The following is a 57,671-nucleotide window of genomic DNA, read 5'->3' on the forward strand; positions in this document are numbered from 1 at the left end:
CGCCACCGCGGAGGACGTGAACTGTCCTCTCGCGGTTGCGAGCAGATAGCTGGCGGGTCAGCCAGCAGTGTCACAACGCGGTTTCGCCGCCGGACGGCGGCGAAACCGCCCTACCTCGTAACCGCCAGTCCGACTAACCTGAAACACGGCTGAGCCAACGACAAGCACCACGCTTACTCGCCGGTCTGGACGAGCAAGACGCCGCCGAGGACGAGCGCGCCACCCGAGACCGTCGCGGCCGTAATCGGTTCGCCGAGCATCGCCGCGCCGAGCAACAGCGTCACCACCGGCTCGGCGGTGCTGACGATGCTCGCGTTGCTCGCGCCGATTCGCCGCAGGCCCGCGAAGAACGCGAGGACGGGAATCGCGGTCGCGACGACTGCCAAGGCGACGACCACTCCCCACTCGTAGGCTGTCGCCGGTACCGTGAGTCGCCCGGTCGCGCTCCCGAAGACGAGAAACGAGACGCCCGCTGCCGGGAGGACGTGGGCCGTGAGGACTTGCGGGTCAACGGTAGTGAGCGCGACCCGACTCGTCGTGATGTAACCCGCGTACACCAGCGCGGCTCCGAGGACGACCGCCACGCCGCGCACGTCCGCGCCTGCCGGGTCCGCGCCCGTGACGAGCGCCACGCCCGCGAGCGCGGCACCGAGCGCGGCGACCGTCCGGCGCGTGACTCGCTCGTCGAGTCCCAACGCCGCGATACCGACGACGAACACCGGGTACGTGTAGAGGAGGATGCCGACGAGGCCCGCGGTCATGAACGTCAGACCCCAGAAGTAGAGGCCGCTCTGGGCGGCGTATCCGACCGCGCCGAGTCCGAGTCCGAGCGCGAGCGAGCGACCGCGAAGGAGCCGAAGGTCGCCGCGGACGCCCAGCAAGAGCCACACGACTACGGTCGCGAGCAGAAACCGAAACACCAGCACGGTCGCTATCGAGAGGCCCGCGGTGTCCGCGAGTTTCCCGAAGATGCCCAGCGTACCGAATCCGGCGGCGGAGACCAGCACCAGCGCGGTTCCGAGTCGGTCCACGCTCGGCGTTCGAAGACGGGATACAAAACCGATTCGACTAAACGATGTCCGTCCAATCTCGGGCACGATGAACGCGCTGGCGAGTCTCGAAGAGCGCACTCCGCCGATGGCCGCCCTCGCGGTCGCCATCGTGGCGGTCAGCACCAGCGCCATTCTGGTCCGATTCAGTGACGCGCCGAGCATCGTCAAGGCGCTCTACCGCGTGGTGTTCACGACGCTCGCGCTCGCGCCGTTCGCCGCGACGTACTACCGCGACGACCTCCGGCGACTCTCGGCCAGCGATTTCGCAATCGCGGTCGTCACGGGGGTCGCGCTCGCGGCCCACTTCGCGACGTGGTTCGAGAGTCTGGAGTGGACCACGGTCGCCGCCAGCGTCACGCTCGTCCAGTCCCAACCGCTGTTCGTCGCCATCGGCGCGGCGGCCCTGCTCGACGAGCGAATCACCCGCCAGATGGTCGGCGGCATCCTCGTCGCGGTCTGCGGCATCGTCTTCATGTCGCTCGGAGGCTTTCTGTCGGGGGCCGCGCTCGCGGGAGCGCGGCCCCTGTACGGAAACTCGCTCGCGCTGGTCGGTGCGGTCATGGCGGCGGGGTACGTCCTCGCCGGGCGGTCGCTCCGCCAGCGGGTCGCGCTCGTTCCTTACGTCACCGTGGTCTACACGGTCTGTGCGGTGACACTCCTCGCGGTCGCGCTCGCGCAGGGCGAGACCGTCGCGCTCACCGCTTACCCGCCGAGGGAGTGGCTTCTGTTCGTCGGGATGGCAATCGGCCCGGGTATCTTCGGCCATACGGTCATCAACTGGGCGTTGAAGTACGTCGAGTCGAGCGTGGTTAGCGTCTCCCTACTCGGCGAACCGGTGGGTTCGACGTTGCTCGCGCTTGCGCTTCTGGGCGAGGTTCCGGGGGTGTTTACAGTCGCGGGCGGTGCGGTCGTCCTCGCGGGTATCTACGTCACCGCGGCCGGGCGGCCCGGCGGGGAGTGAGCCGCGAGGGGCGAGCGACCCGATTTTTCGGCGTTCGAAGTCGGGTAGGACGACGCTAGTGACGAGTAAGCCCGTCCGGCGGTCGGAGTCCGGGACGGACTATTCTCCGGCAGACGACGTATAACAAAGGTCGAATCGGCGAAATTCGGGGTAAACCGCCGTACAGTTCGGTGGACATCAGACGCGGCGCTGTCGGACGGCCGTCCGATTCGAGCGACGGGCCGTTCGTGCGCCGCAACCCCGCTACAATGACCCGGATACGAACCTACCCCGTACTCGTCGTAGTCGTCACGCTCCTGCTGGTCGCGTCGGTCGTCTCGCTGTCGGGCGGGACAGCGACGGCGGCGGAGAACACCTTCGTCGTCGAGCAGGGCGACGACTGCTTCGAGGTGTCCCCCCTGCAGGGCGACGAAGACGTCGAATCGTTCTACGACTACCGGAATCCGCTCAACAGCGACGAATACACCTACAGCTCGTACATGCCCGACCACCTCCCGCGCGAGGACGCGAGTCGGATGTTCCTCTACGACGGCCCGGACGGCGTGAGCCTCGTGATGGTCCACAACGAGCGCGGCGGGACCGGTGGCGGGAGCGCCGCGACGTTCCGGTTCAGCGGCTTGCCGGACGACGGCGAGTGGGCCATCGTGGACGACAACTACGACGGCCGAGACGACCGCATCTCCCGAAATCGAATCGACTGGACGTGGTACGGCGACCGGACCGACGGCGGGGCGTTCAACGGTCTCGACGACGCGGGCACCGAGATAACGGTCACTCCCGAGTTCAACGAAGACGCCGCGCTCTACGACGACCTCGACAGGACCGGCGAACTCACCGCGTGGGAGTTCCTCACGGGAAGCCTCGGCGGTCCGGACGTGGAGGGCCTCGACATGGACCGCCCGGTCACGATTCGGGCGGGCCACTGCACCGACGAGACGCCGCCGAACGCCGACCTCTCCGGGAGCGACGGAGTCGCCGGATTCCCGGTCTCACTCGACGCGAGCGCGTCGAGCGACAACCGCGGTATCGAGGAGTACCGGTGGGACTTCGACGGCGACGGCGAGGTGGACCGGACGACCGAGTCCGCCCAGGTCGAACACACGTACGACGAGACCGGCGAGTACCGCGTCGGCGTGACGGTCGTGGACGGCGGCGACAACACCGACGCGGCGGCGACGAACGTCACGGTCGAGACAGACGACCCGCCGGACGCCGAACTCGAAGTCGCCACCGAGTCGCCGACCGAAGGGTTCGAAACCGTCCTCGACGCGAGCAGTTCGACCGACGACGTGGGAATCGCGGAGTACCGGTGGGACTTCGACGGCGACGGCGAGGTGGACCGAACGACCGAGTCCGCCGAAGTCAGTCGCGTCTACAACGAGACCGGCGATTTCGACGCAACCGTGACGGTCGTGGACCGCGGCGGATACAACGACACCGCCGAGGTCGGCGTCTCCGTTGGGGAGGACGAACCGCCGGACGCCGAACTCGAAATCTCGTCGCCCGACGACCCGGTCGAGGGCGAGCAGGTCGTCTTCGACGCGAGCAATTCGACCGACGACACCGGCATCGCGGCGTACCGGTGGGACTTCGGCGACAACGAGACCGCGACCGGCGAGACCGTGACCCACCGGTACGACGGCAACGGAACGTTCGAGGTCACGCTCGAAGTCGTGGACGAGGGCGGCCAGAACGCGACCGAGACCGAGGATGTGGAAGTCCTGCCGCCCGACACGACCCCGCCGGAGGCCGACGCGAGCGCGGACCGCGAGGAAGTCGAGGCTGACGTGGACGTCACGTTCGACGCGGGCGACTCGACCGACGACCGCGAAATCGCGGGCTACGAGTGGGACTTCGGCGACGGCGAGACCGCCACCGGGCAGAACGCGACCCACGCCTACGGGTCGGCGGGGACGTACAACGCGACGGTGACGGTCATCGACGGGAACGACAACGCCGACACCGCGAACGTCACGGTCGAGGTGACGCCCGCTCGCCCGCCGAACGTGACCGCCTCGGTGCCCGAATCGGTCGAGTTCAACGAGACGGTCGAGGTCGAGGGGTCGGCGAGCGACCCGAGCGGCATCGCGAGCTACGAGTGGGACTTCGGCGACGGAACGACCGCCGAGGGCGAGGATGCGAGTCACGTCTACGAGTCGCCCGGAAACTACACCGTGACGCTGACCGCGACCGACCGCGGGGGTCACGTCAATCGGACCGCGGCGCAGGTGACGGTCGAAGCCCCCGACACGACCCCGCCGACGGCGCGCCTGACGGTCGGCGAGAACGAAACCGCGGTCGGCGATTCGGTGACGTTCGACGCGAACAATTCGACCGACGACGAGGGCATCGCCGAATATCGCTGGGACTTCGACGGCGACGGCGAAATCGACGCGACCACCGAGGACGCGACCGAGAGCCACGAGTACGACGAAGTCGGGAACTACACCGCGACCGTGGTCGTCGTGGACGGGAACGAGAACGCCGCGAACGCGAGCGTTGGCATGACCGTGGAAGCGCGGGAAAGTCCGTATCCCGGTGACGGCGACGACGGGAACTCGGGTGACGGTGATGATGACTCGGGTGGCGGCGGTTCGGGTGGCAGTTCGAGCGGCGGTGGAGGCGGAACGGGAGCAGGACCACCGTCCATCATCACCACGCCCGAGGAGCGCGGGCCGAACGCGGCCGCGGTAGACGTGCGAAACGGCCGGGCCGACGAGGAGATTCGGGCCGCCCTGCCCGAGAGCGAGGTCGCCGACGAATCCGGCGTGCGGTTCGAATCGGTGACGGTCACGCTGGGGAGCGACGACCCGCACTTCGTGGTCGAGACCGAGCGCGACGCCGAGAACGCGAGCGAACTCCGGACCGACGAACTCCTCGGGTCGCTCGGGGTCGGCGCGGCGTACCTCGATTCCGAGACCGTCGAGACCGCGAGCTACGAGGTGGTCGTCTCGCGCGACCGCCTCGACGACGCCGGACTCGCACCGGGCGACCTCGCCGCTTTCCAGCGAATCGACGGCGAGTGGCGGGAAGTGAACGCGACCGTCGAGCGGCGCGACGAGGGAATCGTTCTCCGGGCGGACACGGACGCGCTCGCGCCCGTGGCGGTCGGCGGCGACCGCGCGGTGACGCTGACTGACGCCTCGCTCGACGCCGAGGAAATCGCGGCCAGCGACCCGGTGACGGTGACCGCGACTGTCGAAAACGAACGGGACGAGTCGGTCGAAACCGCGGCGAATCTCACGGTCGATGGCGAGGTCGTGGACTCGAAGACGGTCGAACTCTCCGGGGGCGAGACCGCGGACATCGCGTTCGAGCACCGACTCGACCCCGGCACCCACGAGGTCGGCATCGACGGCGAGCGCGTCGGAACCGTAGCGGTCGCCGACCCGGTGGCCGACATCGCGGTCGCCGACGTGGCGCTCAACGCATCGACCATCGCGCCGGGCGAGCAGGTCGAAATCACCGCGAACGTCGAGAACGAGGGCGGGGCCGCGGGCGAACACGACGTCACGCTCACGATGTTCGGCGAGGACCTGGAGACGCGGACGGTCGAAGTCGCCGGGGGCGAGACTGAGGCGGTCACCTTCGTTCAGGAGGTCGGCGCGGAAGGTGAGTACACCGTCGAAGTCGGTGACCGGACCGCGGAGTTGGTCGCCGAGGACGAACAGGCGACCGACGACCCGCAGGACGGGGCGAGCGCGCCGATTCCCGGCTTCGGCGCGAGCGCGACGGTCGTCGCGCTCGCGGCGGCCGTGCTGGTCGCCCGGTGGCGGCGCTCCGGGTCGGCGTAGTTCGGTGACACGAACCGTCGGAATCGGCCGGTGACACGATTCGCCCCGAATCAGTCGGTGACGCCGACGGGGCGGAGGCTTTCGAGGTGGTCTTTCGCTTTCTGCGTTCGTTCGATTCTGTCGAAAAATAAATAATTAGCGTGCGTCCTGCTCGATAAAAAAAGCGGACGCAGCACGGTAGCTCCGTCTGTTTTGTGCCGAGGGTTCTGACCCAACCGCTCAGTAGACCCGCAGATGTATCGCGGTTACGGGAGAGAGACTCGGTCAAACAGTCCCGGATAATCAGTGACGAGTCCATCCGAATCAACCGGTAGTTCGGCGGTGAAGCCACTCGACACGTTTTCATACCGGTACCGCCCACCATTCTCGCCGATCGGTTCGAGGCAGGTGTACCGCTGAGAGACTGCCTTGACCTGTAATTCGGGCACCGTAATATACGCGACCTGCACCTCGGCTGACTCGTTCTGGTCAAGTTCCAATCGTCGAATTGGTAGCGTATTGCTGAACGGCGTTACTGAAATGTCTACGTCGATACATCCGTTCAGCGTCGATACCTCCATTCCTCGGCCATCGGACCATTTGCCTCCCCCATCGGCCCGAAGTGTTCTCGATTCTGACTCTCGGCCGAGAGTGGCAACGTCCACTCGCTGAACGTGATATCGGCGGTCGCACTCGACCTCGTAGCGGATACGAAACGGCGCGCCATCGACCGACCCGATAACGAAACTCTCAGCAGCGGCACCTGCTGAGTCCTCGATGAGATGTAGAGATTCGATTCCAATCCCGTCAACCGGTGACCAAAATACGTCTTGATTCATACACGGAGTGGTGCTGGGCGCGCGAACACGATCCCGGTTTCCATACGTACTTTTCTGTCTCTACCGGTCTAATATCTTTCCGGCCGAACCGCCTTCCGTGCGACACACATGCCCTGTACTGCGCAATTCGACCAGAGACCAACTCAACGAAGTCCATGCTGAATACAGAGACGTATTCACCACGCACCGTGAAACCCATCACTCCCGGAGAGTTTCGACAAGGCCGACCACTCAGTGCGACTTCGATTCCGCGTATTCGGGGCGCTCTTCGTAGTCGATGGGGTCGCGAACGCCGACGTTTTGGAACGCCTGCAATCTGAAGGCGCAGGCGTCACAGGTCCCGCAGGCGGGGGATTCCGCGCGGTAACAACTCCACGTGTGCTCGTAGGGGACCCCGAGTTCGACGCCGCGCTCGGCGATGTCGGTCTTCGAGCGGTCGGCGAAGGGAGCGCGAATTTCGATGTGGGTGTCGTCCTTGGTGCCGGTGTCCACGACGCCCTGAAACGCCTCGAAGAAGGCCGGGCGACAGTCGGGGTAGCCCGAGAAGTCCTCGGAGTGCGCGCCGATGAACACCGCCTCGCAGTCGTTGGCCTCGGCGTACGACACCGCCATCGCGAGCAGATTCGCGTTCCGGAACGGGACGTAGGAGGTCGGGATGTCCTCCGAATCGAGGTCGGCGTCGGCCACGTCCATCTCGTCGTCGGTCAGGCTCGACCCGCCGATGCGGGCGAGGTGGCTGGTCTCGACGCGGAGGAAGTCGGCGGCGTCTATCTCGTCGGCGAGTCGCTCGGCGCACTCGCGCTCCTTGTTCTCGGTCTCCTGTCCGTAGGAGGTGTGGAGGAGGTAGAGGTCGTAGCCCGCTTCGGCGGCGTGGTAGGCCGCGGTGGCGCTGTCCATCCCGCCCGAGGCGAGGACGACCGCGCGCTTTCCGGCGGTTCCGTCGGCGTCTGAATCGCTCATGCGTGACCACTAGCGCGGCGGCGAGATGAATCGTGCGGTCCGCGCAAAAAAGCGGTCGGCGTGAACCGACGCGCGCCACGAGAGACGTGTGAACAGCACAAGCGTTTACCTCCCCGAACACGCACGTCGGCACATGACGACGTTCCTCTCGGGGGGCACCGGAACCCCCAAGCTCTTGGCGGGGGCCGAGTCGGTGTTCGACCCGGCCGATACCACGGTCGTCGGGAACACGGGCGACGACGTGGAGTTGGGCGGCCTGCTGGTCTGTCCCGACATCGACACCGTGCTGTTCGAACAGGGCGGCGTGCTCGACCGCGACCGCTGGTGGGGCATCGCCGACGACACGACCGAGACACACGACGAACTCCGCGCGCTCGCCGACGCCGCCGGTCTCGACTCCGGCCCGCGATACCTCCCCGACGACGCCCAGACCGCGGGCCGCGACCTCGCCCGGTGGCGGCGCTTCTCGGGGGTCGCCGAGTTCATGGAACTCGGCGACCGCGACCGGGCGGTCCACGTCACTCGGACGGGCCTCCTCGACGAAGGCAAGTCACTCACCGAAGTCACCCGAACCCTTGCCGACGCCTTCGACGTGCCGGTGGACGTGGTGCCGATGAGCGACGACCCGGTGGCGAGCATCGTTCACGCACCCGAGACCTCCGACTACGCCGACGAGATGCACTTTCAGGAGTTCTGGGTCGCCCACCGCGCCGCGCCCGAAGTCGAATCGGTCGAGTTCCGGGGCGCGGGGGACGCGTCCCCCGCGCCCGCCGCGCTCGGGGCCATCGAGGAGGGGCCGGTCGTGGTCGGCCCGTCGAACCCCGTGACGAGCATCGGTCCCATCGCTGCCATCGACGGCCTGCGCGAGGCGCTCGAAGACGCTACGGTCGTCGCCGTCTCGCCGTTCGTAGAGGACGAGGTGTTCTCGGGTCCCGCCGCGAAACTGATGGACGCGGTGGGCTACGACCCCTCGACGGCGGGAGTCGCGGCGGCGTACCCCTTCGCGGACGCCTTCGTGCTGGACGACGACGACGCCACCGACCTCGACCGGCCGGTGGTCCGAACCGACACGAGAATGGATGACGAATCCGACGCCGAGCGCGTGGCCGAGGCGGTCGCCGACGCGCTGGAGGTGGCCTGATGTTCGAACCGCGCGTGGCGCTCGCCAGTCTCAGCGGCGAGTCGGACGCCGAGTGGGCAAAATCGGGAGCCGAGTTCGCGGGCGCGGCGTTCCTCGGCGGTATCGCGCTCGATGGCCCCACCCGAGAGGCCGCCCGGGAGTTGGTCGCCCGCGACCGCGAGGAGTTCCTGCCCGACGACCCCGTCGAATTCGCCGAGCGCCAGTTAGCCGCCCTCTCGGACGCCAACATCCGGGCGGGCGTCAACGTCAGGACGACTTCGCTCGGGCCGCTCCGGGAGGTCGCCAAGGTCTGCGCCGACCGCAACGCCATTCTGGAACTCAACGCCCACTGCCGACAGGACGAGATGTGCCGAGTCGGAGCGGGTGAAACCCTCCTCTGCGATTCCGAGCGACTCCGCGAACAGGTCGCAGTTGCGGCAGACGCAGGGGCCGACGTGAGCGTGAAAGTCCGGGCGGAAGTGCCGGGCGCGGACCTCCCGGAAATCGCGCGGACGATAGCCGACGCCGGAGGCGACGCGATTCACGTGGACGCGATGGACTCGAAAGGAGTGATTGCCGAAGTCGCCGACGCCGCCGACCTGTTCGTCGTCGCCAACAACGGAGTGCGCGACGAAGCCACGGTCCGGGAGTACCTCGCCTACGGCGCGGACGCCGTGAGCGTCGGCAGGCCGAGCGATACTCCCGAAGTTCTCCGGAAAGTCCGAGACGCGACCACAGCGTGGTTCGCGGGCGAGAAGGAAGAAACGGAGGTGCGCGCATGACGCCCGCCGAGAACGCCCAGTTGGCGCTCCTACTGGAGGTCTCGGGCACGCCCAAGCCCGGCAACGTGGACCGCGAGCGCGACTTCCCGGACCTCCGATTCGAGCACTTCCTCGCTGGCGCGGTGGGCGCGGGACCGGGCCTGCGCGCGGCCGAGGGCGGCGCGCCCGTGGGCGAAGCGTTCGAACAGGCAGTCGCGGGAATGAGCCAGCAGGAAGGCGGCAACACCCAGTTCGGCGCGCTTCTCCTGCTCGTCCCCCTCGTGCGGGCCGCCGCCGACGGCGACCTCTCGCCGGAGGGCGCGACCCGCGTGGTCGAGAATACGACGGTCGCGGACGCCGCCGACTTCTACCGGGCGTTCGACCACGCCGACGTGTTCGTCTCCGACCCGCCGGAAGACGCCGAGGCGCTTGACGTTCGCCGGGGAGCCGACGCGATTCCTGCAGTCGAGGAGCGCGACCTCACGCTGTACGACGTGCTGGCGCTCGGCGACGACGCTGACGACGTGGCCGCCGAGTGGACCGGCGGCTTCGAGCGCACGTTCTGGGCCGCCGACCGAGTCGCCGACCTCGCCGCGCTCGATACGCCGGTCACTGCGAAGGGCGCGCAGGTCTATCTCGAACTCCTCGCGCGCGAACCCGACACGCTCGTCGCGAAGCGCCACGGCCGAAAGGTCGCCGAGAGCGTCAGAGTTCGCGCACAGGAGGCGCTCGAAGGCGGCCCCGAGGTAATCGAGGCGTTCGCCGATTCGCTGGTCGAAGACGGCGTGAATCCCGGCACGACCGCCGACATCGCCGCGGCGGGCCTGTTCGTCGCGCTGGCGCGCGGGGAGGTGTCGGTGTGAGTTCGGACGCCGACTGGCCGGTCGAGTTTCGCGGCGTCACCGAATCTGTCGTGACCACGCTCGGCCCGAACGGCCTGTGGAACGTCGCGGCGCTCGGCCTCCACCCGCCCGAAGAGGCCGGGAATCACGTGACCGCCAGAACCTGGGGGAACACCCGAACCCGTCGAAACTTCCACCGGCAGGGCGGTGGCTACGTCCAGTTCGTTCGCGACCCCGTGGTGTTCGTGGACGCTACCCACTCGATTTTCGAGGTCGAAGCGCCGGTCCTCGACGCCGCCGACGCGTGGGTCGAAGTCGAAGCCGAACAGGTGGACTCGGGCGAATCGGGCGGCACGTCGTGGGAGGAATGGGAACTCCGACCGCGTGACGCGGGCGTCGAGCGCGAAGTCGTCCCGATGATACGTCGCGGATTCAACGCCGTGGTCGAAGCGACGGTCGCGGCCTCGCGATTCGGCGTGGACGCCTACGACCAGGCCGAACTCCGGCGGCGATTTGACTACTTCGTAGAAGTGGGCCGCAACTGCGGCGACGACCGCGTTCAGAAGGCGCTCGACCGACTCGCGGAGTCCGTCGATTCGTAGCGCGCGACCGGCCGGGAAACGCCCGCGGCACCTTGACGGGCCTCAGAAGGTGTCTTTGCGGTCGATTGTAACGGTCCAGTCCGGAATCTCCTCGGGCGCGTATCGCAAGTCCCAGACGCCTTCTACGTCCTTTCCCTCCCCGAACGACCGAAGGACTAGCTCTTCGAGTTCTTCTTGAAACGCAGCGTCGTCGATGTTTTTGTTATCCATGACTATCGGGCGAGAGTTGGTCTTGGCGAAGCCTCAGAAGGCAAGTGTATTCAGGGTTACGCATTACCACGGTGACCGACGACCGCGAACGAATGGGTTTAAGGTTCGCAACGGAAAACTGTCGGGTATGCCAATCAAGCCCGACTACGTCAAGAAGACTGGCACCATACTGCTCGACCGATACCCCGAAGCCTTCACCAAGGACTTCGACCAGAACAAAGAGAGCGTCACGAAACTGACCAACATCGAGTCGAAGGGCGTCCGCAACCGCATCGCGGGCTACGTCACTCGGAAGAAGTAAAACAACCTTTTGCTGCGGGAGGCGCATAAACGCGCCTCCCTTGCAAAACGTTGATGAAAAACACGGCGTCACCTCCTCCTTCGCTTGGCGGTGCGCAGAGCGCACCGCCTGCGCTCAGTCGAAGGTTCCTTGGTCCGCTCCTCGCTACGCTCGTCGCGGTACAATCACTTGTACTCTACCGCAGGGGAAGGTCGAAGCTGTCGAAACAAATGTCGTTTCGCCCGGCGATACTTTCCACGGGTCACACCGTAATCCACCGCGAGCGAACGCAGTGAGCGAGCGGACCAAGGAACCTTCGACTGAGCGAGAGCAAGGCGGCGGAGCCGCCTTGCTCGAAGCGAAGGAGGAGGTGACGCAGGATTTTCATCGACGTTTTGCCAGCGAGCGCCTCTTGGGGCGCGAGCGCAGCAAAAGGTCGTGTGCAGTAAAAGGTCGTTGTGCAAGAACCAAGGGTATCCAAACCGTTTTCCTGCCGTAGCGCTCACCCACGACAATGACCGTACGAGTCGGTATCCTCGGTGCGACGGGCGCGGTCGGCCAGCGAGCGATTCAGTTGCTGGACGGCCACCCCGAGTTCGAACTGGCGGCGGTAACGGCGAGCGAATCGAGCGCGGGTCTCTCCTACGGCGAGGCCGCGAAGTGGCGCATCGACGCCCCGATTCCGGAATCGGTCGCGGACCTCACGGTGCGCGAGACCGACCCCGACGCGGTGCCCGACGACGTGGACCTCCTCTTCTCGTCGCTCCCCTCCGGCGTGGCCGCCGAGGTCGAACCCGGATTCGCGGAGGCGGGCTACGTCCTCTCGTCGAACTCCTCGAACGACCGGATGGCCGACGACGTGCCGCTCGTGATTCCCGAAATCAACCCCGGCCACCTCGACCTGCTCGAAGTCCAGCGCGACGAGCGCGGGTGGGACGGCGCGCTCGTCAAGAACCCCAACTGCTCGACCATCACGATGGTCCCGACGCTCTCGGCGCTCGCCCAGTTCGGTCTGGAGCGCGTCCACGTCTCGACCCTCCAAGCGGTCTCGGGCGGCGGCTACTCCGGCGTGACCTCGATGGAAATCATCGACAACGTCCTCCCGCACATCGGCGGCGAGGAGTCGAAGATGGAGACCGAATCGAAGAAGCTCCTCGGCACCTTCGACGGCGCGGAACTCGACCACCACGCGGTCGAGGTGTCGGCGTCGTGCAACCGCGTGCCGACCATCGACGGCCACCTCGAAAACGTCTGGGCCGAGACGGCCGACGACGTGTCCGCAACTGACGTGGAGGACGCCTTCCGCGGCGTCGAGAGCCTCGACCTGCCGAGTTCGCCCGACCCGCTCATCGAGGTGTTCGACGACCCGAACCGACCGCAACCCCGACTCGACCGCATGGTCGGCGACGGAATGGCAATCGCGGCGGGCGGCGTCCAAGAGACCGCGAGCGGCGTCCAGTACAACACGCTGGCGCACAACACGATCCGCGGCGCGGCGGGCGCGGCGGTGCTGAACGGCGAACTGCTGGCGAGCGACGGCTGGATTTAATCGGGGTCGGCGACCCGACACTTTTTCGTTTCGCGCTCGAAGGGAGTCGTATGTCGGCCGACGCGACGCCCTCCGACGCGACCCTGTCGTGGAGTCACACCTCCGAGGAGTCGCGACTTCTCCGGGCGCTCGTCGGCGTTCCGAAGGGCGTCATCGACGGCGGCCTGCTCGCGTTCGTCATCGGAGTCGTCGGGGCCGCGCTTTTGCTGGTCGTCAACGGAAGCTACGCGCTCGGAATCGCGGTCGTAGTCGCGGCCGTCTTCGGCGTGGCTCGAATCGCGCCCCACCTCTTCGCGCGAATCGACGGAGAGTACGTCTTTTTCGACGAGTTTCGCGGCCCGGAACGGTGGTACGCCGCCGTCGGCGTACTCGGAGGTCTCGGCGTCCTCGCAGTCGGCGTTCGATTCGGGTCTCGGGGATTTCTCCTCGCGGTTCTCGGCACCGTCCTCGCTCCGCTACTGGTCGCTGCAGGACTCTCCTCCGAGGGCGAACTCGACGCCCGCGCGCGGACGCTGACCTACGGCGGCACCGACATCGACCTCCGGACGCTCGACGGCGTTCGCCGCCTTCCGGTCGGCGGCTACGCCGTCTACCGACTCTCGTACGTCTCCGGGGCCGCGACGTTCTCCACCCCGCGCTACGTCGTGATTCCTCAGAACGTCGATTCCGAGGTTCGCGCCGCCTTCGACGCCGGAGTCGCGGAATCAGCCGCGACTCCGGCGTCCTCGACTCGGGCGGTTCGGGTCGCGGCGCTCGGGATGGGTATTTTCTTCTTCGCGTTCGCGGGCCTCCTGCTGACCGTCGAACCGACGGGTCCGAACCCGCGGGCCGGTGGTGTGCTCTGGTACGCCGCGTCGGTGGCCGGTCTGTTCGGCGCGCTGTTCGTCGGCATCGGGATACGAACCGAGTGAGTCGAAGGCGCGGTGCACCGACACTCAGGCCACCCGATTTTTCAGTTCCTCGCCGTCCGCCAATCGACCGACGTTCCCGGCCACGATGTCGGCCTGCCGGGCGTAGTACTCGGGCGTGTGGCCCGAGCAGTGGGGCGTGATGAGGCAGTTCTCGAAGTTCCAGAGCGGGTGAGTCTCGGGCAGCGGTTCGGGGTCGGTCACGTCGAGCGCCGCGCCCCGGACGTGGTTGCTCCGGAGCGCGTTCACCATCGCGTCGGTCTCGACTACCGGCCCGCGCGCGACGTTGACGACGACCGAATCCGACGGGAGGGTCGTGAATTCGGCCTCGCCCACAAGTCCGCGAGTGGTCTCGGTCAGCGGACACGCCAACACGAGGTAGTCGGTCCGAGCGAGCGCGTCGTGGAAGTCCTCGGAGTCGAATCCGACCACTTCGTCGGTCGGGCCGCCCTTTTCGGGCGTGTAGCGAACCCCAATCGTCTCGACGCCGAACCCCTGCAGGCGGGAGACGACGGCCTGTCCGATGGCTCCGAGTCCGACGACGGTGACGGTGCTTCCCTTGAGTTCGTGCGACTGGAAGTGTCGCCACTCGTGATTCTGCTGTCGTCGCCACCCCTCGTGGAGTCGGCGCGCGAACACGAGCAGGTTCCCGACGACGTGTTCGCCGATGTTCGGGCCGTGGACTCCGGAGGCGTTTGTGACCGCCACGCCCCGGTCTTCGAGCGCGTCCATCGGCAGGTGGCCGGTGCCCGCGTACGCGCAGGCGAACAGTTTCAGATTCTTCGCGTGCGCGAGGAGGTCCTCGTCGATTTCCATTCCGGTCGCCACGGGAGCGTCCTCGATTCGCTCGCGCTCCTCGGCCGGGGTTCGAGCGACCCGCACGTCGGCGTCGGGCAGTCGCTCGCGGATTTCGTCGGCGTACTCGCAGACGGGCATGCCGTGGGTTCCCTTCCGAAGGACGAGAACGTCGGGCGTGTCGCGTTTTGGCATGGCGGGTGATTCGTTTGGGAGCACTAAATTCCCACCTACTGGGCCGAACTGTGGGTGTCCTCGGGTCACCCTCCGTACGGACACACGACCCACCCCATCGTTTCTCTCGAAAAACATATATTGGCCGTCATAATACGTTCCGGTCGTGAAGCTACGTATCGAGGAGTTGGGAAAAAAGTACGCGGAGGGCGCATGGGGAATCCGCGATGTCTCCCTCGAACTGGACGAAGGAATTCACGGCTTGCTGGGCCCGAACGGCGCGGGGAAATCGACACTGATGAGCATCCTCGCGACGGTGATGAAACCGACGACGGGTACCGCCTACTGGGACGGCACGGATATCGTCTCCTCGCCCGACGCCGTCCGGTCGGTGCTCGGGTACTTGCCCCAAGATTTCGGCGTCTATCCCGATTTGACCCTCGAAGAGTTTCTCGAATACGTGGCCGCACTGCGCGGCCTCGATAGCGAGACGGCGAGCGCACGAATCGACGAGATGATTTCGCTCACGAATCTGGCAGACGTTAGAAATCGAAAGCTCAAGACCTTCTCGGGCGGAATGCGTCAGCGAGTCGGTATCGCACAAGCGTTGCTCAACGACCCGGACCTCCTCGTCGTCGACGAACCGACGGTCGGACTGGACCCCGAAGAGCGAGTCCGCTTGCGAAGCGCCCTGTCGAACACCGCGTCCGGACGGGTCGTCGTTCTCTCGACACACATCGTTCCAGACGTGGAGGCGACCGCGAACAAAATCGCCATCCTCGACGGCGGTCGATTGCGAACCCACGAAACCGTCGAGGACCTCGTCGGCCGAGTCGCCGGAGACGTTTACGAATGTCTCGTCGCGCGCGAGCAACTGTCCGATATCCGAGACCGGTATCAGGTGTGTAGCACCGTACAGCGTTCCGACGGCGTCGAGGTTCGACTCCTCGCGGAAGCGCCGCCAACGGACGACGCGACACACGTCTCTCCGACGCTGGAAGATGCGTACCTCAGAACTATCGAGCGAGGGGACGCTACCTGATGCGCCGAATCTACCACGTCGCGCGGGCGGATTTCCTGCAACGAGTGCGCTCGCGCCGCCTCCTCGCCGTCCTCGCCGTCGTCGCGTACGTCGGGTATCTCGTCAACGTCGGGCAAATCGAACTCGCGTATCAAGTCGCCGACGGCCACGCGACGACGAACTTCCACGGAGTGAACACCGCCGCATTCATCGGACTGAAGGCCGGACTGACCGGGTCGGCGGTCGTCCTCTTCGGAGGGTTCTATCTGATGAAGAATACGCTCGAACGCGACCGTCTCCACGAGGTCGATACGCTGGTCGCGAGCACGTCGGTTTCCGATACGGCGTACCTCGTCGGAAAGTGGCTGAGTAATATCGCTCTCGGGGTCGTCATCCTCCTCACGCTCGGATTCGCGACGATTACCAACCACGCGGTTCACGGCGTCGGACCAACGAACCCGCTCCCGTTGTTGGCACCGCTCTTCGTGCTCGCGTTCCCGGTCTGCGCCCTCGTCGGCGCTGTTTCCCTGCTTTTCGAAACGAGCGACCGACTGAGCGGGACCCTCGGAAACATCTCGTATCTCATTCTCGCAACGTTCTCGCTCGCCGGACTGTCGGCGACCCAGAGTGCGCTTCCCGGAGCGATTCCGCTCTGGGCGAGGGCTGGCGACGTGATGGGGCACGTGGCCATATACGACCTGACGGCGGACGCGCTCCTCGCCAGCGTTCCCGACTACGGCGGCGGTGTTCCGTCCATCGGAACGCTCGACGGCGACGAGACGTTCCGCTACGACGGCGGCAGTTGGCCACCGTGGATATATCTTCAGCGAGCAGGACTGGTCGTTCCCGCCGTCGCGGTCGTACTCGGTGCGACGGCGCTGTTCGAGCGAACGCCGTCGTTCGAATCGTCTGACGGCTCCGGATTCGTCTCGCGGATAGCCGCGAAAATCCCGTCGGTCGCTTGGAGAGGCGATGCTGTCGAAGACGAAACCGAACCGCGCTCGGTCGATTCCATCTCGCTCACATCGGTCACGGACCGCGACGCCGGTGGATTCGGCCGGGTCGTCCTCGCGGAGGTCCGTCTCGCACTCCGGGGGCAACGCTGGTGGTGGTACGTCGGCGCGCTCGCTCTCGCCGCCGGTCCGATTCTCGCCCTCGCTAACGGTGGGTCGTCGGAGGCCGCAGTCGCTCCCGTTCGGGCTATCGTCCTCCCGCTCGCGTTCGTCTGGCCGATATTCGTCTGGTCCGAAATGGGCGTTCGAACCGTCAGACACAGGATGACGGCCTTGGTCCTGTCGTCGAGGTATGCGCGAAAACAGCTCGTCGCAGAGTGGCTTGCGGGCGTCGTCGTGGCGATGGGTATCGGCGCTGGCGTGCTCGTGACGTTCGTCGCCACCGGCCAGACGGAACTGCTCCTCGGATACGCTGGTGGCGTCTTCTTCGCTCCGTCGCTGGCAATCGCGACCGGAATCTGGAGTCGGTCCTCGTGGCTGTTCGAAGTCGTCTACCTGATGGTGTGGTACGTCGGGCCGCTCAACGGTGCCGTCCCGCTCGACTTCGTCGGCTCGACGGCCGGGAGTATCGAGCGCGGCGTCCCGCTCGCGTTCGTCGGCGCGAGTCTCGTCCTGTTCGGGACTGCGCTCGTCCGCCGACGGGCAGAAATTCAGTGACGTGCGTCAGTATCGGTGTCTCGATACGTCGTTCTCGATACGCGAAGCTCGCAAAATAACGGCCTTAGAATGCTCCGTCAGGGATTTGAACCCTGGTCACAGGCTCGAAAGGCCCGAATGATTGGCCGGACTACACCAACGGAGCGTTCACCTCTATCCGGGGCGTTTCCCGGACGCATTTTGACGGATGACCCGCATGCTTATAAACTCCACTAAATCGGTCGCAGTGTGGTGGAAATCAACACACCGGATGTGGTATCGTCCTAACCACTTGCTTCAAAGAGCAGTTCTATCGGGGCGTCGAACTCAATGAGTCCGTGGTCGGCGCGACCGTGACATCGTTTGCACAGCAGAACGAGGTTCTCCTCATCATGTGCAGCATCAACTGAGAGGTCCTCGGCTTGTCGGAATACTCGAACCGGAACGAGATGGTGAACTTCGAGACGACGATCCAATCCGTCATGGTTACAGTATTGACAGACTTCGTCACGCTCTCTGACGTTGTCTCGTGCGACGGACCAGCCAGCACCGTAGTGGTGGCTGTATCCACCCCGCCAGTTGGGATTCGATTTTCCTGCAGTCGATTCGCTCATCTTTTGTCGGGTCGCTTTCGACCGAGTCGTTCCTTCAAGTGAGTCGGCGATTTGGTCACGAACGCTCTCTGGTATCTCTTTTCCTTCGTGGGATTCGGACATTCGCCGACGCGTCTCCGCCGAAAACGACCGGCCTTCCAACGATTCAGAAATCTTCTGCTTCACCTCTTCAGAGCGTTCCCGACCGGACATCGGATGATTCTCGCCGCGCATCTCTCGCGTCGAGATACCGAACCGCTATATTCTCGTACAGTCGTCGCCGAGATGCCGCATTCCTCGGCAATCTCCTTCTGCGTAAGACCTTCGTCCCAGTACTTGCGTTCCAGCCAATGTCCGCTTCGATACCGCTTCATATATAGTCACTATCGACTACACTTGTTATAAATTTCGGGATTCGAGACGAACAACGAAGGCGGACAAAAGCAATCAAAAACCGAGAGAACGACGCTTACTTCCCTTCGAACTCAGGCTCACTTCCGTCGGAGGCAAGCTCCGACGACGGTCGCCTCACTTCCCTTGGAAGTTCGGCTCCCCGTCGCCCATGAACGCCGTGATGCCCTCCATCAGGTCGTCGGTGCTCATGAGGTGGCCGAACGCTTGGGACTCGACTTCGAGGCCCGCGTCGGTGTCGTCGCGGCCCGCGAGCATCGCACGCTTGGTGTATCGCTGGGCGACCGGCGGTCCGGCGGCGAGGTCGGCGGCGAACTCGAAGGCGCGGTCGTCGAAGTCATCGACTTCGACGACTTCGTTGACGAAGCCGTACGATTCCATCGTCTCGGCGTCGAAGCGGTCGGCGGTGAAGATGATTTCCTTCGCGCGCCCCTCGCCGACGATGTGCTTGAGTCGCTGCGTGCCGCCCCATCCGGGGAGCAGACCGAGGTCGTGTTCGGGTTGGCCGAGTTCCGAGCGGTCGGTGGCGATGCGGATGTCGGCGCAGGTCGCCATCTCCATCCCGCCGCCGAGACAGTAGCCGTCGATGGCCGCGAGGACGGGCATCGGACACGTTTCGAGTTTGCCGAAGGTGTCCTGGCCCTTCTTCGAGAGTTCGACCGCTTGCAGGGGGTCGCCGCCGCCCGCGGCCATGCTCTGTACGTCCGCGCCCGCCGAGAACGCCTTGTCGCCTTCGCCCACGAGCAGGAGCCCGCGCACGTCGTCGTCCTCCGAGAGCGCCTCAACGGCGTCGCCGAGTTCGTCGAGGAGTTCCTCGCTGATAGTGTTCATCCGGTGGGGTCGGTCGATGACGACCTTGCCGACCATCTCGCCCGGTTTCTCGACGCGGATGGTGTCGTAGTCGTACGCGCCCTCGTCGCTCTCCTCACCGTCAGCACCACCGTAGAAGCCGCCTTCCTCGGCGGCCTCGCGCAGGTAGTCGGTCGGCGCGTAGCGGTCGGCGTCGGTGTCCTCGAACAGCGCGTCGAGGGTTTCCACGAGCGCGTCGAGACCGGCGTCGTCGGCCATCTTCGCCGGGCCGTCGGGGAAGCCAGCACCGAGCATGACCGCCTCGTCGATTGCGTCGGGGTCGGCCACGTCGTTCTCGATGAGTTTCGCGACTTCGTTGGCCATCACGGCCTGCAGGCGACGGACGGCGTCCTCGCTCCCGGCGTCGGTCGGGATATCGACGCCGCCGTTCTCGTAGTCGTAGAAGCCCTCGCCGGTCTTCTTGCCGAGTTTCTCGTCTTCGACTTTCTCGACGAGGAGGGGGCAGGGTTCGTAGGCGTCGCCCAGCACGTCGTGCATGTAATCGAGGACGTGGTAGCCCACGTCGATTCCGACCTGGTCGGCGAGTTCGAAGCTCCCCATCGGGAGGCCCATGTCGAACTTGGTGGCGCTATCGACCTCCGCGACGGTGTAGTCGCCGGATTCGACCATCCACGCCGCCTCGTTCATCAGGGGAACGAGGATGCGGTTCACGATGAATCCGGGGCTGTCCTTGCGGACGCGGACGGGCGTCTTGCCCATCTCCTCGGCGAGAGCCTCGGTCACGTCGAGCGTCTCGTCGTCGGTGTGGGCACCCGAGATGACCTCGACCAACTGCATCCGGACCGGCGGATTGAAAAAGTGCATCCCACAGAACCGCTCGGGTCGCTCGGTGACTTCCGAGAGTTCCGTGACCGAGAGGCTGGACGTGTTGGTGGCGAAGATGGCTCGGTCGGGCGCGTACTCCTCCAGTTCGGCGTACACGTCCTTCTTGATGTCCATCTTCTCGGGGACGGCTTCGATGACGAAGTCGGCGTCCGCGACGGCGTCCTCGAAGTCCACGATGGGAGTCACTCGTTCGAGGGCGTCGTCGGCCTCCTCGTCGCTTAGCTGGTCCTTCTCGGCCAGTTTCCCGAGGCTCCACTCGATTTGGTCGTAGCCGTTCTGGACGAACTCCTCTTTGATGTCCCGGAGGTTCACGTCGAACCCCGCGAGGGCCGCGACTTCCGCGATGCCGTGGCCCATGTTGCCCGCGCCGAGAACCGCGACGGTGTTGATATCTTCGACTTCCATGTTCGTACGCTCACCTGCCGGCCGTTTCAACGTTTCCCTCTCGAAGATTAGAAACTCTCGATGAGTTTATTTTCGGTTACAAAAGGATTTAGGGCCGGGTGTGCAATCTGACACCATGGACTTCGGACTATCCGAGGAGCAGATTGCGATTCGCGACGAGGTGCGAAAGTTCGCCGAGAACGAGGTCGCGCCCGTCGCCGGGGAGTACGACCGCAACGAGGAGTACCCGTGGGACGTGATGGACGAGGCCGCGAAGATGGGACTGGTCGGCGCGCACATCCCGATGGAGTACGGCGGCGCGGGCTACAGCAACCTCGAATCGGCCATCATTACCGAGGAACTGTTCGCGGTGGACCCCGGTATCGGTCTCTGCATCACCTCGGCGGCATTCGGCGCGGACGCCATCATGGGCTTTGGCTCCGACGACCAGAAGGAGCGCTTCCTCACGCCCGTCGCCGAGGGCGAGCAAATCATGGGCGCGGCAATCTCCGAACCCGACACCGGGTCGGACGTGTCGAGCGTCTCGACTCGCGCCGAGAAGGACGGCGACGAATGGGTGATTAACGGAAATAAGATGTGGATTACGAACGGGTCGGTCGGCGACTTCTTCGTCGTCCTCTGTCAGACCGACCCCGACGCCGACGGTCGGTACAACGGCTTCAGCCAAATCGTGGTCGAGTCCGACCGCGACGGCTTCGAGGCCGAGAAGATTACGGGCAAACTCGGCATCCGCGCGTCGGACACCGCCGAACTCATCCTCGACGACGTGCGCGTGCCCGAGGAGAATCTGGTGGGGACTCGCGGCATGGGCTTCCTCCAGCAGATGCAGTTCTTCGACGAGACCCGGACCGCGGTCGCCGCGCAGGGCGTCGGCATCGCCAAGGGTGCGAGCGAGGCCGCCCTCGACTACGCCCAAGAGCGCGAGCAGTTCGGACGCGCCATCTCGGAGTTCCAGGCCATCCAGCACAAACTCGCGGACATCTACACCCGGACCGAGGCCGCGCGGAATCTCACCTACAAGGCGGCGTGGAGCGTCGACCAAGGCGAGGACATCACGATGCTCGCCAGCATGGCCAAAGAGTTCGCTTCGCGCGTGGCGGTCGATGCCGCCGACGAGGCGGTTCAGATTCACGGCGGCGCGGGCTACGTGGACGACTTCCCGGTCGAGCGGTTCTACCGTGACGCGAAGATTACCCAGATTTACGAGGGGACGACCGAGATTCAGAAGAACATCGTCGCGCGCGAGCTTCTGGGCAAGGGATTCTAATTCGAGCGAGTCTGAGTACTGACCGGGATAATCCGAACCGCGGTAATCCGACCGCGGTAATCCGACCGCGAGGGGGTCGCCGACGGCGACCCCCTCGCGGTCGAGCGCTCTCGACCGATTCGTGACAACGATTCACGCTTTCTTTTAAGCTCGCTCGAAAGTAGTAGAAAATACTGCCGCTTAACTGAAATTAATAGGCTCCTGTAGAGTTAGTATTTTTTGATGGAACAAAAAACTAATCGACGCACCTTCCTGAAAGGAGCGGGCGCTGCACTCGGCGGACTCGCATTTACGACCACGGCTGTTTCGGCGGAGTCCGCGGAGAACCGATACCTCGTGGACCTCCAATCCACCTCGAAGGACGCACTCGACGGCGTCGAGGTCGTCCACGACCTCGACCAAATCGACCTCGCGGTCGTGGAAGGCGACGAAGCCGAAATCGACGGCGCGACCTACTCAAAGGACGTGGAGATGGAGTTCGACTTCGCCGAAATCGAGGACAACGGCGACGGCGACGAACCCGGCCCGCACAAACTCTCTCAACTCCAGTGGGACAAGCAGGCGCAGGGCGCCTCCGGCGTTCACGGCACGACTCGCGGCGAGGGGACCCGCGTGGCGGTCCTCGACTCGGGCGCGATACCCGACCACCCCGACCTCGAAGGCACGCTCAACACCGACCTCTCGCGAAACTTCACGGGCGACGGCGGCGACTTCACGCCCTACTACAACGACCACGGCACCCACGTCGCGGGCATCATCGGCGCGGACGACACCACCGAGGAGGGCATCGTCGGCACCGCGCCCGGCACCGAACTCGTGGCGCTCCGGGTGTTCGTCGGGCCGTTCGCGTTCTTCGGCGACATCATCGCGGCGATGACCTACGCGGGCGACATCGAGGCCGACGCGGCCAACATGAGCCTCGGGTCGTACCCGCTTCCGAACAACGAGGAGAATCAACTCCTCCGCGAGTCCATCGAGCGAGCCACCGACCACGCCGCCTCGCAGGGAACCCTGATGGTCGCGTCGGCGGGCAACGACGGCGTCAACCTCGACGACGACGGCGACGTTCTCAGCCTGCCGAACGAGGCCGACAACGTGATGAGCGTCAGTTCGACCGGTCCCATCGGCTACCGGTGGGACGACAAGGGGAACGGACGGCGCATCCGGAACTACCGCGCGGCGTTCAACAAACTCGACGAGGAGACGACCACCCCCGCGCCGTACACCAACTACGGGAGCGAGGCAATCGACATCAGCGCGCAGGGCGGTAACACCGACAGCGAGGCCGAGGGCACCGACGCCAACTGGCAGTACGACATGGTGCTGAGTACGATATTCGAGTGGGACGACGACGACAACATGGTGCCGTCCTACGGCTGGAAGGCCGGGACGAGCATGGCGGCACCCCAAGTCGCCGCGGCGGCCGCGCTCGTCAAGAGCGTCAACCCCGACGCGACCCCCGGCGAGATTCGCGACCACCTCGAATCGACCGCCCGCGACGTCGGCGATTCGAAGTACCACGGTTCGGGCCACCTCGACATCGAGGCGGCGGTCGAACAGTCCATTTAAAACGGATTTCCGGTCGGACTCAGCGATTGATGAGTTCGTAGGGGTCGGCGTCCTCGGGGAGCGCCACCTCGTACTCCCGGTCGGCGGTCCGGTCCTCGAACTCGGCTCGGGCCTGTGCGAGCAGTTCCTCGTCTTCGAGCAGGTCGTACATCGTCCCGGCGATGGTCTTCGCGGCGAACTCCATCCCCGCGGTGCCGAGGTCCTTGCCAGCGGCGACCGCCTGCCACGAGTGGAGCGGGGTGCCGACCGGCCACGTCGCCGCGGTGAATCGGCCGAGCGGGACGTTCCACGACACGTCGCCCGAGTCGGTCGAGTACGGTCCGGTCGTGCCCTCGTCGGTCGCCTCGATTGGTCGGGTGAACACCGCCTCCTCGCGGGCCTCCGCGCGGGTGTCCTCGGGGAGTTGGGCGAGCGCGGTCTCGGCGTCGAACGTCTCGCGGAGGTCGGCCGCGAACGCTTCCTGGTCGTCCGACAGCGGGAAGTCGGCCTGCTCCATGTTGTCGAGGATGGCGTCGCCGAGCGCGTAGTTCGGCACGACGCCGTACATCCCGCTAATCTTGGTCGCGTCGAGGTCGGTCTGGGTCATCAGCGCCGCGCCCTCGGCGATGTCTTGGACCCACGCCGCAATCTGTTCGACCTGCTCGCGCTCGGGCGCGCGGACGAGGTACTCCACGTTGGCGTACGGCGGGACCACGTTCGGCGCATCCCCGCCCTCGTGGATGACGTAGTGGATGCGCGCCGCGTCGGGGACGTGTTCGCGCATGAACTCCACGCCGGTGTTGAGCAACTGGACCGCGTCGAGCGCCGACCGTCCGGACTCGGGCGACCCCGCGGCGTGCGACGACTCGCCCTCGAACGCGAACTCGAAGGCATCGACTGCGAGACACGACCCCTTTCCGGGCGCGTTGTACCACCCGGGGTGCCACGACACCACGGCGTCCACGTCGTCGAACGCGCCGTCTCTGACCATGTATATTTTTCCGCCGCCCGACTCCTCGGCGGGCGTGCCGAAGAAGACGACGCTCCCGGTCACGTCGCCGCGCTCGATGGCGCGCTTGAGCGCGATTGCGCCGCCGAGGCTCCCGACGCCGAACAGATTGTGGCCGCATCCGTGGCCGGGTTCGCCCTCCGAAATCGGCTCGCGCTCGGCCGTCGCTTTCTGGCTCAGGCCGGGGAGCGCGTCGAACTCGCCCATCGTGCCCACGACGGGGTCGTCGTCGCCGTACCGCGCGACGAACGCGGTGTCGATGTCGCCGATTCCGGCTTCGACCTCGAAGCCCTCCTCGCGGAGCGCGGCCTGAAGTCGCTCGGCCGACTCGGTCTCCTGAAACGCGACTTCGGGGGTCTCCCAGATGGCTGTCGAGAGCGAGCGAAGTCGCTCGCGCTCGGCTTCGATGGCGTCGAACAGGTCCTGCTTGGACATGTGGTACTGCTATCCGGGAGCAGACAAAAGGGTTCGCTACCCGGCAGGGAGGACGAGAGAAAATCCCGAACCTACCCCCACGTCTCCTCGACCACGCGAACCCAGTTCTCGTGCGCTATCTTCGCCACCTCGTCCTCGTCGAATCCTCGGTCTCGAATCTCGGCGACCACGTCCGGAAGCCCGGTCACGTCGCCCACCGAGTCGGGAATCGTCGCGCCGTCGAAGTCCGACCCGAGCGCGACGTGTTCGACGCCCGCCCTGTCGGCGACGTACTCGACGTGGTCCACGAGCGTCGAAATCGACGTGTCGGTGTCCTTCCGGCCGTCTTCGCGGAGCGAAGTCACCGCGAAGGTGATGCCGACGACGCCGCCCGAATCCGCCACGGCGTCTATCTGGTCGTCGGTGAGATTTCTCGTCGCGGGACAGAGTTCGTGGGCGGCGGTGTGACTCACCACGAGCGGGTCGGCCGAGATATCGGCCACGTCCCAGAATCCGGCCGCGTTGAGGTGTGCGAGGTCCACAAGAATTCCGCGGTCGTTGCACGCCCGGACCAGTTCGCGCCCGGCGTCGGTCAGGCCGGGACCGATATCGGGCGTCGCGGGATATTTGAACGGAACGCCGTGGGCGAACTCGGTGGGTCGACTCCAGACGAGACCGATGGAGCGCACCCCGGCGGCGTACAGGAAGTCGAGATTCGAGAGGTCGGGAGCCACCGCCTCGGCCCCTTCGAGATGTGCGATTGCGGCGACGGCGTCGTCATCGAAGCACTCGCGGAGGTCGTCCGGGGTTCTGACGACTCGGAACTCCCCTTCCGATTCGGCCTCGACGCGGTAGAGGTGCGCGAGCATATCATAGGTGTGTGCCTTCGCGCGCTCGTGGGAAATCGGGTCCGCATAGGGAATCTCGTGGCCCTCGTCGGTCTCGCGCGTCTCGTAGTCGGCGTCCGGGGTCGAGACGAACGCCGCGAAAAAGCCGCCCGCGAAGTTCCCCTCGCGCGCTCGGGGGAGGTCGAGGTGGTTCGCGTCGTGTCTCTCGAAGACCGAGTACTCGGGCGTGCCGGTGTCGTCGGTGTCGGACCGGTACAGATTGAGCAGGGCGTCGTTGTGCCCGTCGAAGATTGGAGTTGGCGAATTTGTCATGAAGTACGTGACCGAGGGGCGCGGAGGTCAGTCAAACTATCGGAGACGATGCGATGCTCGAAACCTTTTGGCGTTCGCGGTCGTCGGTGTTCAGTCTTCGGGAGCGAGTAGGCGGAGTGAAAAAATATGCGAGTCTCGACGGAAGAACGCAGACGACTAGCGACTGCTTGAGCCAATCATACCGCAACCGCGACAGCACCGCAACAGCCACACACCTCCCCAGCCGATTCGCTCACTCGCGCCCTTCGGGCGCTCATTCGCTCATCCCTCGCGCGCTTTGGGCGCGACCCAACACAGCCGGGTCGCGCCAGCGCGCGCCGAGTAGAAAATCGACCCAAAACCGCCGGGTGGGAAACCGACCCGCAAAGTAGCCCTAAACCGAGTACTCGTCTTCTCGGAACTGGACGTACTTGCCGTTCCGGTACTTACGCTTGGTGCGCTTGTACCGGGTCACGAGCTTCGCGCCCGTGATGCCCGACGAGAGCTTCCACTTCAGCAGGCCCTTCTCGCGCTTGCTGGCAAGAATGTCGCTGGCGGCCGAAATCGTCCGGTCCCACTGGTCGGGCGTGTACTCGCCCACGATATCTGCGAAGGTGACGTTCCGGAGGATTTCGTCGCCGATGGCGTCCTTCCACTCGGCGTTGTAGCTGTCCAGTCGGCCCTTCGCCGCGAGGTCGCCCGCGATTTTGCCCGTCCGGGCCGCGACGTGGTAGCCGCCCTCGTGGAACGCCGAGGTGGTGCCCATCGCGCCGCCGACGACCGCGATGTTCGCCGCCGTGGGCGAGTCGATGGGTCGAGTCGAGGAGATGGGATACGTCTCGGTTCCCTTGCTCTTGCCGCGGTTCTCGACGCGCGGGAAGTCCGAGAGGTCGTACTCGTCGCCGTACTCGCGTTCGAGCAGGCGCTCGACGTACTCGCCGCCGCGCGGAATCCGGTCGTCCTCGGGCCGGAGCAGGTCGTACTTCTCGCGGTCCGCAACCGCGTCGATGTCCATCCCGATGGGCATCGTCAGCCCGACTCGCGCGACCGTGCCGTCGTTCGGGAAAATCCACGGGTACGCGGTCTCGCCCGGCATGATTCCCCACCAGAACTTGAGCGCGTCTGCGTCGAACAGTTCCTCGGGGAACTCCCGGTACTCCTGATACGCGATGTGGTTCGCGCGGTTCGGACTCAGCACGTCGGAAATCCGGCGGTCCTCGGGCGAGAAACGGTCCAGCACGCGCATCGTGACCTGCCGCTGCGGCCCGTCGGCCAGTACGAGATACTCGGCTTCGATATCCTCGCCCGACGAGAGGGTGAGTGTGTGGGTCGGCGTGCCGGTCAGGTCGGTCTCCACGTCGGTCACGCTCACGCCGACGCGGTACTCCGCGCCCGCGGTTTCGGCGCGCTCGCGGAGCCAATCGTCCATCCGGGCGCGGTGGAAGGTGAACCCGAAGCCGTCGTAGGAGGCTTCGATTCCGGTCTCTTCCATCACGCACTTCTCGTTCGGTCCCCAGAACTCGGTCCGGTCGAGTTCTTGGAGGACGACGTGGTCGGGAATCTCCTCGAAGGGGATGTCGAGAATGTCCACCCAGTAGTCGAGCATTCCGGCGGCGTCGGTCGAATCCGGGCCGAGCTCCTCGCGGTCGGCGCGCGGGACGCCCTTCTCCACGACGAGCGCGTCGGCCCCCTGTTCGGCCGCCTGCTGTGCGGCGGTGGTCCCGGCGGGACCGCCGCCGACGATGGCGACGTCGACTCGCTTCATACGACTACGGTTCCGCGCCGGGTATTAAATGCTTGACCTTCCGATTCCGTGATACGGTCCGGCTGGATTTTCGGCGGGACGACCGGATGCGAGGATGACGCGGGATTCCGAACCTCTCCAACGACTTCTAAGTAGCAGGCCGTCGTGGCTCCGCCATGACTCGGACGAAGCGACTCCTCGTCGTCTGTGCAATCTTCGCGCTCGTTCTCTCGCAGGCCGGAGTCGGGCTTGCTACACACTCGGTCGGAGCGACACAAGACTCGCAGGGCGTCGAATCCCGCGAGGAAGTCGAGGCGTTCGTGGACGACGCGATGGCCGAGGACCTCCGCGAACACGACGTGTCGGGCGCGACGGTCTCGGTCGTGAAGGACGGCGAACTCCTCTTCGCGGAGGGGTACGGCTACGCCGACCGACAGAATCGAACCCCCGTCTCGGCGAACGACACCCTGTTCCGCGTCGGGTCGGTCTCGAAACTGTTCGCGTGGACCGCCGCGATGCAGCAGGTCGAAGCGGGCGCGCTCGACCGCGACGCCGACGTGAATCGGTATCTCGACCGGGTTCGAGTGCCCGCGACCTACGACGACCCGGTGACGCTCGACCACCTCGCGACCCACACCGCTGGCTTCGAGGAGCAGTACCGCGGCACGTTCGTCGAGTCGCCCGACGACGTGCGTCCGCTCGGCGAGAGCCTTCAGGACGTTCCGGCGCGCGTCCGCCCGCCCGGAGAGGTCACCTCCTACTCAAACTACGGCGCGGCGCTGGCCGGGCACGTCGCGGCCCGCCAGACCGGCGCGACGTTCGGCGCGTACGCCGACCGGCGCATCTTCAGCCCGCTGGAGATGGACGACAGCACGTTCGCACAGCCGGTGCCCGCCGACCTCCGGGCGAACCTCTCGCACGGCTATCGGTACAATGACGGGCAGTTCGAGCGCGGCGACTTCGAGACAGTCGGCATCCCGCCTGCGGGGTCGATGAGCGCCACCGCGACCGACATGGCGAACTTCATGACCGCCCACTTGGAGGGCGGACAATACGACGACTCGCGCATCCTCTCCGAATCCGCGACCCGCGAGATGCACCGCCAGCAGTTCACCAACCACCCCGCGGTGAACGGGGTCGCGTTCGGCTTCTACGAGCAGAGCCGAAACGGCGAGCGAATCATCGGTCACGGCGGCGACACCGAACTGTTCCACTCGGGCCTCTGGCTGTTGCCCGAGCGCGACCTCGGGGTGTTCGTCTCGTACAACAGCGCCGGCGGGGCCGCCGCCCGCGAGGAGTTCTTCGACTCGTTCGTGGACCGGTTCTACCCCGAGGACGAGACTGGGACTGCGAGCGGGACCGCTGGCTCCGAAAACGTCATCGGCGCGCTTCCGGAGAACGAGACGGTCGCCGCCGACGGCGGCGACCGTCCGGCACTGTCTGTGTTCGAGGGGTCGTACCGACAGACGAGGATTCCGTACTCCAGCTACGAGAAGGTGGGCGCAATCGGTGCCGACTTTCAGGTCAGCGCGAACGACGGCGACCTCGTGGTGAACCTTCCCGGACAGGACCCGACGCGGTGGGTCCGAAACGGGTCCACGGTGTTCGAGGAGCGAGGCGGCGACGGTCGGATGGCCTTCCGGGTCGAAGACGGCGAAGTGACCTACCTGTTCTTCGACGGCGCGGCGCTCCAGAGCTTCGAGCGAATCGCGCCGTGGGAGACCACGCAGATGCAACTCGGTCTGTTCGGTGGCGCGCTCCTCGTCTTCGCTTCGGCGGTCATCGCGTGGCCGCTGCTGGCGTTCCGCCGGTCGTGGAAGGGTCGCCCGCCCGGGGACGACGCGCCGCGCGCGGCCCGGTGGCTGGCCGGGTTCGCGGGACTCCTCGCCGGGGTTTTCGTCGCGGGATTCGCGTGGCTGGTCGTCACCGACCAGTCGGCCATTCTGTACGGTTCGACGCTGTTGGACGCCCTGCGCGCAGTTCCGCCCCTAATCGGACTCTCGACGCTCGGCGTCCTCGCGCTCGCCGTCTTGGCGTGGCGCGACCGCTTCTGGGGGCTGGTCGGCCGGGTCCACTACACGATTCTGACGGTCATGCTCGCGGTGTTCTGCTGGCAGTTGTGGTACTGGAATCTGCTCGTGCCGTTCTGAAGTCGCGTCGTTGCACATCGGCCACACGCCGGCCGCACCGAACTACTTCGAACCGAAATACTGATACAGTCACCTTCACTGGTCCGTGGTGTGAAAGCAATTATCAATGGAACGGTTCACACGGTCACCGAGCAGGGAACCATCGAGGGCGGCACCGTGGTCCTTGACGACGGAGAAATCGCCGCGGTCGGCGACAGTGACGAGGTCGAAGTCCCCGAAGACGCCGAGGTCTTCGACGCCGAGGGGATGCACGTCACGCCCGGTCTCGTGGAGGCCCACAGCCACGCCGGGATGGGCGAGTGGGCACAACCCAACGACGGCGACGTGAACGAGTTCACCGACCCGGTGACGCCCCACGTCAGCGCGCTCGACGGCTTCCACCCGCGAGACGAAGAACTCAAACACGCCTTCCAGGGCGGCGTCACCACCGTCTCGGCCCGGATGGGGAGCGCGAACGTCATCGGCGGCGTCATCTGCTCGATGAAGACCTACGGCACCGTCGCCGACCGGATGCTCATCGCCGAGGACGGCATGAAGGCCGCGATGGGAGAGAACCCCAAGCGCGTCCACGGCGAGAACTACGACCGCGAACCCCGAACGCGTTCGGGCGTGGCCGCCACACTCCGAGCGGCGCTGATGGAAGCCGAGGACTACGCCGAGAGGCGCGACCACGCCCGCGAGGAGGGCGACCCCTTCGAGCGCGATTTGGGAATGGAGAACCTCGCCCGAGTCGTGAAGGACGACTTCCCGCTCCGAGTCCACGCCCACCGCGCCGACGATATCATGACGGTGTTCCGAATCGCCGACGAGTTCGGCATCGACAATCTCTCCATCGAGCACGCGACCGAGGGCCACGCGGTCGCCGAGGAGTTCGTCGCCCGCGACGTGCCCGCGGTGGTCGGTCCCACCATCTCGTCGGCGAGCAAGTACGAACTCCGCAACATCACCTTCGAGACCGCGGGCATCCTCCACGAGGAAGGCGTGAAGGTCGCCATCCAGACCGACGCGCCGGTCCTGCCCCAAGAGCATCTCGACGTGTGCGTCGGACTCGCGGTGCGCGAGGGTCTACCCGAGGACGCCGCGCTCGAAACCGTGACGCGCAACGCCGCCGAGATTCTGGGCATCGAGGACCGCGTGGGGACGCTCGACGAGGGCACTGACGCCGACGTGGTGGTCTGGGACGGCCCGATGTTCGAACTCTCCTCGGACGCCCAGCAGGTGTTCGTGGACGGCGAGCGAGTGTACGACAGTGAGCGTGACGACGTGGACCCGCGTGAGGATTACGCGTGGTGAATCGGGGGTAGAACGTTTGTGAAGGGTTTTCTTTGGGGATTTTTGGATGGTCGCTACGAATCAGCAGAGAAACTGCAGTGAGGTTTTAGAAAGCCCCCGGACGCTCGCCACGAACTGACGCAGAAACCACAGTGACATTGTAGAAAGCCCCCGGACGCTCGCGGTCGCTGACCGACATATCCGCGCCTCTCAGCAACGCCCGGCGCGGATAGAGGTCGGTCAGACGACCAAGACAAGCGCGAGCGCCCGGCCCCTTTCAGTCCCTCCCCGTGGTCTGGACCATCGAGGCGTTTCCGGCGGTTGTGTCACCGGCTGTTTCGATGTTTGACGTTCCACCCGGCGCGCGCTGGCGCGACCCGGCTGTTTTGGGTCGCGCCCAAAGCGCGCGAGGGATGAGTGAACGACCGGAGGGAGTGAGCGAATCGGTTGGGGAGGGTGTGGCCTGCGGTCGCGGTGCTGTGCGGTTCTCATATGTATCGTGCGAGCTAGCTTCGCGCCGGGGTGCAATTTTCAGCAGTGCGGTCGTTCGTGCACACCAAGGGAGTAACTGCCTTCGAACTTATCGAAATCCAAATAATCCACTCTCACGCCAGCCATTCGTCGGGCTTCGTGTCGTAGTCCACCTCGGTAGCCGCAATCTCCTCCACCTCGCTCCACGCCAAGTCCTCCATCGTGAACTCATCACCATCGTACCGAAGCAACTTCCCGACCTCCTCCGGGTCCGGCTCCCTGTCCCGCCGCCGAGCAATCTCCGCGTCCCTATCATCGACCTCCTTCACGATGGTCTTGAGGTTCACCGGGCGTCCCCAGAGGTCGAAGACGCGTTCGAGGGTTCCCTTGGCCTGCTGGATGTCGAGCATCACGCCGTTGTAGTGGTGGCCGAGCAGGAGTTCGTTCCGATTGTTGTAGTTACCGTCGTACACCGCGACGGTCGGCTTGCCGAAGTTGGTGAACTGGAGCATCAGCTTCTTCTTCACGTCCTCGTAGTCCGTGCTCGCCACGCGGTAGTCGCCCGTCGTCTGGCTGAACTCGTAGGTGAAGTACCGATTGTCGGTGACGAACTCCGGGGTGAGGAAGCTGTCGAGGAACGTCACGTCGTTGTGGCTCTCGCGGATTTCGCGCATCCTGTCCCACCCCGCGGCGTAGTCCACGTCGGCAAGCGCCGCCTCGACCGAGTCGTACCGGGCGTCGTCCATCAGATACCGGGCGTACTGTTCGAGCTTGGTCTGGGAGATAGACCGGAGGAATCCCCGGTTCTGCGGCTTGCAGAGCGAGAAGTGGCGCTCGGCCAGCCCCTCGTAGGTCAGCACCTTCCACGGGTATCGGTCCACGTCGATGTCTCCCTGTTTCGCCGCTTCCAGCGCCTCGGTGTCCACTTTTTTGGAGTCCACAGATTCGAGGTCGCCCACGGTCTCGGCAGTAATCGAATCCAGCGCGGGGTCGGCCGCGAGCAGGTCCTGTACTCGGTCGAAGTCCACGGTGTCGTGGAAGTTCCGCCACGTGATACCGTCCACACGGAGGAGCTTCCGGACGACTTCCCGGCGGTTCTCGGTGTTCTCGACGTACTCCCACAGCTCCTTGCCGAGTTTGTAGGGGTTGAGTCCGGGAGAATTGAGGACGCGAGCCTGATGGTCGGCGTACTGGACGAACTCGTCGTCGCCCGCGAAGGCTTCCTCGCCCATCATCATCGACTCCCAGTAGGCGGCCCACCCCTCGTTCATCACCTTCGTGACCTTCTGGGCCGCGAAGTAGTACGACTCGGCTCGGAGCATCTCCAGAATCTCCGTCTGCCACTCCTCCATCTCGACCGCCTTGCCGGTCTCGGCGTCGAACGCCTTGCCGTGTTCGCGGAGGAACGCCAGCACGTCCTTCTCGGGGTCGTCCAAGTCGGCAGGAGCCTCCTCTTGGGCGTCGAGCCACTCCTCGTCGAACACCTGCCGTTTCACCTCGTCGCTCAGGTCCATCTCGTCGAGTCTCTCGGCGAGATCAGCGTCGGCGTCATCGACGTCGTCGCCGATTGCGCGCTCGTACTGGCGCTTGAATGGCTCGTGTTGGTCGATGTTGTCTTCCAGACACAGCACGCTGTCTATCCACTGCTCGACCGCCTCGCGGTCGATGTCCGGGTCGGCCATATAGCCCCGGATGCGGTCTGCGTGACGCGCCAGCATCGCGGCGGCGTCGAGGTCGTCGGCGAACATGCCGTACCACTTATTCTTCGCGAAGAAGTCCGAGTGGGCCTCGACGTGGGTGATGACCGCCTTCTGGTCGGCCAGACTGTTCGACTCCTGGAGAAAGGCGTGGGAGGGGTCGTCGTTGATGACGATTTCGAACGCCTTCCCGCCGGTGTACTGGCCCTGCTTTTGCTGGCGGTCGTACTGCATTCCCCACCGCCAGTGGGGATACCGCTCCTGGAAGCCGTTGTACGCGATGAGTTCGTTCATCTCGTCGTAATCGACCACCCAGTAGTTCACGTCGTAGGGGTCGAGACCCAGCTTGTGGGCGAGATTTCGCGCCTCTGCGGCGGGTTCGTGAAGCGGTTCTGCGGCCTTCCGGGTGTGGGGTCGGTGACTCATGCTATTCGGCCTCCGTGCTCAGAATCTCGTAGATGGCGTCGGTCACGTCGTCGGGACCGTTGACGTAGCTGACCGCCACCGCCTCCGAGTCGCCGAAGTGCTCGTCCACCTCCTCGGCGTGTGTCGCGTTGATGGCCTTTCCGTCCGGTTGGGTCTCGACGTAGGCGTGGAGGTTCGCGGGAATCTCCTCCATCTTGGGGATGACGTTCTCGCTCGTGTCGTTCCGGGAGTTCTCGCTGTCGCCCGCCGCGAACACGTAGCGGTTCCACTCGGCCCACGGGTATCGCTCGTCCAGAATCGCGGCGGCGAGTTCGTACGCCGACGAGATTTTGGTGCCGCCGCCCGACCGAATGCCGAAGAATTCGTCGCGTTCGACCTCCCACGCCTCTGCGTCGTGGGCGATGTAGACGAACTCCGCGTTGTCGTACTTGCCGGTCAGATACCAGTCGAGCGGCGTGAAGGTGCGCTCGACCAGTTCGCGCTTCTGCTCGCGCATCGACCCCGACACGTCGCGGATATTGACGACTACGACGTTCTTCTCGCGCTCCTCCACGATTTCCGGGTAGCGGTAGCGCTCGTCCTCGCGCCGGAACGGGACGTGGCGGATGCCCTCCTCCTTTATCTTCTGGGCGGCGCTCCGGTGGCGGGTGTTCTCCTGCATCTCGTCGATGCTCGCCCACGTGGTGCGCTCGTCGGCCGGAATCGCGTCGTACTGCTCGTCGAGCCAGTGCTTCGAGACGTTGATGTTCTCCTCGCGCGCCCACTCGAACGCGCGGTCGGGACCCCACCCCTCGATTTTGAGCGCCTCTTTGACGTACTCGGGGTCGAAGTCCATCGCGAGCTTTCGTTTCAGCCCCTCCTTGAACATCCGCTCGAAGTCGAGCGTGCTGTCGGGACCGCTCCGGGTCATGTCGGTGAAGTCGCCCTCCTTCTCCTCGATGACCTCCTTGCCCTTCGGCTCTAAATCGAGGCCGAGTTCGTCGTCCAACTCTTGGGCGAACTCCTCGGGGTCCATCTCGTAGTAGTCGTGGTCGCCGCCCTCCTCGCCGGGTTCGTCGCCGTCGTCGCCGTCGTCTCCCGGTTGCGGTTGAGGCTGGCCCACCGGGTCGCCCACGTCGGGGTCGCCCTGACCGATACCGCCCTTGTCGAGGCGGTCGTAGGCGAACTCCGGAAGGTCCACGATTTTGATGGGAATCCGTATCTCGTCCGGGAGGCTTTGTCCCAAATCGCCGTACTGGATGAAGTCCGCGAGGTCTTCGCGCTTCTCCTCGCCGACTTCGCGGTAGCGTTCGAGGTCCTCTCTCAGTCCCATTTGTAGCTCACCTGACTCATGACGTGTTGGCTCGTCAGTTCGGCCGACGCCTCGGAGTACCCGAACATCTCGACCAGATTCTCGATGGTTTCGGCCTTCACCGTGGCCGTCTCGGTGTCGCTCGGCGGGTCCGACCACTGCGAGGGGTCGAAGTCCTCGTACACGCGGCGCACGTCGTCCCAGTCGTAGTTCGCCAGCACCGTCTTGATGATGGGAATCTCCTTCGGGTCGATGTCGCTCACCTGGAAGTCGTCGTTCCGGTTCTCCCACGCGTGGCGATTCAGCGCGGTGATGACCTTGTTACGCCGGAACTCCTCGACCGCGGGCGCGGGGTCGTGTTCGCTCCCGTAGCTCTCGGGCGAGAATCGCCCGAGGTGCTCGGTCTCGAACACCTTCATCTTGAGCGCGTCGGGTTCGATTTCGTCGCCCCGGTCGTTCACGACCGTCTCGTCGGTCGCCCACGCGTAGACGTGTTCGATGTACTCCTCGACCGTCTCCTCGTCCACGCGCTTGTCGGCCATGATGGCGTCGAGAACGTCCTCCTCTTGACACTGGAAGATGTAGTTTTTCACCGGGACGAGCCGATTCTCGTACTCGGTTCGCTCGGCCGTCGAGAAGACGGGTGCGCCGGACAGGCCTTCGGCCATCGCGTTGAGGAGGTCGCGGGGCATCACGACCTCCTCGACCGCGTACTCGGCGTGGGCGCGGTCGCTCTCCTCGTTGAGGAGGTCGGCGAGGGTGTCGCGGGTGTAGGTCACCGGGATGCCCTGGTCGCCGTCGTCGCCGCCGTCGCCGAAGTCGAAGTCGTCCTTGTCGAGGCGGTCGTCGCCGTCGAGCAGGTAGCCCCGGTCGAACAGCATCGCCTTGTCCACGAGGTCGAGACCCGCGGGCACGTCGTCGCCGTCGAGTCGGGTCACGACGCTGTATAGCGCGGCGGCCTCGACGGCGTGGGGCGCGATTTCCCGGCGGGAGACGCCGTCGGTGTCGTCGTTTCGGACCTGCACCGACAGGGGTTCGCGGATGCGATTTTCGAGTTCGTCGTAACTCTCGGCGCGCCACACGTCGGTCTCGTTGGTGAGTTCCCGCCGGATGAGTTCGGCTTCGAGGCTCACGTTCGTGAGGTAGGTGAAACTCCGGCGGTCGAGGCGGCGCTTCAGGGCTTTGAGCGGGTCCTTGCCGCCGGCCTCGGCGTGCTGATTAAGTTGGGATTCCAAGTCGGGGTTCGAGATGATGACCAACTGGGTGTCGATGTCCATCTGGATGCCCTTGTCGAGTTTCACGGTCTGCTCGTCGGGCACGTTCAGGAGTTTCTGGAGCAGGTCGGCGTGCTGGGCGGCGTCCTCCACCACCGTCAGCAGGCCGTTGCCCTGCGAGAGAACCCCGTCGTAGCTGAACGCCTGGGGGTTCTTGCGCCCGCGCGAATCGAGCTCCTGTAGCATCCCACGCATCCACGACCCCACGAGTCGCTCCTTGGGCGGTCCGGCGTCCTCCGAGTGGAGGACGCCGATTCCCTGTCCGATATCCACGACGTAGTTCTTGACCCGGAGATGGTTCGGGTCCGTGATGGCCGAGAACAGGTCGTCCTCGCCCATCCGACGGTACTGCTCTTCGAGGTAGTCGTACGCCTCGCGGCTGAACGGGTCGAGTTCGCTATCGACTCGCACGTCGATGTGGTCGTCGAGGCGGTCGTTCATCTCGGTCAGAATCCGGTCGCGGACCTCGGGGGGAAACACCGTGAGCGGGTTCGACTGGACCGGACTCGCGAACCAGTTCTCCTCGTCGGCGACCGCGCGGTCGTCGCCGTACGAGAGGCTCCGACCGCCGCTCGCGCTCGCGATGTTCCACTCCATCGTGTACCGGCGGCCGTCCTCGGTCTTCGAGTACTCGCGGAGTCCGTTCACGAGACACCGCTTCAGTTCGGACTTGCCGGTCGCCGTCGGGCCGTCGAACCAGATTATCTTCTCGCCCTTGCCGCGCTCGGCCGCGATAGAGCGCAAGTCGTCAACGAAGGCGTTGAGAACTTCGGTGTTCCCGAGGACGGCGTGTTCGCCGTCGTTGGCCGGGTCGTCGAAGAAGCGATAGCGCTCTTTCTCCTCGCCCTCCTCGACCACGGTTCGGGTGCCCATCGACTCGATGGCGTCGAGGAGGTACTTGCTCGCGTGGGCGGCGACGGTCGGGTTCTCGAACGCTCCCTCGACGTACTCCGCGAGGCTCATCGGCTCTTCGTAAGTCTCGCGGAGTTCGCGGTCGGCGTCCTCGATGAACGCCTCGCCGGACGGGGCGTCCTCGCGACCCGGAGCGTTCTCGCGGGAGCGGGCGTCCTCGCCCGACGACGAACGCCGCGAGCGGTCGTCGTGGCCGGTCGCCACGATTAGTCCTCCATTTCCGCGCGGGCGACCTCGGCCCCGGCGAATTCGAGCACCTCCTTGGCGCCCTCACGCGAGTAACCCTGGTCGATGAGCGCGTCTATCCACGCGTTCTGTTCGTCGTCGTCCATCTCGTTGGCCGACACCAACGCGCTGAAGTTGATGTTGTGCTTCTTGTCCTCCCAGAGTTTGCGCTCCAGCGCGCGTCGGAGCCGGTCGTTGTCCTGCGGGTCGAACGGCGAGCCTTCGCGGGCGCGACGGGAGACCCAATTGCTCACTTCCTGACGGAAGTCGTTCTTCCGGTCGCGCGGGATGTCGAGTTTCTCCTCGACCGCCCGGAGGAAGCTCTCGTCGGGTTCCTGTTCGCGGCCCGTGAGCGAGTCCTCGACGGTGTCGTCGTCGATGTACGCCATGACGTGGTCCATGTACTTCTCGCCTTGGCGCTGTATCTCCTCGATGTCGTAGGCGAGCGCGTGGCGCACGTCCTCGATGGCGCGGTCCTTGTACTCCTCGCGCACCATTTCGAGGTAGCGGTAGTACGTCTCGAAGTTCTCCTCCGGAATCGAGCCGTGGTTTTCGAGGTTCTCCTCGAAGTGATTGAACACCGAGAGGGGGCTGAGGAAGCCCCTGTCGCGGTGGGTGGAGTTCATGATGGCCTCCGCGATTTCGTCGCCGATGAACCGTGCCGAAACGCCCTCCATGCCCTCGCCGATATCGGCGTTCTCCTCGCCCTCCTCGCGGAGCTTCTTCACGTCGATGTCGTCGGCCTCCTCGCTCTCGCCGTTGTACGCTTTCGCCTTCTGCATCAGGCCGACCATCTCGGAATCCGGTTCCTCGATTCGGGTGAGGACGCCGAACAGTCCGGCCATTTCGAGCGCGTGGGGTTCGATGTGAACGTCGGGAACGTCGGCGTTGCCCAGCATCTTCCGGTAGATTTGGGCCTCCTCGTCGTATTCGAGGACGTACGGGAAGTCGATGCGCTTGGTCCGGTCGTTGAACGCCTCCATCTTCTCGTCGCCCTTCTTGTCGCGGTACTCGGGCATGTTCGTCCGGCCCACGATGACCTGGTCGATGTCGATTCGGGGATTGTTCTTCGGCTTGATGGTCTGTTCCTGCGTGGCGTGGAGGAAGTCGTACAGGAACTCCCGCTGGAGTTTGAGCAGTTCCTCGCCCGAGAAGATGCCCCGGTTCGCGTTACAGAACGCGCCCGAGTAGTCGAACGCCCGCGGGTCGGACTCGCCGTAGATGGCGATTTTCGAGTAGTTCACGTCGCCGGTCAGTTCGGTCTCGTCCTGATTCTTCTTGTCCTTGGGTTCGAACGTCTCGACGGCTTGGCGCTTGTTCTCGTCGGCGGTCAGCCGGATGATTTCGACGTGATTTTCGAGGACCTGCTGGATATCGTCGTCGTAGTGCGCGAGGAGTTCGTCCATGTAGAACGCCGACGCGGGGTCGAGGCTCTGCTCGTTCTTGATGGTGTACGGCGCGTCGAGGCGCTCGTTCAGGTCGTCGATGACCCGCTGGCGCTGTTCGACCGGGAGCAACACGAGGGGGTCTTGATTCATCGGCGACCGAACCACGTCGTCGGCAGGGTCTTGGTCGTGAATCACGTCGCAGAGGTTCGTCCACCGGTAGGTGTACATCCGGCCCTCGTCGCGGAGGGTGTAGTCCTCGAAGTACTTGCGGACCTGCCGGTCGAAGTCGGATTTCCCGGACCCCACGGGACCGAGCAGGAGTTTGATGCGCTTTTCGGGGCCGAGACCCCGCGCGCCCGACTTGACCTTGTTGACGAACTCGTGCATCGCGCGGTGTATCTCGTGGCCGTAGAAGGTGTTCTCGCCGTCGTGGAGCGGGTCTTCGGAGGCGAGCAGGTACTCGACGACTCCGGCGTCCTCGTCGTACTCGGTGCCGTAGTAGTCGAACATGTCGGCGACTCGCTGGTGGGCGTTGCGGGCCACCTTCGGGTCGGCGTACACCTCGTCGAGATACCAGTCGAACGACTTGATTTCCCGGAGGTCTTCGGGCATCGATTCTTGGTAGCGCTGGCTGAGTTCTTCGAGTGTTTCCGTCATTGTATCACGTTTGTTCGGTGGGAGAGCGGAGACAGAACGCAAGATAGCGACCGAATTCGCGGTCGGAATATGTGGTGGTTCCGCACGTACTAATGGTTGACGGCCCGACGAAACACGGAGTTCGCCCCGGACCCGTGGCTATGTGTGCCATGATTTTCATCCCGGACTTTCGCGCGACCCTGCCACCCAGCAGGGCACCCTGTAGCTGGCCGTTCATGTGCGTGCCATCCCCACTCCATTCACTGCGGCCAGACGGCAGAGGGCGACTAAATCGGTCGGACGTGAATGGGTTTTGGTAGGTGTTACCGTGTACCGTGTGGGTTACTACCACCGATACTATTTAATAGAAGACTTGAGAGAACATATATCTGTTGCTACAGTTCACACGCTATTTACGTTATGCCAACTCTATTGAACCCGGTCGATTAACACGAGAGGCGGGCGTCGGTCGCGCGCGCCGAACCGGGCGTCTTCCGACCGAATCGCCTATTTAAATACACCATCGCGAAGAGCGACCGACGCGCTCGCGTTCGGGGTTCTCGACCGCCGGAATCGAATCGCATCACGAGGTCGCACAGACCGCCAAGACCTTACCCCGCACCGTTCAACGCTCAGGTATGACCGACGACGCCGTATCCGAGGACGGCCGCCCGGCCGACGGCCTTCCCGAGGGGTGGACCGTCTGGAACGACGAACCCGGCGGACGGCGAATCCTCGCGTACCGACCCGACGTGTTCGACACCGAACGGTTTCCCGCAGCGTGTCTCCCCACGCTGTTCATCGCTGCGGGCGCGCCGAACCGACCGCCGGGCGAGGCGGAAGTCACCACTCCGGACGTGTGGCGAGTCCAGTTCTTCCTCGAACCCGAGGTAGAGGTGACGAGCGCCCGGACGTACGACTCGCGCGAGGCCGCGCTCGACGCCGCGAGCGAACTCGCGGCGAAGTTCGCTCGCGGCGAACTGGACTACCGGGGCGCGTATCAAGTGCCTCGCGAGGCGTACCTCGACCGACTCGACGAACTGACGGGACGAGGGGCTTAACCGCCCGGCCCGCGTACGACCGTCCATGTCATCCATCACGCTCGTCGGGACCCGCCTCGCCGAACCCGGACAGGAGTTCGTCTACCGTGGCGAAGCCCCGGCCTGCGAGGGCTGTCCGTATCGAACGCAGTGTCTGAATCTCTCCGAGGGGGTGCGCTACCGCGTCACCGACGTTCGGGAGGGTGCCCAGACCTTAGACTGCGGCGTCCACGATACCGGCGTCTCGGCGGTCGAAGTCGAGACGGTCGGCACGAAGGCCAACATCCCCTCGAAGAACGCCTACGCCGGAAGCAAGGCGAGTCTCGCGGGACCGTGTCCGCACACCGAGTGCCCGAGCCACGAGTACTGCGAACCGACCGGCGTCGAGTTCGACGAGGAGTATCGAATCGCCGAGAAACTGGGCGAACCACCCCACGACTACTGCATGCTCGACCGGGACCTGACGCTCGTGGAGTTCGCGGCCAGCGAGGAGTGAGCGGCTTTTTTAACGGCTCTCCGCACGTCTCGCTCGAATCGACCGCCAGACCGAAATCGAACACCCGACGGCGCGCAGGAAAAAGTTGTTTAGTCGGGGGGAACTACCGTAGGGTATGATACCACTCGATGAGGCAGTGACCGCGCGCCTCGAATCCCACGGCGAGCGGTTCGAAGTGCTGGTAGACCCCGACGCCGCGCTCGCAATCAAGCGCGGCGAGTTCGACGGCGACTTGGAGGATGTCATCGCGGCCGAGGACGTGTTCGAGAACGCGAGCAGGGGCGACCGTCCGGCCGAAACCGCGCTGGAGGAGGTGTTCGGCACGACCGACCCGCTCGAAATCATCCCGGAGGTCATCGAGCGCGGGGAGATACAGATTACCGCCGAACAGCGCCGCGAGATGCAGGAGCAGAAGCACAAGAATCTCATCAACCGCATCACGCGCAACGCGGTCAATCCCCAGATGGACAACGCCCCCCACCCGCCCGAGCGCATCGAGAGCGCGCTGGAGGAGACCGACTTCCGGGTGGACCCGATGGAACCGGTCGAAACGCAGGTGGACGACGCGCTCGAAGCCCTCCGGCCGGTCATCCCCATCCGATTCGACGAGGTCACCATCGCGGTGCAGGTGCCCGCCGACTACGCCGGGAGCGCCCAGTCGAAGATTCGACAGTTCGGCGACCTCGAACGCGAGGAGTGGCAGAACGACGGGTCGTGGGTCGGCGTCCTGACGTTCCCCGCGGGGATGCAAAACGAGTTCTACGACCACGTAAACGAGATTACGAGCGGCGCGGCCGAGACTCGCATCATCAAGGACGAGGACGACCTCAAGACGCGGTGACACCGTCCATACGTCGGCGAAACCGACCTCCTTCAGAGAGCTTCGTCGTCGAGGTCCTCGTCGCTCCGTTGAGTAAGGATGAACGGCCCAGAAGTAAGCGTTCGTTTGGCCACCGTCGCTGCTCGGAGGATATAGGCGGTCAAGACGACGAACGGTGCAAGAGCGATAGTGTACGCAACGCTGACGTACACGAGTAACGGTGAAATTGCGAACACGGTAACGTCGGGAATTAAATTCGCGTCCAACGCGAGCAGGACGTAGGAGGTGTACAGGATAGCTGGGAGCGAGACGTACAACAGAGTGCCCGAGAGGTTCGAGAGTTCCCGTTTGAAGTACAGTGATTTGAAGAACTCTCGGCCCGTGGCGAAAAATTCCAGGATGTCCACCAGTTCGTCGAACGGTTCGCGTCCCTCGTCGGATAGCGCGTCACCGTACTCCGACTGGAGTCGACGGGCGGCATATATCTGCCACGAGTAGTTGTAGTTCAACCCTACCTTGAGTACGTTGAAAGTTCCGAACGTCGCGTCTTCTAGAGTATCGGTTGCCTGTTCCGTGTCCGCCATGATGCGCTCGACGTACTCGTTGACCGCCTCTTTGAACTGCTCCTCCTCGCTTTGGTCAGCAATTTCGGATAGCTGGGTTGCCTTCGACTGAATTGTATCGATGATAATCTGGAGGAACGCCGCGGGTTTCGCCGGGCTGACGCCTGAGCCAGTCAAATCTTCGAGGTCTCTGCGAAACGTGAGAGACTCGTCCACGCGTTCGCGCTTGTTACCGATAGAGCCGAGTTCCTCCGAAAGAACTATAGAATTAATCGACACGACTATTGACACGAGCAGTATAATCCCCGATAGAAGCGTGCTGAAGAGCGTCTGTACGGTGTTCGTCTCGGTGAGAAGTTGTCTCACTTCGAACGGCCAAATCGTCCCGAGAGTTGTAAGCGCCACTGCGACCAGGAGAAGAATCGTGAAACTGACCTTCCACCTCTCACCGTCTAGCAGGACCCAACGTTTTACCGGATGTTCGCCGGGGTCAATGAGCCTCGATTCGAGTTCCTCAGTGCCGCTCTGGAGTGCCTCGCTTCCTTTTTCGGCAATCTCGGAGTCTGAGAGGTCCATCGTCCAGCAACTCTCGACACCTTGCCGTTTTGCTATTGCGGCCAGTTAGTCGGGTGTTTCGTCGCGATTCGTTCGCCCTTTAGAAGCGATGGACGGAGTGATTCGTTACCCCTTCCGGAAGCCGACGAGGAAGCCGCCCGTGAACCCGGCACCTATGGAGAGCGTCGAGAGGATGCTCGTCACCCACGACGGCGGTTGGCCGCCCTGGGCGGCCTCGCCGGTCTTGAGTATCCCGGCGCTGAGGCGGTCCCAATCGACCGTGAGGATGCCGCGCGATTCGAGGAACTTGAACAGCGCGAGTTCGATGCCGACGATGACCGCGAGAAGCTTCGCGATTTTCTTCGCGGCGAAGCCGATGACGGCACCGATGACGGCACCCGAACCGAATTCGAGGCCGAGTTGCTGCGGGTCCAGACCTACGTCCATAATTCCATTCCCTCAATGATAGCTTAAGGCTTTTGTGGACCAACCTTTTGCTGCGCTTGCCGCGCCACGGGCGCGGCGGCGCTGGCAAAAGGTTGATCAAAAGCGCTGCGTCACCTCCTCAGTCGGAGATGCGGCGGCAAGCCGCCGCACTCCTCCTTCGAAGGTTCCTTGGCCCGCTCACTCGTCGCTTCGCTCCTCGTTCGCGGCGGATTGCGGTGTACTCCCGTGGAACAGTCGGCCAGCGCGGTTTCGGTGGAAAAACGGGCGACCTACGTCTGTTCGAATACACTTCATCGAGGTTATGTTTCTCGTCGGATTCAAAAGGGATGGGGGCGTACCCGTGGATATGGACGGGGTGCGTGCGCCAACCGGGGTGAAGGGCCGGCGAGGCTGAGGTCGTCGGTGTGGACGTGAGCGGCCGCCACGAGGAAGCAGGCGAGTACCTCATGGTCGCCGCCGCGGTCCACGCCACGGTGAGAACGACCTATCTCCAACGCGTCGAGGGGATGGGGTTCGCCACCAGCCGCGGCCAACCCACCTTCGAGAACGTCGCGGAGGTCGTCGCCGACGCGGTGGACGACCTCCCGCTCCCGCCCGAGGGTCCCGTCGTCGCCGAGCGCGGCGAGTTCTACGAGGAACCCGAGTGGGAGGTCGCGCAGTTTTTCGACACGGAGTTCAAGTACGTCGAAAGCATAGCTCAGCGTGAGACAGTGGAGGCCGCACATCACGCCGCGTACGCCGCCCGCAAGCTACTGTTATGACAGCGATAATCGTAAAACGAGTCGATTCAGGCACGCCGGACACCGACGAGATACGCGACCTGACCCGCGCCGCGGGCTACGAGGTCGTCGCCGAGTTCACGCAAGTTCGCAAGGAAGACGCCGCGCTACAGGTCGGCGAGGGGAAAGCCGACGAACTCGCCGCCGCGGTCGCAGAGACCGGTGCACAAATCGTCGTCTTCGACAACGAGCTCGGCCCGTACCAGACGTACAACCTCGGTCAGAAGCTCCCCGAGGGGACCAGAGTCATCGACAGATTCCGGCTCATCCTCGAAATCTTCGGCCAGCGCGCTCAGACGCGCAAAGCCCAGTTACAGGTCGAGTTGGCCGAACTCCGGTACGAACTCCCGCGCGCTGAGGCCAAGACCAGCCTCGCCAAGCGCGACGAGCGCCCCGGATTCATGGGACTCGGCGAGTACGACGAGAGCCGCGAGCAGGACATCAAAGACCAGATTAGCAACATCAAGGCCGAACTCGACTCCATCGCTCGGACCGAGGCCGACCGCCGGGACCGCCGCCGGGAATCGGGGTTCGACCTCGTGGCGATGGCGGGCTACACCAACGCCGGGAAGTCCACCCTGATGCAGAGCCTCGCGGCCGACCTCGAACTCGGCGAGAACGACGAGCTCCACCCCGATTTGGATACGACCGCCGAAGCCCAAGACCGCCTGTTTACCACGCTCGGCACCACGACTCGGAAGATGGACATGGACCGCCGGGACGTACTGCTGACCGACACGGTCGGATTCATCAGCGACCTGCCCCACTGGCTCGTCGAATCGTTCAAATCTACCCTCGACGCGGTGTACTACGCCGACCTCGTCCTGCTCGTGGTGGACGTGAGCGAACCCATCGACGAGATTCGGGACAAACTCATCACCTCCCACGACACCCTCTACGAGCGCAACGAGGCCCCAATCGTGACCGTCCTCAACAAAATCGACGCCGTGAGCGACGAGGAACTCGAAGAGAAGCGCGAGGCGCTCTCGGCGCTCGCGCCCGACCCCATCGCGGTGTCGGGAAAATCTCAGCTCAACCTCGATGACCTCCGGTCGCGCATCGACGTCGAACTCCCCGACTGGAAGCGCGAGAAGCTCGTCCTCCCGATGACCGACGACACCATGAGCGTGGTGTCGTGGCTCCACGACCACGCCCGCGTCGAGGACGTGACCTACGCGAACGACGAGGTCGTCGTGGACTTCGAAGCCCGGCCCTCCATCGTGGAGCGCTCGCGGGCGAAGGCCGGGGAGTTGGCGTCCGCGATGTCGGCCTGATAGAGCCGCCTCGATTTTTTGCCGCGCGCTCCCCCCTCGAACCGACAAATAGCTATAATTACGGATTCGATGTATCCGGCGGCATGGGGGCAATCACATGGGAGTCATCGAAACCGAGGGGCTGACCAAGCGATTCGGCGACGTGCGCGCGGTCGAGGAGCTCGACCTCACGGTCGAAGCGGGCGAGGTGTTCGGCTTCCTCGGGCCGAACGGCGCGGGCAAGTCCACGACCATCGACATGCTGCTCGACTTCGTGCGCCCGACCGCTGGCACGGCAAGAGTTCTCGGCTACGATGCACAGGAGTCGCCGACCGAAATTCACCAGCGCGTGGGCATCCTCCCCGAGGGGTACGGCCTGTACGACCGCCTCTCGGGTCGGAAGCACGTCGAGTTCATGGTGGATTCGAAGGACGCGAGCGACGACCCCGGAAGAATCCTCGAACTGGTCGGACTCGACGGCGAGGACGCCGAGCGCCCGGTCGGGGGCTACTCGAAGGGGATGGCACAGCGACTCGTCCTCGGGATGGCCCTCGTGGGCGACCCCGACCTCCTGATTCTCGACGAACCCTCGACGGGTCTCGACCCGAACGGGGCGCGCGAGGTCCGAGAAATCGTCCGCGAACTCGCCGACGACGGGACGACGGTGTTCTTCTCGAGCCACGTCCTCGGGCAGGTCGAGGCGGTCTGCGACCGCGTCGGAATCATGCAGAACGGCCGACTAATCGCGGTCGATACCATCGACGGCCTGCGCGACTCCACCGGAACCGGGTCGAGCATCGAACTGGCCGTGGACTCGGTTCCCGAGGGCATCGAGACGCTGGTTATCGAGGGCGTGAGCAGTCTGACCGCGCGAGACGGCACGATTCGGGCGACCTGCCTCGAACCGGAGGCGAAACTGGCGGTCATCGACCGCGTCCGGGCCGAAGGCGCGACCGTGCGAGACATCGCCACCAGCGAGTCCTCGCTGGAGGACCTGTTCACCGCGTACACGACCGAACGGGGCGCGGAAAGCGAAGAGGAGGTCCGAGCGTGAGCTGGAGCGTCGTGGCCCGGAAGGACTTCGAGGACGCCCTCCGGTCGCGGATGCTGTGGGGAATCATCGGCCTGTTCGCGGTGCTGATGGCGGTGTCCGCACTCGTTCCGGACCTGCTCGATGTCGCGGACCCGGTGGCTGGCTACGGCATCGCCGCGGACCTCGCCGAGACGCTGGTGCCGGTGACCGCGCTCGTCGCGGCGTACCTCGCAATCGCGGGAGAGCGCGAGTCCGGGAGCATCAAAATCCTGCTCGGCGCGCCCCACTCGCGGTTGGACGTGACGATAGGCAAGCTGGTGGGTCGCGCCGGAGTCGTCGTGGTCGGAATCGTCGCGGGGTTTCTCGTCGCTGGCGTCGTCACTCTGGTCGTCTACGGCGAACTCGCGCCCTCGGAGTTCGTCTCGGTGACGCTGCTGACCGCGGCGCTCGGCGTGGCGTTCGTAGGTATCGCGGTCGGCATCTCGGCCGCGACCGCCACGCGTTCGCGGGCGATGGCGCTCGCTATCGGCCTGTTCTTCGTGTTCGCGCTCCTGTGGGACCTCGTCCCGCTCGGAATTACGTACCTCCGGACGGGGAGTCTGCCGACGCCCGGCGCGACCGTTCCGGCGTGGCAGATGCTGATTCAGCATCTCAATCCCTCGGTGGCGTTCGGACAGTTGGTTGATGCGGCGCTCGGCGGCGGACCTCCGGGTGGCGCAGGCGGACCGGGCGGCGGAACTGGCGGAGGCGGCGGTGCAGCCGCGTTGACCGGTCAGGTCTCCGGCCCGGTCCCGTTCTACCTCGAAGATTGGTTCATGTTCGTCATCCTCGGCGCGTGGACCGTGGTCCCAGTTGCGCTCGGGTACCTGCGATTCCGCGACGCCGACCTGTAGTTCGCGCGCTTTTCGATTCCGCTACTCCAGCACCTTCTTTTCTTTCTGCACGACCCGAACGCGGTCGATTGCGGTGTCGGGATACTGGCCATCGTCGTCCTTCTCGGCCGCCTTCACCATGTCCCAAACCACGTTCAGCCCGGTCGTCACGCCCTCTAAGGCCTCCATCTCACAGCCCGTCTTCCCGGTCGTCTCGACCGCGACTTCCAGCATCACCCGGTCGTCGTGAAGGTCGAACGCCGTCTCGACGTTCGTGATGGGAATCTGGTGGCACATCGGAATCGTCTCCCACGTGTGCTTGACCGCTTGGACCGCGCCGACGCGGGCGGTGGCGAGCACGTCGCCCTTCTCGACGGCGTTGTCCCGGATTGCTTCGATGGTGGTTGCTTGGAGGCGGATTTCGCCCGCGGCGACCGCCCGGCGGGACGTGTCGGGCTTGTCGCCCACGTCCACCATCTGGACCTCGCCCTCCTCGTCGGTGTGAGTCAGTTCCGCGTCGTCGTTGTTATCACTCATCGGTCGCACCTCCATCAGACGCGCCCCACACGGCCCGCGGAAGCACGTCCAGCAAATCCGACGCCAGCAGGCCCCCGTGGCGGTCGGCGAGCAGTTCGCCAGCGCGCCCGTTCGCGTAGGCCGCCATGCACGCCGATTCGAAGGGGTCGTGGCCGCCGAGCAGGCCCGCGAGACCGCCCGCGAGCGTGTCGCCGGTGCCGCCGACCGCCATGCCGGGCGTGCCGACACGCGAGATTCGAGTTTCCTCGCCGTCCGAAACCACGTCGTCTTTCGCCTTCGCGACGACGACGTGGCCGAGGTCGGCCGCGAACGCCTCGATTTCGTCGGCGCTGTCGGCGAGCGCGTCCGCCCGTTCGATTTCGGGACCGCCCATCTTCGCCAACTCCTTGCGATTCGGCGTGCAGACGAGTGTGGCATCGGTCTCGACCTCGGGGACCGCGGGGAGCGCGTCGGCGTCTACGACCGCCTTTCCGGAGAACGATTCGAGGAACTGCGCGGCGGCATCGAGGGTTTCGTCGGCGTTACCGAGGCCTGGTCCGAGAACGACTACGTCGTCGTAGCGCTCGGCGGTGTCCACGAGGTCCGGCACCTCCTCGGGCGTGAGCCGATTCCCGTCGTAGGGTTGGACGATGAGATCCTCCGCGTAGCCCTGAATCTCGCCCGCGACGGTCTCCGGCGCGGCGACAAACGAGAGGTTCGCCCCGACTCGAAGCGCGGCTTGGGCCGCGAGCGCGGGTGCCCCCGTGTACGGCCCGCCGCCGATGACGAACACTCGCGGGTCCGCGTCGGCGGCGGGCGGTCCGCGTCGGACCGGGCGCATGTCGCCCGGTCCGACGTATCGCTCGGCGGCGGCCGGGATGCCGATGTCGGCGACCGTCACGTCGGTGTCGAGCGCGCCGAGACCGGGTTTCTCGTCGTGGAACGTGACCACGCGGTCGGCCTCGACCACGGGACCCGCGGCGTCTCCGGTGTCGGCGTCGATTCCGGAGGGCACGTCCACCGCGATTACCGTGCCATCAGCGTCGTTCATCTGTTCCGCGGCGGTCGCTTCCGGTTCGCGGAGCGCGCCGGTGACGCCGGTCCCGAGCATCGCGTCCACGAACACGTCGGCGTCGGGGAGGTCGAGGCTCTTGGAGTCGGTGACTTCCTCGCAGTCGAAGTCGGCTTGCTTGAGCGCGTCCCAGTTCTGCCGGGCGATGTCGGTCGAAATGGTTTCCGCGCGACCCAACAGGCGGACCGATACGTCGTGCTCGGCGAGGAACCGGGCGGCGACGAGGCCGTCGCCGCCGTTGTTTCCGCGCCCCGCGACGACCGCCACGCGCGCGTGGCGGTCGTCGGTGGGAGAGTCGCGGTCCGCGTCGGGAGAGTCACGCTTCGCGGTCGCGCGCACCTCGCGCGCGACCGCGTTGCCGCTCGACTCCATCAACTGCTTTCGGGGGACGCCGAGTGCGGCCGCGTTCTCGTCCACCTGTGCCATCCGCTCGGACGAAATCATGTCCGGGCGTTCGGTCGGGACGGCGTTAAATCCTCCCGTCGTGCGGCCCGTTGGGGACCTCTCGTCGGACTCGAAGGTCCCGAAAAGCCGAAATCAGCGTTAATCCGCTGTTGAGTAAATATTTTACGCGCGGGGGCCCAAGAGGCACGTATGTCACAGCAACCACTTCAACGCCGGGAGCGTCTCTACATCGACGGCGAGTGGCGCGACGCCGACGACGCGCTCGACGTGACCGACCTCGCGGACGGCGGCACGTTCGCGCAAGTCGCGGCCGCGAGTCCGGAACACGCCGACGACGCGCTCGCGGCGGCCCAGCGCGCTCAATCTGCGATGCGCGAGACGACCATCCCAGAGCGTGCAGACTGGATGGACGAGATTGCGGACGGACTGCTCGAACGCAAGGAGGAACTCGCCGAGGTCATCGTCCGCGAGGCGGGCAAGCCCATCTCGTCAGCGCGCGGCGAGGTCGAATCGGCGGCCGAGCGGTTCCGGCGCGCGAAGGAGGAAGCCCGGTCGCTGAAAGGCGAGTTCCGCGAAGGCACGACCGCGGGCCACGAGGGATGGAACGCCATCGTCAAGCCCGAGCCAATCGGCACCGTGCTGGCGATTACGCCGTACAACTACCCCCTCTCGACCACCGCGCTCTCGGTCGCGCCCGCGCTGGCGGCCGGTAATTCCGTTATTCTGAAGCCCGCGAGCGACACCCCGGTCAGCGCGGCGATTCTGGCCGACGTGGTTTCGGAGTTGGACCTGCCCGACGGCGCGTTCAACTTCGTCGCGGGACGCGGGAGCGTCATCGGCGACGTGCTCTCGGGCGACGACCGCATCAACATGATTTCGATGACCGGGTCGAGCGCGGCGGGCCGCCACGTCGCCAAGGAGAGCGGCATGGTGAACCTCCACATGGAACTGGGCGGAAACGCGCCCGCCGTGGTCTTTCCCGACGCCGACCTCTCGAAGGTCGCGGGCGAGTGCGCCAAGGGGTCGTTCAAGTACGCGGGCCAGCGATGCTCGGCCGTGAGCCGAGTCGTGGCCCACGAGTCGGTCCACGACGAGGTCGTGGACCTGCTGGAAGCCGAGATGGATAGCTGGTATCCCGGCGACCTGTTCGACGAGGACACCACGATGGGGCCGCTCATCGACGAGGGACAGGCCGAGTGGGTCGAAGAACTGGTCAAGGACGCGGTCGAGAAGGGCGCTGAGTTGGTCCGGGGCGGCGACCGAGATGGGCAGATGTTCGAACCGACCCTGCTGGCGAACGTGCCCCACGACGCCCGTATCGTCCACGAGGAGCAGTTCGGTCCCGTCGCGGCGGTCACGACCTTCGAGACCGAGGCGGAGGCCATCGAAATCTCGAACCGCGGGGACCTCGCGCTCGACGCCTCGGTCTTTACCGCGGACTACGACCGCGCGATGGAACTGGCCGACAAACTCGATGCGGGCGCTGTCCGAATCAACGGCGCGCCGAGCCACGGTCTCGGCGACGTGCCGTTCGGCGGGAACAAAGCCTCCGGTATCGGCCGACAGGGGCTTCACACGACCATCGAGGAGATGGTCCGGAAGAAGTCCATCGTGTTGTAGGGGTTCGGTGGGAGTCCCGGTCTCGTGTCGTAGCAGGCCGGTCTCGTATCACAATGGAACCACCGTTTCCGCTGTTTCATCTGTCGTGAGTAGTTTATAAGTACACCCACCCCTCCGTTCCGCTGAATTTCGTTCGAGAGGTGTGGGTGGTTGTCGCTACGTTCGCATCGGAGAGTTGTATTCATCAAAAAGTAGTCGAAAAAGACTATTCCGACTAGTTTGCGGATATGGTTTCTGTAACGACCACAAGAAGATTCCTATTTCTAGAGAGACTTCTCCACCCTACCCCCCACCCCACCCCTTCTCACGCGAAAGACAGCGGAACGAAGGGGTGGGGGTCTCTTTTAAATAAACCACACACATGAATCAGCGGAATCAGAGGAACGGGTGGTTTCGACACCTTCAAGGCCGACCCGCGAATCCCCGCGAGTAATGGGTTCGTTCGATTTCGTCCGCGAATACTCTCCTTACACTAACCGCGAGGCGCTCTTAGACGACTACACGCCGGACACGCTCGTCGGTCGCGACGACGAACTCGACGAGTACCACGGCGCGCTCCAGCCCGCCATTTACGGCGAACAGCCCGACAACATCTTCCTCTACGGCAAGGCGGGCGTCGGCAAGACCGCGGCCACGCGCTTTCTGCTCGCCAAGCTCCGGGCCAACGCCGACGACTACGAGGACCTCGACGTACACACCGAAATCATCAACTGCGACGGCCTGAACTCCTCGTACCGGGTCGCGAGCCACCTCGTCAACGCGATGCGTTCGCCGTCGAATCACATCAGCGAGACGGGCTACTCCCGGTCGCAGGTGTACGACCTCATGTGGGAGGAACTCGACTCCTACGGCGGCATCGTTCTCGTGGTGCTCGACGAAATAGACCACCTCAAGGACGACTCCATCCTCTATCAACTCTCGCGCGCCCGCGAGAACGAGAACCTCACCGAGGCCCGCATCGGTCTCATCGGCATCTCGAACGACCTCACCTTCCGGGACTCGCTCTCGCCGAAAGTCCGCTCTTCCTTGTGCGAGCGCGCCATCTCGTTTTCGACCTACGACGCCAACGAACTCCGGGCGGTCCTCGACCAGCGCCGGAAGGTCGCGTTCAAGGAGGGCGTCCTGACCGACGACGTGGTGCCGCTCTGTGCGGCGTTCGGTGCCCAAGAATCGGGTGACGCCCGAAAAGCCCTCGACCTCCTGCTCAAGGCCGGGGACCTCGCCCGCGAGGAGAACGAGAAGCGAGTCGCCGAACAGCACGTCCGACGGGGCCGCGCGCTCCTCGAACGCGAACAGGTCGCCCGCGGCATCGCCGACCTCAACGACCACGAGCGCATCGTGGTCTACGCGCTCGCCACCCTCGAAGCCGAGCGCGACACTCCGTCCCGGTCGCGCGAGATTTACACCCGGTACAAGTCGCTCTGTGATGCCGCCCGGCGCGACCCCCTCACGGCCCGGTGGCTTCGGGAACACCTGGACGACCTCGCGATGCTCGGCATCCTGAGCGTGACCGAAATCAACGAGGGGTCGGCGGGCGGGAAGTATCGAGAGTACGACCTCCAGCAGGACCTCGCGGTAGTGTTGGACGCGCTGGAGGAGACCTTCGAGTCGATGGGCGTTCACGCGAGCGTGAAGGGCTACATTTAGGACTCATTTCTCTCGACCGGGGCTTTCGTCCTCGGCGTTGATGGGGAACAATCCGAGATTACCGCCGCCGCCGTCGCTATTCCGAGCGATATCCCCGATTATCCGGATACTGCGACCCAATAACAAAATCGTAGTTCGTCAAACTGCGACACATGTCGCGAGTCGATAAACCGACACACCGACCTCGGAAGCTTCAAATCGCACCGACGACCGACCGGGCGGGCGCCCAGTGCAATCGACGAGACCGATGAAACGAACTGTTGTTGGGGCTGCGGTCGGCCTCGGCGGCGCGGGAGCTGTACTACGTGCAGACGAAGCCGAGCGGAATGGGAGCGACGCGGCCCAAACTGACGCGGGCCAGACCGTCGAATCGGTACGCCACCCCGAACTGGTCTTGGTGTTCGCGAACGACTACTACTCGAACGCTCTGTTTCGGCCCATCGACAGAGTTCCACAGCGGGCGGTGAATGCGGTTCTCGGGCATCAGACGAGCGGGGGCAATCCAGTGGTCTCCGACCCCACGGACTACAACGGGTACATCGTTCTCGTCAAACAGACCCCGAACGTACCAGGCGAGTACACGTTCGCTCTCGTAAACGAGGGAACGCTTCAGGAGGACCGGTGGTATCGGTTCACAGACGACGTCGTGTTCTTCGACGCGCGGGTCGGCCTGCTCTCGGTGGCGGTAACCACTGACGGCGGGGTCCAAGAGACGACTACAGAAGCGACGACTACAGAAGCGACGAATGCGGAGACAACCGTGAGGACTAGCGAAAGGACGACTCACGACGTCACCGTGGAGACCGCCGAGACCAACGACGGCGAGTAGCGACCCCACTGTTCGTTTTCCGTTTAAAGAAATACGGTCGGCCGCCACCTCGATTTCCGTATCGAGGCGGTCGTCCCCAAACTGTCCTCCGGTTATGGGTTCGCCGGAATTCACCCTTCGACGGGTCCGCGCTGGCGTTGAACGGAATGACAGAGGTGGCTATCCGCCGTTCGTCTCGGTGGTAGTCGTTTCCACGACGACCTCTTCGGTCGTTTCCTCGTCTTCTTCCGGTGTGGTCGTTTCCTCATCTTCTTCCGGTGTGGTCTCCTCGTCCATCTCGGTCGTCTCCTCGTCTTCTTCCGGTGTGGTCTCCTCGTCCATCTCGGTCGTCTCCTCGTCTTCTTCCGGTGTGGTCGTCTCCTCCTCTCCTTGGATACTCGCTGTGAGAAGGTTGGCTTCGGTCGCGAAGAACGTGACGTCGGCGCTGAACGTTCCCGTACCGAGAGACCCATCTCGGGTAAAGGTGATGAAGAACTCCCCGGGGTCCTCGTCGGTCTCCTGATAGCGACCGATGAACCCGGTCCATTCGTCCGGTTGGCTGACTACATCTTGAAGGATTCCGTTCGTCGTCCCCTGCTGGAGTTGGGCCGTCTCTACGAACCGTCGGTTAGGGACGAAATCGTACGTGAACACCAGCGCAGAATCCGCCTGCTGCGCAGTGGCCGTCCCACCTCCGACACCGAGCGCTATCGCCCCCGACGCGAGCGCGCCCGTTGCGATGGCTTTTCTTCGGTCGTCGTTTTCATCCATCATATTTTATCCCCCGTTTGACCCTTCATATTCTTGGATACTCGCCATGAGAAGGTTGGCATCAGTCGCGAAGAACGTGACGTCGGCGCCGAACACCCCCGTACCGAGTGGCCCGCCTCGAGTGAAGGTGATGAAGAACTCTCCGGGGTCCTCTTCGTCCTCCCTGTAGCGACCGATGAACCCGGTCCATTCGTCCGGTTGGCTGACTACATCTTGAAGGATTCCGTTCGTCGTCCCCTGCTGGAGTTGAGCCGTCTGCTCGAACCGCCGGTTGGTGGCGAAATCGTACGTGAACACCAGCGCAGATGACGCCTGCTGCGCAGTGGCCGTCCCACTCGCGCCGAGTCCGAGTGCGAGCGCCCCCGATGCGAGTACGCCCTTCTTCATGAACGAACGCCGAGACTCGCCGGTGTCGCTCTCGAGTTTCGCTTGGTTTCCTGGTTCCATGGTTATCCCACACCCCTCGTAGGGCTTCCATATGTGCGACTAAGTATTCCATAAAAGACCATGATAGTTTAGGCTGTGGAAAGTTGTTGTTTTTCCGTTGCCCACTGGTATAGTAAGTTACCTATTAGCTTCCTTTGGTAAGTAGATGGCATTGGTCTGTTTCGCGTAGAAATGGTCCTTTTCGTGTACGTATTTTAGTAATGGGAGTTACCATGGATTTGCCCAACTCTAACGGAGGTCCACCACTGATATGAGATGGAGCCACACTGCTATTTAAAGATATTTACACTATCTTGTGCGAGATGCTGTTCTTGCCCGCATGCTACTGTGTTGACTTTCCGACAGTACTGACTGTGGCGCGTTTACTCATCGCTTAGCTCGATTGCCGAAATTACTCGGTTCTTACACATCTACTGCGCTCGGCAACCGAACTACCTCAACTGAAGAATATACACACTCTCTACCTGATGCGTACTCGTCATTTCGATGCGGGTCGCGGAATTTGTTTCTCAGGAGGTATTACGAATTACAGGAAGTTAGTAAGGCAGTGCCTATCTAAACGGTCTTATAGCTATATTAATGGCAAATGCGTCATGGAAGTTGTGCGAGCACCATGCGAAAGCAAAGGCAGCGGAGACGGCTTTTTCGAGCAAGTGAGATTGTGATTCGAACAACCCGAAGACGCCGAGGAGCGATTCTGATGATTGTTTGCGTCTCTTCTCTCCTCGTGGTCGGTGTCGGAGCAGTTGCCACTGATTCGACGAGTCTCTCGACTGCTGGTCAAGAGGAAGCCAACGTCTCGGTTCAAAATATGTCCGCTCCTTCAGAAGTTCGATTAGGAACGAACTACACTGTCACGGCGGAGGTTGTCAATGACGCTGACAGAATGGGGATGCGGAGAGTATCCTACCGCATCGCCGGAAACGTCGTCGAAGTCAAGTCCGTTTTGATTCCCACGGACGGCACAGAAACGGTGCAGTTCAACGTCACAGAGAACGATACAGCCGGATTGCCGGCCGGAACACACACTCACGGAGTGTTCGCTGGTAACGCCCGAGCGACCGCAAACTTGACGCTCACTACGGGCGCTGACACGACGACTCCGGAAGAGACGACCTTAGAGGAAACACCGACATCCGAAGAAGCAGAGGAGCAAAATGCCTCCGTGGCGAGCGTCACGTTCGAGAATCAGGTCTCAAACGGTACCACGGTCACCGTGGAGTCAGTGACGGTACCCGAAGGCGGTTTCGTCCTCGTCCACAACGAGACTATCACCGATGGGGTGGTGCTCGACAGCATGCTCGGGGAGTCTGATTTCTTGGACTCCGGCACGCATCAAAACGTGACCGTTCGCCTCGACGAACCCGTAAACGAGTCACAGCGTCTCGTCGCTGTGGTGTACCGCGATTCGAACGACAACGCGGCGTACGACTTCGCATCGTCGAATCGGACGGTCGATGGGCCGTATACGAACCCCGATTCGAGCGAAGCGGTCAACGATATCGCCCGAATCACGGTGGAGAGCGACGAAGAACAGTAACACAAGCGGCGCCGGTCGTCGTCTGTCGTCTCGTTCTGGCTGCTTCCTCTCTGTTGGTGCGTTCGAGACCGACGCGGCCTTGACTTGCCCCGCGCCTAACCACTGAAGCTTTCCCGTTTGTCGTGGTACCCCATCCGACCGGGGGTGGAACTCTGCAACTCGACTACCAGCGCGTCATCGACCGACTCGACGACGGAATCGTAAACCGGCCGGGCAGAATCGTCGTCGCCGGACTCCTCCTCACCGCGATTTTCGCCGCGGGAGCCACGCAAGTCTCGACCGAATCCGGCACCGAGCAGTTCGCCGAGGACGTGCCCGAGCAGGACGCGCTCGACGCCGTCAACCGCGAGTTCGAACCCGCGTTCGAGCCGGGAACAACCTCGACACAGCTCATCCACACGGGCGAGAACGTCGTCTCGAAGTCCGCTCTGATTCGGATGCTCACCCTGCAGGAGCGCCTCGAACGCAGGCCGGACCTCCGAATCGAGAGCGCGACCGGTCCCGCGAACATCGTCGCCACGACGCTCGACCCCGAGGCGACTGCTCCGGAAGAGCAGATTCAGGCAGTCGAGCGCGCGAGTTCGACCCAAATCGAGGCCGCAATCCGCGAAGCCGCCAGCGACAACCCCTCGTTCGCCAGCCTGCTGAGCGAGGATTTCAACTCCCAATCGGCGTCCGCCTCCGCGAGCATCACCGTCGTCGAACACCAGATTCCCGAACTCGCCGAGGAAGAACAGGCGGCGGGAATCAACCCCCTCACGGCCATCCAGCGCGAGATGCAGTCGGTTACGGCATCGGTCGGCGGTGACATCCGGGTGTTCGGCGCGGGCGTCATCGAAGCCGAGTTCGAGAACGTCATCGGCGACACGCTGCTCATCGTGGTGCCCGCCGCCGCGATTCTCATCGTCGCGTTCCTCGTCATCGCCTATCGGGACCTCGCGGACCTCCTGCTCGGAATCGTCGCGCTCGTGATGGCAATCGTCTGGACGTTCGGTTTCATGGGCTTCGCGGGCATCGCGTTCAATCAGATTCTCATCGCCGTTCCGCCGCTCCTGCTCGCGGTCGGCATCGACTTCGGCATCCACGCGGTGAATCGCTACCGGGAGGACCGCCGGGATTTGATTGCAGGCAGGACGACCCCCGCGGAGTCGAGCGACGACCTACCCGGCGCGGCGATGCGCCGAGCGACAGACCAACTGCTGGTCGCGTTCTTCATCGTGACCACCACGTCGGTCATCGGGTTCGCGTCGAACCTCACGAGCCAGCTCGTTCCGATTCGGGATTTCGGCGTGGTCGCCAGCGTCGGCATCGTGTTCACGTCGCTCATCTTCGGCGTGTTTCTCCCGTCCGCGAAGGTCCTGCTCGACCGCGCCCGCGAACGGTACTCGATTCCGACCTTCAGCCAGTCGCCGCTCGGCTCGGAGGGGTCGTCGCTCGGCAGGGTCCTGAACGGCGGCGTCGGAATCGCCCGGCGCGCGCCGGTCGCCTTTCTGCTCGTGACCGCGCTCCTGACCGCTGGCGCGA

48 protein-coding genes and 1 tRNA gene (1 of these 49 running past the window's edge) are annotated in these 57,671 nt (G+C 64.5%); 27 read left to right on the top strand and 22 right to left on the bottom strand.

Annotated elements, in window-relative coordinates; translation table 11 throughout:
- Nucleotides 1-173: 173 nt before the first annotated feature.
- Nucleotides 174-1,031: a DMT family transporter gene (locus tag EKH81_RS09135; protein ID WP_238392154.1), complete on the bottom strand. Its 858-nt coding sequence runs from the start codon at nt 1,029-1,031 to the stop codon at nt 174-176.
- A 67-nt stretch (nt 1,032-1,098) separates the two neighbouring features.
- On the opposite strand from EKH81_RS09135, the gene EKH81_RS09140 reads away from it, so the two are divergent.
- On the top strand, nt 1,099-2,013 hold the full coding sequence (locus EKH81_RS09140; RefSeq protein WP_132058243.1) for a DMT family transporter: 915 nt from the start codon (nt 1,099-1,101) through the stop codon (nt 2,011-2,013).
- 248 nt (nt 2,014-2,261) lie between these two features.
- Nucleotides 2,262-5,807, top strand: a complete 3,546-nt coding sequence (locus EKH81_RS09145; RefSeq protein ID WP_132058244.1) for a PKD domain-containing protein — start codon at nt 2,262-2,264, stop codon at nt 5,805-5,807.
- A 245-nt stretch (nt 5,808-6,052) separates the two neighbouring features.
- Here the strand turns inward: EKH81_RS09145 and EKH81_RS09150 are convergent, their stop codons facing one another.
- Both EKH81_RS09150 and queC read right to left on the bottom strand, forming a co-directional pair.
- Nucleotides 6,053-6,625 carry a putative glycolipid-binding domain-containing protein gene (locus tag EKH81_RS09150; RefSeq protein ID WP_132058245.1) on the bottom strand — a complete coding sequence of 191 codons (573 nt, stop codon included), beginning with the start codon at nt 6,623-6,625 and terminating at the stop codon, nt 6,053-6,055.
- Nucleotides 6,626-6,856: 231 nt separating this feature from the next.
- Nucleotides 6,857-7,585, bottom strand: coding sequence for a 7-cyano-7-deazaguanine synthase QueC (queC, locus tag EKH81_RS09155; RefSeq protein ID WP_132058246.1), 729 nt, complete (start codon nt 7,583-7,585; stop codon nt 6,857-6,859).
- A 133-nt stretch (nt 7,586-7,718) separates the two neighbouring features.
- Here queC and cofD point away from each other — a divergent pair, with 133 nt between their 5' ends.
- From cofD to EKH81_RS09175, 4 genes are read left to right on the top strand one after another with little or no spacing between them, the layout of a single operon-like run.
- Entirely contained in the window at nt 7,719-8,726 is a 1,008-nt protein-coding gene (gene cofD, locus EKH81_RS09160; protein WP_132058247.1) for a 2-phospho-L-lactate transferase, read from the top strand.
- Nucleotides 8,726-9,487, top strand: coding sequence for a tRNA-dihydrouridine synthase (locus EKH81_RS09165; protein ID WP_132058248.1), 762 nt, complete (start codon nt 8,726-8,728; stop codon nt 9,485-9,487). The genes cofD and EKH81_RS09165 overlap by 1 nt, the downstream gene beginning before the upstream one ends.
- Entirely contained in the window at nt 9,484-10,329 is an 846-nt protein-coding gene (locus EKH81_RS09170) for a triphosphoribosyl-dephospho-CoA synthase (RefSeq protein ID WP_132058249.1), read from the top strand. The genes EKH81_RS09165 and EKH81_RS09170 overlap by 4 nt, the downstream gene beginning before the upstream one ends.
- A complete protein-coding gene (locus EKH81_RS09175; protein ID WP_132058250.1) occupies nt 10,326-10,910 on the top strand; it encodes a DUF447 domain-containing protein in 585 nt (194 codons plus the stop codon). The genes EKH81_RS09170 and EKH81_RS09175 overlap by 4 nt, the downstream gene beginning before the upstream one ends.
- 42 nt (nt 10,911-10,952) lie before the next feature.
- Here the strand turns inward: EKH81_RS09175 and EKH81_RS19320 are convergent, their stop codons facing one another.
- The gene (locus EKH81_RS19320) at nt 10,953-11,120 is read right to left on the bottom strand and encodes a hypothetical protein (RefSeq protein WP_202935103.1); all 168 of its coding nucleotides are present in this window, start codon (nt 11,118-11,120) and stop codon (nt 10,953-10,955) included.
- A gap of 127 nt (nt 11,121-11,247) precedes the next feature.
- Here EKH81_RS19320 and EKH81_RS09180 point away from each other — a divergent pair, with 127 nt between their 5' ends.
- From EKH81_RS09180 to EKH81_RS09190, 3 genes are all read left to right on the top strand, one after another.
- On the top strand, nt 11,248-11,421 hold the full coding sequence (locus EKH81_RS09180) for a 30S ribosomal protein S17e (protein WP_132058251.1): 174 nt from the start codon (nt 11,248-11,250) through the stop codon (nt 11,419-11,421).
- Between the two features lie 493 nt (nt 11,422-11,914).
- Nucleotides 11,915-12,949, top strand: a complete 1,035-nt coding sequence (gene asd / locus EKH81_RS09185; protein ID WP_132058252.1) for an aspartate-semialdehyde dehydrogenase — start codon at nt 11,915-11,917, stop codon at nt 12,947-12,949.
- A 50-nt stretch (nt 12,950-12,999) separates the two neighbouring features.
- Entirely contained in the window at nt 13,000-13,860 is an 861-nt protein-coding gene (locus EKH81_RS09190) for a hypothetical protein (RefSeq protein WP_132058253.1), read from the top strand.
- A 24-nt stretch (nt 13,861-13,884) separates the two neighbouring features.
- Here EKH81_RS09190 and EKH81_RS09195 read toward each other — a convergent pair whose 3' ends face one another.
- Complete coding sequence (locus EKH81_RS09195) at nt 13,885-14,847, bottom strand: D-2-hydroxyacid dehydrogenase (RefSeq protein ID WP_132058254.1); 963 nt, start codon at nt 14,845-14,847, stop codon at nt 13,885-13,887.
- A gap of 145 nt (nt 14,848-14,992) precedes the next feature.
- Here EKH81_RS09195 and EKH81_RS09200 point away from each other — a divergent pair, with 145 nt between their 5' ends.
- Together EKH81_RS09200 and EKH81_RS09205 are read left to right on the top strand one after the other, a co-directional pair.
- Nucleotides 14,993-15,868, top strand: a complete 876-nt coding sequence (locus EKH81_RS09200) for an ABC transporter ATP-binding protein (RefSeq protein ID WP_132058255.1) — start codon at nt 14,993-14,995, stop codon at nt 15,866-15,868.
- Complete coding sequence (locus EKH81_RS09205; protein WP_132058256.1) at nt 15,868-17,517, top strand: hypothetical protein; 1,650 nt, start codon at nt 15,868-15,870, stop codon at nt 17,515-17,517. Before EKH81_RS09200 ends, EKH81_RS09205 begins: the two co-directional genes overlap by 1 nt.
- A gap of 70 nt (nt 17,518-17,587) precedes the next feature.
- On the opposite strand, the gene EKH81_RS09210 is transcribed toward EKH81_RS09205, so the two are convergent.
- The 4 genes from EKH81_RS09210 to EKH81_RS09225 form a co-directional block, all read right to left on the bottom strand.
- Nucleotides 17,588-17,662 (bottom strand) — tRNA-Glu (locus tag EKH81_RS09210).
- Nucleotides 17,663-17,780: 118 nt separating this feature from the next.
- The gene (locus EKH81_RS09215) at nt 17,781-18,323 is read right to left on the bottom strand and encodes an NUMOD3 domain-containing DNA-binding protein (protein ID WP_132058257.1); all 543 of its coding nucleotides are present in this window, start codon (nt 18,321-18,323) and stop codon (nt 17,781-17,783) included.
- Nucleotides 18,272-18,463, bottom strand: coding sequence for a LuxR C-terminal-related transcriptional regulator (locus EKH81_RS19840; RefSeq protein ID WP_132058258.1), 192 nt, complete (start codon nt 18,461-18,463; stop codon nt 18,272-18,274). The genes EKH81_RS09215 and EKH81_RS19840 overlap by 52 nt, the downstream gene beginning before the upstream one ends.
- A gap of 154 nt (nt 18,464-18,617) precedes the next feature.
- Nucleotides 18,618-20,600: a 3-hydroxyacyl-CoA dehydrogenase/enoyl-CoA hydratase family protein gene (locus EKH81_RS09225; RefSeq protein ID WP_132058259.1), complete on the bottom strand. Its 1,983-nt coding sequence runs from the start codon at nt 20,598-20,600 to the stop codon at nt 18,618-18,620.
- 115 nt (nt 20,601-20,715) lie between these two features.
- Between EKH81_RS09225 and EKH81_RS09230 the strand changes: the two genes are divergently transcribed.
- Nucleotides 20,716-21,867, top strand: coding sequence for an acyl-CoA dehydrogenase family protein (locus EKH81_RS09230; protein WP_132058260.1), 1,152 nt, complete (start codon nt 20,716-20,718; stop codon nt 21,865-21,867).
- A 222-nt stretch (nt 21,868-22,089) separates the two neighbouring features.
- Nucleotides 22,090-23,436 (top strand): S8 family peptidase, encoded by a 1,347-nt coding sequence (locus EKH81_RS09235; protein ID WP_132058543.1) that lies wholly within the window; start codon nt 22,090-22,092, stop codon nt 23,434-23,436.
- 19 nt (nt 23,437-23,455) lie between these two features.
- Here the strand turns inward: EKH81_RS09235 and EKH81_RS09240 are convergent, their stop codons facing one another.
- The 3 genes from EKH81_RS09240 to EKH81_RS09250 form a co-directional block, all read right to left on the bottom strand.
- Nucleotides 23,456-24,859 (bottom strand): amidohydrolase, encoded by a 1,404-nt coding sequence (locus tag EKH81_RS09240; protein WP_132058261.1) that lies wholly within the window; start codon nt 24,857-24,859, stop codon nt 23,456-23,458.
- Between the two features lie 71 nt (nt 24,860-24,930).
- Nucleotides 24,931-25,998, bottom strand: coding sequence for a dipeptidase (locus EKH81_RS09245; RefSeq protein ID WP_132058262.1), 1,068 nt, complete (start codon nt 25,996-25,998; stop codon nt 24,931-24,933).
- A 373-nt stretch (nt 25,999-26,371) separates the two neighbouring features.
- Entirely contained in the window at nt 26,372-27,742 is a 1,371-nt protein-coding gene (locus EKH81_RS09250) for an NAD(P)/FAD-dependent oxidoreductase (RefSeq protein ID WP_132058263.1), read from the bottom strand.
- 155 nt (nt 27,743-27,897) lie between these two features.
- Between EKH81_RS09250 and EKH81_RS09255 the strand changes: the two genes are divergently transcribed.
- Together EKH81_RS09255 and EKH81_RS09260 are read left to right on the top strand one after the other, a co-directional pair.
- On the top strand, nt 27,898-29,871 hold the full coding sequence (locus EKH81_RS09255; protein WP_132058264.1) for a serine hydrolase domain-containing protein: 1,974 nt from the start codon (nt 27,898-27,900) through the stop codon (nt 29,869-29,871).
- A gap of 90 nt (nt 29,872-29,961) precedes the next feature.
- On the top strand, nt 29,962-31,164 hold the full coding sequence (locus EKH81_RS09260) for an amidohydrolase (protein WP_132058265.1): 1,203 nt from the start codon (nt 29,962-29,964) through the stop codon (nt 31,162-31,164).
- A gap of 584 nt (nt 31,165-31,748) precedes the next feature.
- Here the strand turns inward: EKH81_RS09260 and EKH81_RS09265 are convergent.
- From EKH81_RS09265 to EKH81_RS09280, 4 genes are all read right to left on the bottom strand, one after another.
- Nucleotides 31,749-33,737 carry a SpoVR family protein gene (locus tag EKH81_RS09265; RefSeq protein WP_132058266.1) on the bottom strand — a complete coding sequence of 663 codons (1,989 nt, stop codon included), beginning with the start codon at nt 33,735-33,737 and terminating at the stop codon, nt 31,749-31,751.
- 1 nt (nt 33,738) lies between these two features.
- Complete coding sequence (locus tag EKH81_RS09270; RefSeq protein WP_132058267.1) at nt 33,739-35,049, bottom strand: YeaH/YhbH family protein; 1,311 nt, start codon at nt 35,047-35,049, stop codon at nt 33,739-33,741.
- On the bottom strand, nt 35,040-37,310 hold the full coding sequence (locus tag EKH81_RS09275) for a PrkA family serine protein kinase (protein ID WP_238392167.1): 2,271 nt from the start codon (nt 37,308-37,310) through the stop codon (nt 35,040-35,042). The genes EKH81_RS09270 and EKH81_RS09275 overlap by 10 nt, the downstream gene beginning before the upstream one ends.
- A gap of 110 nt (nt 37,311-37,420) precedes the next feature.
- A complete protein-coding gene (locus EKH81_RS09280) occupies nt 37,421-39,484 on the bottom strand; it encodes a PrkA family serine protein kinase (protein ID WP_132058268.1) in 2,064 nt (687 codons plus the stop codon).
- Between the two features lie 617 nt (nt 39,485-40,101).
- Between EKH81_RS09280 and EKH81_RS09285 the strand changes: the two genes are divergently transcribed.
- The 3 genes from EKH81_RS09285 (at nt 40,102) to EKH81_RS09295 (ending at nt 41,840) form a co-directional block, all read left to right on the top strand.
- Entirely contained in the window at nt 40,102-40,524 is a 423-nt protein-coding gene (locus EKH81_RS09285) for a DUF5820 family protein (RefSeq protein ID WP_132058269.1), read from the top strand.
- A gap of 25 nt (nt 40,525-40,549) precedes the next feature.
- Nucleotides 40,550-40,999, top strand: coding sequence for a UPF0179 family protein (locus EKH81_RS09290; RefSeq protein ID WP_132058270.1), 450 nt, complete (start codon nt 40,550-40,552; stop codon nt 40,997-40,999).
- Between the two features lie 115 nt (nt 41,000-41,114).
- On the top strand, nt 41,115-41,840 hold the full coding sequence (locus EKH81_RS09295; RefSeq protein ID WP_132058271.1) for a ribosome assembly factor SBDS: 726 nt from the start codon (nt 41,115-41,117) through the stop codon (nt 41,838-41,840).
- 32 nt (nt 41,841-41,872) lie between these two features.
- Here the strand turns inward: EKH81_RS09295 and EKH81_RS09300 are convergent, their stop codons facing one another.
- Complete coding sequence (locus tag EKH81_RS09300) at nt 41,873-42,958, bottom strand: DUF7972 family membrane protein (protein WP_132058272.1); 1,086 nt, start codon at nt 42,956-42,958, stop codon at nt 41,873-41,875.
- Between the two features lie 105 nt (nt 42,959-43,063).
- On the bottom strand, nt 43,064-43,384 hold the full coding sequence (locus tag EKH81_RS09305; RefSeq protein WP_132058273.1) for an FUN14 domain-containing protein: 321 nt from the start codon (nt 43,382-43,384) through the stop codon (nt 43,064-43,066).
- A 404-nt stretch (nt 43,385-43,788) separates the two neighbouring features.
- Here EKH81_RS09305 and EKH81_RS09310 point away from each other — a divergent pair, with 404 nt between their 5' ends.
- From EKH81_RS09310 to EKH81_RS09325, 4 genes are all read left to right on the top strand, one after another.
- A complete protein-coding gene (locus tag EKH81_RS09310; protein ID WP_132058274.1) occupies nt 43,789-44,145 on the top strand; it encodes a DUF2209 family protein in 357 nt (118 codons plus the stop codon).
- A complete protein-coding gene (gene hflX / locus EKH81_RS09315; protein WP_132058275.1) occupies nt 44,142-45,437 on the top strand; it encodes a GTPase HflX in 1,296 nt (431 codons plus the stop codon). Before EKH81_RS09310 ends, hflX begins: the two co-directional genes overlap by 4 nt.
- 97 nt (nt 45,438-45,534) lie before the next feature.
- A complete protein-coding gene (locus EKH81_RS09320; RefSeq protein ID WP_132058276.1) occupies nt 45,535-46,470 on the top strand; it encodes an ABC transporter ATP-binding protein in 936 nt (311 codons plus the stop codon).
- On the top strand, nt 46,467-47,342 hold the full coding sequence (locus EKH81_RS09325; RefSeq protein WP_132058277.1) for an ABC transporter permease subunit: 876 nt from the start codon (nt 46,467-46,469) through the stop codon (nt 47,340-47,342). Before EKH81_RS09320 ends, EKH81_RS09325 begins: the two co-directional genes overlap by 4 nt.
- 21 nt (nt 47,343-47,363) lie before the next feature.
- On the opposite strand, the gene moaC is transcribed toward EKH81_RS09325, so the two are convergent.
- Together moaC and EKH81_RS09335 are read right to left on the bottom strand one after the other, a co-directional pair.
- Complete coding sequence (moaC, locus tag EKH81_RS09330) at nt 47,364-47,858, bottom strand: cyclic pyranopterin monophosphate synthase MoaC (RefSeq protein WP_132058278.1); 495 nt, start codon at nt 47,856-47,858, stop codon at nt 47,364-47,366.
- A complete protein-coding gene (locus tag EKH81_RS09335) occupies nt 47,851-49,353 on the bottom strand; it encodes an NAD(P)H-hydrate dehydratase (protein ID WP_132058279.1) in 1,503 nt (500 codons plus the stop codon). The genes moaC and EKH81_RS09335 overlap by 8 nt, the downstream gene beginning before the upstream one ends.
- Before the next feature lie 150 nt (nt 49,354-49,503).
- On the opposite strand from EKH81_RS09335, the gene EKH81_RS09340 reads away from it, so the two are divergent.
- The 3 genes from EKH81_RS09340 to EKH81_RS09350 all read left to right on the top strand — a co-directional run bounded on the left by EKH81_RS09340 (nt 49,504) and on the right by EKH81_RS09350 (nt 53,410).
- Nucleotides 49,504-50,934, top strand: a complete 1,431-nt coding sequence (locus EKH81_RS09340) for an aldehyde dehydrogenase family protein (RefSeq protein WP_132058280.1) — start codon at nt 49,504-49,506, stop codon at nt 50,932-50,934.
- A gap of 432 nt (nt 50,935-51,366) precedes the next feature.
- Nucleotides 51,367-52,581: a Cdc6/Cdc18 family protein gene (locus EKH81_RS09345; RefSeq protein WP_132058281.1), complete on the top strand. Its 1,215-nt coding sequence runs from the start codon at nt 51,367-51,369 to the stop codon at nt 52,579-52,581.
- Between the two features lie 247 nt (nt 52,582-52,828).
- A complete protein-coding gene (locus EKH81_RS09350) occupies nt 52,829-53,410 on the top strand; it encodes a hypothetical protein (protein WP_132058282.1) in 582 nt (193 codons plus the stop codon).
- Nucleotides 53,411-53,569: 159 nt separating this feature from the next.
- On the opposite strand, the gene EKH81_RS09355 is transcribed toward EKH81_RS09350, so the two are convergent.
- Both EKH81_RS09355 and EKH81_RS09360 read right to left on the bottom strand, forming a co-directional pair.
- On the bottom strand, nt 53,570-54,163 hold the full coding sequence (locus EKH81_RS09355; RefSeq protein ID WP_132058283.1) for a hypothetical protein: 594 nt from the start codon (nt 54,161-54,163) through the stop codon (nt 53,570-53,572).
- Between the two features lie 3 nt (nt 54,164-54,166).
- A complete protein-coding gene (locus EKH81_RS09360) occupies nt 54,167-54,547 on the bottom strand; it encodes a calcium-binding protein (protein WP_132058284.1) in 381 nt (126 codons plus the stop codon).
- A 760-nt stretch (nt 54,548-55,307) separates the two neighbouring features.
- On the opposite strand from EKH81_RS09360, the gene EKH81_RS09365 reads away from it, so the two are divergent.
- Entirely contained in the window at nt 55,308-56,147 is an 840-nt protein-coding gene (locus EKH81_RS09365; RefSeq protein WP_132058285.1) for a DUF7282 domain-containing protein, read from the top strand.
- A gap of 122 nt (nt 56,148-56,269) precedes the next feature.
- Nucleotides 56,270-57,671 carry the 5' portion of an efflux RND transporter permease subunit gene (locus tag EKH81_RS09370; RefSeq protein ID WP_238392155.1) on the top strand. It continues 1,166 nt past the right edge of the window, so 1,402 of the gene's 2,568 nt are visible here — the first part of the coding sequence; the start codon lies at nt 56,270-56,272; the stop codon falls past the right edge of the window.

Source organism: Halorussus amylolyticus, assembly GCF_004143485.2.
Lineage (GTDB): Archaea > Halobacteriota > Halobacteria > Halobacteriales > Haladaptataceae > Halorussus > Halorussus amylolyticus.

Excerpts from the sequence above, each read along its gene's own strand:
- EKH81_RS09140 (WP_132058243.1), top strand. The coding sequence starts at position 1,099 with ATGAACGCGCTGGCGAGTCTCGAAGAGCGCACTCCGCCGATGGCCGCC.
- EKH81_RS09145 (WP_132058244.1), top strand. The coding sequence starts at position 2,262 with ATGACCCGGATACGAACCTACCCCGTACTCGTCGTAGTCGTCACGCTC.
- EKH81_RS09150 (WP_132058245.1), bottom strand. The coding sequence starts at position 6,625 with ATGAATCAAGACGTATTTTGGTCACCGGTTGACGGGATTGGAATCGAA.
- queC (WP_132058246.1), bottom strand. The coding sequence starts at position 7,585 with ATGAGCGATTCAGACGCCGACGGAACCGCCGGAAAGCGCGCGGTCGTC.
- cofD (WP_132058247.1), top strand. The coding sequence starts at position 7,719 with ATGACGACGTTCCTCTCGGGGGGCACCGGAACCCCCAAGCTCTTGGCG.
- EKH81_RS09165 (WP_132058248.1), top strand. The coding sequence starts at position 8,726 with ATGTTCGAACCGCGCGTGGCGCTCGCCAGTCTCAGCGGCGAGTCGGAC.
- EKH81_RS09170 (WP_132058249.1), top strand. The coding sequence starts at position 9,484 with ATGACGCCCGCCGAGAACGCCCAGTTGGCGCTCCTACTGGAGGTCTCG.
- EKH81_RS19320 (WP_202935103.1), bottom strand. The coding sequence starts at position 11,120 with ATGGATAACAAAAACATCGACGACGCTGCGTTTCAAGAAGAACTCGAA.
- EKH81_RS09180 (WP_132058251.1), top strand. The coding sequence starts at position 11,248 with ATGCCAATCAAGCCCGACTACGTCAAGAAGACTGGCACCATACTGCTC.
- asd (WP_132058252.1), top strand. The coding sequence starts at position 11,915 with ATGACCGTACGAGTCGGTATCCTCGGTGCGACGGGCGCGGTCGGCCAG.
- EKH81_RS09190 (WP_132058253.1), top strand. The coding sequence starts at position 13,000 with ATGTCGGCCGACGCGACGCCCTCCGACGCGACCCTGTCGTGGAGTCAC.
- EKH81_RS09195 (WP_132058254.1), bottom strand. The coding sequence starts at position 14,847 with ATGCCAAAACGCGACACGCCCGACGTTCTCGTCCTTCGGAAGGGAACC.
- EKH81_RS09205 (WP_132058256.1), top strand. The coding sequence starts at position 15,868 with ATGCGCCGAATCTACCACGTCGCGCGGGCGGATTTCCTGCAACGAGTG.
- EKH81_RS09215 (WP_132058257.1), bottom strand. The coding sequence starts at position 18,323 with ATGCGCGGCGAGAATCATCCGATGTCCGGTCGGGAACGCTCTGAAGAG.
- EKH81_RS19840 (WP_132058258.1), bottom strand. The coding sequence starts at position 18,463 with ATGAAGCGGTATCGAAGCGGACATTGGCTGGAACGCAAGTACTGGGAC.
- EKH81_RS09225 (WP_132058259.1), bottom strand. The coding sequence starts at position 20,600 with ATGGAAGTCGAAGATATCAACACCGTCGCGGTTCTCGGCGCGGGCAAC.
- EKH81_RS09230 (WP_132058260.1), top strand. The coding sequence starts at position 20,716 with ATGGACTTCGGACTATCCGAGGAGCAGATTGCGATTCGCGACGAGGTG.
- EKH81_RS09235 (WP_132058543.1), top strand. The coding sequence starts at position 22,090 with ATGGAACAAAAAACTAATCGACGCACCTTCCTGAAAGGAGCGGGCGCT.
- EKH81_RS09240 (WP_132058261.1), bottom strand. The coding sequence starts at position 24,859 with ATGTCCAAGCAGGACCTGTTCGACGCCATCGAAGCCGAGCGCGAGCGA.
- EKH81_RS09245 (WP_132058262.1), bottom strand. The coding sequence starts at position 25,998 with ATGACAAATTCGCCAACTCCAATCTTCGACGGGCACAACGACGCCCTG.
- EKH81_RS09250 (WP_132058263.1), bottom strand. The coding sequence starts at position 27,742 with ATGAAGCGAGTCGACGTCGCCATCGTCGGCGGCGGTCCCGCCGGGACC.
- EKH81_RS09255 (WP_132058264.1), top strand. The coding sequence starts at position 27,898 with ATGACTCGGACGAAGCGACTCCTCGTCGTCTGTGCAATCTTCGCGCTC.
- EKH81_RS09265 (WP_132058266.1), bottom strand. The coding sequence starts at position 33,737 with ATGAGTCACCGACCCCACACCCGGAAGGCCGCAGAACCGCTTCACGAA.
- EKH81_RS09270 (WP_132058267.1), bottom strand. The coding sequence starts at position 35,049 with ATGGGACTGAGAGAGGACCTCGAACGCTACCGCGAAGTCGGCGAGGAG.
- EKH81_RS09280 (WP_132058268.1), bottom strand. The coding sequence starts at position 39,484 with ATGACGGAAACACTCGAAGAACTCAGCCAGCGCTACCAAGAATCGATG.
- EKH81_RS09285 (WP_132058269.1), top strand. The coding sequence starts at position 40,102 with ATGACCGACGACGCCGTATCCGAGGACGGCCGCCCGGCCGACGGCCTT.
- EKH81_RS09290 (WP_132058270.1), top strand. The coding sequence starts at position 40,550 with ATGTCATCCATCACGCTCGTCGGGACCCGCCTCGCCGAACCCGGACAG.
- EKH81_RS09295 (WP_132058271.1), top strand. The coding sequence starts at position 41,115 with ATGATACCACTCGATGAGGCAGTGACCGCGCGCCTCGAATCCCACGGC.
- EKH81_RS09300 (WP_132058272.1), bottom strand. The coding sequence starts at position 42,958 with ATGGACCTCTCAGACTCCGAGATTGCCGAAAAAGGAAGCGAGGCACTC.
- EKH81_RS09305 (WP_132058273.1), bottom strand. The coding sequence starts at position 43,384 with ATGGACGTAGGTCTGGACCCGCAGCAACTCGGCCTCGAATTCGGTTCG.
- hflX (WP_132058275.1), top strand. The coding sequence starts at position 44,142 with ATGACAGCGATAATCGTAAAACGAGTCGATTCAGGCACGCCGGACACC.
- EKH81_RS09320 (WP_132058276.1), top strand. The coding sequence starts at position 45,535 with ATGGGAGTCATCGAAACCGAGGGGCTGACCAAGCGATTCGGCGACGTG.
- moaC (WP_132058278.1), bottom strand. The coding sequence starts at position 47,858 with ATGAGTGATAACAACGACGACGCGGAACTGACTCACACCGACGAGGAG.
- EKH81_RS09335 (WP_132058279.1), bottom strand. The coding sequence starts at position 49,353 with ATGATTTCGTCCGAGCGGATGGCACAGGTGGACGAGAACGCGGCCGCA.
- EKH81_RS09340 (WP_132058280.1), top strand. The coding sequence starts at position 49,504 with ATGTCACAGCAACCACTTCAACGCCGGGAGCGTCTCTACATCGACGGC.
- EKH81_RS09345 (WP_132058281.1), top strand. The coding sequence starts at position 51,367 with ATGGGTTCGTTCGATTTCGTCCGCGAATACTCTCCTTACACTAACCGC.
- EKH81_RS09350 (WP_132058282.1), top strand. The coding sequence starts at position 52,829 with ATGAAACGAACTGTTGTTGGGGCTGCGGTCGGCCTCGGCGGCGCGGGA.
- EKH81_RS09355 (WP_132058283.1), bottom strand. The coding sequence starts at position 54,163 with ATGATGGATGAAAACGACGACCGAAGAAAAGCCATCGCAACGGGCGCG.
- EKH81_RS09360 (WP_132058284.1), bottom strand. The coding sequence starts at position 54,547 with ATGAAGAAGGGCGTACTCGCATCGGGGGCGCTCGCACTCGGACTCGGC.
- EKH81_RS09365 (WP_132058285.1), top strand. The coding sequence starts at position 55,308 with ATGATTGTTTGCGTCTCTTCTCTCCTCGTGGTCGGTGTCGGAGCAGTT.